The 51205-nt window shown below is 68.7% G+C and carries 51 protein-coding genes (1 of these 51 cut by a window edge); 12 read left to right on the top strand and 39 right to left on the bottom strand.

Annotated elements, in window-relative coordinates; genetic code table 11:
- Nucleotides 1-239: 239 nt before the first annotated feature.
- Both ACFY2X_RS28255 and ACFY2X_RS28250 read right to left on the bottom strand, forming a co-directional pair.
- Nucleotides 240-1055 (bottom strand): type II CAAX prenyl endopeptidase Rce1 family protein, encoded by an 816-nt coding sequence (locus ACFY2X_RS28255; RefSeq protein ID WP_389943546.1) that lies wholly within the window; start codon nucleotides 1053-1055, stop codon nucleotides 240-242.
- A 159-nt stretch (nucleotides 1056-1214) separates the two neighbouring features.
- Nucleotides 1215-2453: an NAD(P)/FAD-dependent oxidoreductase gene (locus ACFY2X_RS28250; protein WP_389943543.1), complete on the bottom strand. Its 1239-nt coding sequence runs from the start codon at nucleotides 2451-2453 to the stop codon at nucleotides 1215-1217.
- A gap of 163 nt (nucleotides 2454-2616) precedes the next feature.
- Between ACFY2X_RS28250 and ACFY2X_RS28245 the strand changes: the two genes are divergently transcribed.
- The 5 genes from ACFY2X_RS28245 (at nucleotide 2617) to ACFY2X_RS28225 (ending at nucleotide 9482) form a co-directional block, all read left to right on the top strand.
- Nucleotides 2617-3093, top strand: coding sequence for a MarR family winged helix-turn-helix transcriptional regulator (locus ACFY2X_RS28245; RefSeq protein ID WP_389943540.1), 477 nt, complete (start codon nucleotides 2617-2619; stop codon nucleotides 3091-3093).
- On the top strand, nucleotides 3062-5749 hold the full coding sequence (locus tag ACFY2X_RS28240) for a PEP/pyruvate-binding domain-containing protein (protein WP_389943537.1): 2688 nt from the start codon (nucleotides 3062-3064) through the stop codon (nucleotides 5747-5749). Before ACFY2X_RS28245 ends, ACFY2X_RS28240 begins: the two co-directional genes overlap by 32 nt.
- 146 nt (nucleotides 5750-5895) lie before the next feature.
- Nucleotides 5896-6360 (top strand): SgcJ/EcaC family oxidoreductase, encoded by a 465-nt coding sequence (locus ACFY2X_RS28235; RefSeq protein ID WP_389943535.1) that lies wholly within the window; start codon nucleotides 5896-5898, stop codon nucleotides 6358-6360.
- 259 nt (nucleotides 6361-6619) lie between these two features.
- Nucleotides 6620-7594, top strand: a complete 975-nt coding sequence (locus ACFY2X_RS28230; protein ID WP_389943533.1) for a carbohydrate kinase — start codon at nucleotides 6620-6622, stop codon at nucleotides 7592-7594.
- A 7-nt stretch (nucleotides 7595-7601) separates the two neighbouring features.
- Nucleotides 7602-9482: a propionyl-CoA synthetase gene (locus ACFY2X_RS28225; RefSeq protein WP_389943530.1), complete on the top strand. Its 1881-nt coding sequence runs from the start codon at nucleotides 7602-7604 to the stop codon at nucleotides 9480-9482.
- Nucleotides 9483-9488: 6 nt separating this feature from the next.
- On the opposite strand, the gene ACFY2X_RS28220 is transcribed toward ACFY2X_RS28225, so the two are convergent.
- The 9 genes from ACFY2X_RS28220 to ACFY2X_RS28180 form a co-directional block, all read right to left on the bottom strand.
- Nucleotides 9489-10655, bottom strand: coding sequence for a DUF418 domain-containing protein (locus ACFY2X_RS28220; protein WP_389943527.1), 1167 nt, complete (start codon nucleotides 10653-10655; stop codon nucleotides 9489-9491).
- A 313-nt stretch (nucleotides 10656-10968) separates the two neighbouring features.
- On the bottom strand, nucleotides 10969-11934 hold the full coding sequence (locus tag ACFY2X_RS28215) for an N-acetylglucosamine kinase (protein WP_389943524.1): 966 nt from the start codon (nucleotides 11932-11934) through the stop codon (nucleotides 10969-10971).
- Between the two features lie 3 nt (nucleotides 11935-11937).
- Nucleotides 11938-12063: a hypothetical protein gene (locus ACFY2X_RS28210; protein ID WP_389943521.1), complete on the bottom strand. Its 126-nt coding sequence runs from the start codon at nucleotides 12061-12063 to the stop codon at nucleotides 11938-11940.
- 94 nt (nucleotides 12064-12157) lie between these two features.
- Complete coding sequence (locus tag ACFY2X_RS28205) at nucleotides 12158-13552, bottom strand: NAD(P)/FAD-dependent oxidoreductase (RefSeq protein ID WP_389943570.1); 1395 nt, start codon at nucleotides 13550-13552, stop codon at nucleotides 12158-12160.
- A 177-nt stretch (nucleotides 13553-13729) separates the two neighbouring features.
- The gene (locus ACFY2X_RS28200) at nucleotides 13730-14569 is read right to left on the bottom strand and encodes an ABC transporter permease (RefSeq protein ID WP_389943518.1); all 840 of its coding nucleotides are present in this window, start codon (nucleotides 14567-14569) and stop codon (nucleotides 13730-13732) included.
- Nucleotides 14566-15417: an ABC transporter permease gene (locus tag ACFY2X_RS28195; RefSeq protein ID WP_389943515.1), complete on the bottom strand. Its 852-nt coding sequence runs from the start codon at nucleotides 15415-15417 to the stop codon at nucleotides 14566-14568. Before ACFY2X_RS28195 ends, ACFY2X_RS28200 begins: the two co-directional genes overlap by 4 nt.
- A 6-nt stretch (nucleotides 15418-15423) precedes the next feature.
- Complete coding sequence (locus ACFY2X_RS28190) at nucleotides 15424-16653, bottom strand: PotD/PotF family extracellular solute-binding protein (protein ID WP_389943513.1); 1230 nt, start codon at nucleotides 16651-16653, stop codon at nucleotides 15424-15426.
- A gap of 20 nt (nucleotides 16654-16673) precedes the next feature.
- Nucleotides 16674-17819, bottom strand: a complete 1146-nt coding sequence (locus ACFY2X_RS28185) for an ABC transporter ATP-binding protein (protein WP_389943510.1) — start codon at nucleotides 17817-17819, stop codon at nucleotides 16674-16676.
- Between the two features lie 29 nt (nucleotides 17820-17848).
- Nucleotides 17849-19306, bottom strand: coding sequence for a gamma-aminobutyraldehyde dehydrogenase (locus ACFY2X_RS28180; RefSeq protein ID WP_389943508.1), 1458 nt, complete (start codon nucleotides 19304-19306; stop codon nucleotides 17849-17851).
- 195 nt (nucleotides 19307-19501) lie between these two features.
- Here ACFY2X_RS28180 and ACFY2X_RS28175 point away from each other — a divergent pair, with 195 nt between their 5' ends.
- Entirely contained in the window at nucleotides 19502-19996 is a 495-nt protein-coding gene (locus ACFY2X_RS28175) for an Lrp/AsnC family transcriptional regulator (RefSeq protein ID WP_389943505.1), read from the top strand.
- Nucleotides 19997-20158: 162 nt separating this feature from the next.
- On the opposite strand, the gene ACFY2X_RS28170 is transcribed toward ACFY2X_RS28175, so the two are convergent.
- On the bottom strand, nucleotides 20159-20923 hold the full coding sequence (locus ACFY2X_RS28170) for a DivIVA domain-containing protein (protein ID WP_389943502.1): 765 nt from the start codon (nucleotides 20921-20923) through the stop codon (nucleotides 20159-20161).
- A 304-nt stretch (nucleotides 20924-21227) separates the two neighbouring features.
- Between ACFY2X_RS28170 and ACFY2X_RS28165 the strand changes: the two genes are divergently transcribed.
- Both ACFY2X_RS28165 and ACFY2X_RS28160 read left to right on the top strand, forming a co-directional pair.
- Nucleotides 21228-21998 (top strand): ATP-binding cassette domain-containing protein, encoded by a 771-nt coding sequence (locus ACFY2X_RS28165; protein ID WP_389943499.1) that lies wholly within the window; start codon nucleotides 21228-21230, stop codon nucleotides 21996-21998.
- 85 nt (nucleotides 21999-22083) lie between these two features.
- On the top strand, nucleotides 22084-22755 hold the full coding sequence (locus tag ACFY2X_RS28160) for a hypothetical protein (protein WP_389943496.1): 672 nt from the start codon (nucleotides 22084-22086) through the stop codon (nucleotides 22753-22755).
- Between the two features lie 239 nt (nucleotides 22756-22994).
- On the opposite strand, the gene rlmN is transcribed toward ACFY2X_RS28160, so the two are convergent.
- On the bottom strand, nucleotides 22995-24119 hold the full coding sequence (gene rlmN, locus ACFY2X_RS28155) for a 23S rRNA (adenine(2503)-C(2))-methyltransferase RlmN (RefSeq protein WP_389943493.1): 1125 nt from the start codon (nucleotides 24117-24119) through the stop codon (nucleotides 22995-22997).
- Between the two features lie 62 nt (nucleotides 24120-24181).
- On the opposite strand from rlmN, the gene ACFY2X_RS28150 reads away from it, so the two are divergent.
- The gene (locus tag ACFY2X_RS28150; protein WP_389943490.1) at nucleotides 24182-25264 is read left to right on the top strand and encodes a suppressor of fused domain protein; all 1083 of its coding nucleotides are present in this window, start codon (nucleotides 24182-24184) and stop codon (nucleotides 25262-25264) included.
- Here the strand turns inward: ACFY2X_RS28150 and ACFY2X_RS28145 are convergent.
- The 7 genes from ACFY2X_RS28145 to ACFY2X_RS28115 all read right to left on the bottom strand — a co-directional run bounded on the left by ACFY2X_RS28145 (nucleotide 25248) and on the right by ACFY2X_RS28115 (nucleotide 32039).
- Nucleotides 25248-26072, bottom strand: coding sequence for a phosphatidate cytidylyltransferase (locus ACFY2X_RS28145; RefSeq protein WP_389943487.1), 825 nt, complete (start codon nucleotides 26070-26072; stop codon nucleotides 25248-25250). The genes ACFY2X_RS28150 and ACFY2X_RS28145 overlap by 17 nt on opposite strands.
- 67 nt (nucleotides 26073-26139) lie before the next feature.
- Entirely contained in the window at nucleotides 26140-26697 is a 558-nt protein-coding gene (gene frr, locus ACFY2X_RS28140) for a ribosome recycling factor (RefSeq protein ID WP_389943484.1), read from the bottom strand.
- Between the two features lie 189 nt (nucleotides 26698-26886).
- Complete coding sequence (gene pyrH / locus ACFY2X_RS28135) at nucleotides 26887-27585, bottom strand: UMP kinase (protein ID WP_389943481.1); 699 nt, start codon at nucleotides 27583-27585, stop codon at nucleotides 26887-26889.
- 122 nt (nucleotides 27586-27707) lie between these two features.
- The gene (gene tsf, locus ACFY2X_RS28130) at nucleotides 27708-28541 is read right to left on the bottom strand and encodes a translation elongation factor Ts (protein WP_389943478.1); all 834 of its coding nucleotides are present in this window, start codon (nucleotides 28539-28541) and stop codon (nucleotides 27708-27710) included.
- A gap of 107 nt (nucleotides 28542-28648) precedes the next feature.
- Nucleotides 28649-29542, bottom strand: coding sequence for a 30S ribosomal protein S2 (gene rpsB / locus ACFY2X_RS28125; protein WP_389943475.1), 894 nt, complete (start codon nucleotides 29540-29542; stop codon nucleotides 28649-28651).
- A 257-nt stretch (nucleotides 29543-29799) separates the two neighbouring features.
- Nucleotides 29800-31161: an IS607 family element RNA-guided endonuclease TnpB gene (gene tnpB / locus ACFY2X_RS28120; RefSeq protein ID WP_389943472.1), complete on the bottom strand. Its 1362-nt coding sequence runs from the start codon at nucleotides 31159-31161 to the stop codon at nucleotides 29800-29802.
- A gap of 272 nt (nucleotides 31162-31433) precedes the next feature.
- Nucleotides 31434-32039 (bottom strand): ArsR/SmtB family transcription factor, encoded by a 606-nt coding sequence (locus tag ACFY2X_RS28115; RefSeq protein ID WP_389943469.1) that lies wholly within the window; start codon nucleotides 32037-32039, stop codon nucleotides 31434-31436.
- 102 nt (nucleotides 32040-32141) lie between these two features.
- Between ACFY2X_RS28115 and ACFY2X_RS28110 the strand changes: the two genes are divergently transcribed.
- Together ACFY2X_RS28110 and ACFY2X_RS28105 are read left to right on the top strand one after the other, a co-directional pair.
- Complete coding sequence (locus ACFY2X_RS28110) at nucleotides 32142-33389, top strand: MFS transporter (protein ID WP_389943467.1); 1248 nt, start codon at nucleotides 32142-32144, stop codon at nucleotides 33387-33389.
- Nucleotides 33390-33892: 503 nt separating this feature from the next.
- Nucleotides 33893-34504, top strand: coding sequence for a M23 family metallopeptidase (locus ACFY2X_RS28105; protein WP_389943464.1), 612 nt, complete (start codon nucleotides 33893-33895; stop codon nucleotides 34502-34504).
- Between the two features lie 275 nt (nucleotides 34505-34779).
- On the opposite strand, the gene ACFY2X_RS28100 is transcribed toward ACFY2X_RS28105, so the two are convergent.
- The 14 genes from ACFY2X_RS28100 to rpsP form a co-directional block, all read right to left on the bottom strand.
- On the bottom strand, nucleotides 34780-35220 hold the full coding sequence (locus tag ACFY2X_RS28100) for a serine hydrolase (protein WP_389943462.1): 441 nt from the start codon (nucleotides 35218-35220) through the stop codon (nucleotides 34780-34782).
- Nucleotides 35207-35347: a hypothetical protein gene (locus ACFY2X_RS28095; protein WP_389943459.1), complete on the bottom strand. Its 141-nt coding sequence runs from the start codon at nucleotides 35345-35347 to the stop codon at nucleotides 35207-35209. The genes ACFY2X_RS28100 and ACFY2X_RS28095 overlap by 14 nt, the downstream gene beginning before the upstream one ends.
- Nucleotides 35348-35670: 323 nt before the next feature.
- Nucleotides 35671-36861 (bottom strand): DNA-processing protein DprA, encoded by a 1191-nt coding sequence (gene dprA / locus ACFY2X_RS28090; protein ID WP_389943456.1) that lies wholly within the window; start codon nucleotides 36859-36861, stop codon nucleotides 35671-35673.
- Nucleotides 36858-38429: a YifB family Mg chelatase-like AAA ATPase gene (locus ACFY2X_RS28085; RefSeq protein ID WP_389943453.1), complete on the bottom strand. Its 1572-nt coding sequence runs from the start codon at nucleotides 38427-38429 to the stop codon at nucleotides 36858-36860. Before ACFY2X_RS28085 ends, dprA begins: the two co-directional genes overlap by 4 nt.
- A gap of 135 nt (nucleotides 38430-38564) precedes the next feature.
- Nucleotides 38565-38918 carry a YraN family protein gene (locus ACFY2X_RS28080; protein WP_389943450.1) on the bottom strand — a complete coding sequence of 118 codons (354 nt, stop codon included), beginning with the start codon at nucleotides 38916-38918 and terminating at the stop codon, nucleotides 38565-38567.
- Between the two features lie 119 nt (nucleotides 38919-39037).
- Entirely contained in the window at nucleotides 39038-39361 is a 324-nt protein-coding gene (locus ACFY2X_RS28075) for a DUF2469 domain-containing protein (RefSeq protein WP_012888569.1), read from the bottom strand.
- A gap of 39 nt (nucleotides 39362-39400) precedes the next feature.
- Nucleotides 39401-40087 carry a ribonuclease HII gene (locus ACFY2X_RS28070; RefSeq protein WP_389943447.1) on the bottom strand — a complete coding sequence of 229 codons (687 nt, stop codon included), beginning with the start codon at nucleotides 40085-40087 and terminating at the stop codon, nucleotides 39401-39403.
- A 64-nt stretch (nucleotides 40088-40151) separates the two neighbouring features.
- The gene (gene lepB / locus ACFY2X_RS28065) at nucleotides 40152-40799 is read right to left on the bottom strand and encodes a signal peptidase I (protein WP_389943444.1); all 648 of its coding nucleotides are present in this window, start codon (nucleotides 40797-40799) and stop codon (nucleotides 40152-40154) included.
- Nucleotides 40800-40808: 9 nt separating this feature from the next.
- The gene (lepB, locus tag ACFY2X_RS28060) at nucleotides 40809-41678 is read right to left on the bottom strand and encodes a signal peptidase I (RefSeq protein ID WP_389943441.1); all 870 of its coding nucleotides are present in this window, start codon (nucleotides 41676-41678) and stop codon (nucleotides 40809-40811) included.
- Between the two features lie 154 nt (nucleotides 41679-41832).
- A complete protein-coding gene (rplS, locus tag ACFY2X_RS28055) occupies nucleotides 41833-42186 on the bottom strand; it encodes a 50S ribosomal protein L19 (RefSeq protein ID WP_389943438.1) in 354 nt (117 codons plus the stop codon).
- 290 nt (nucleotides 42187-42476) lie between these two features.
- Nucleotides 42477-43244 (bottom strand): tRNA (guanosine(37)-N1)-methyltransferase TrmD, encoded by a 768-nt coding sequence (gene trmD / locus ACFY2X_RS28050; protein WP_389943435.1) that lies wholly within the window; start codon nucleotides 43242-43244, stop codon nucleotides 42477-42479.
- A gap of 1 nt (nucleotide 43245) precedes the next feature.
- Nucleotides 43246-43761, bottom strand: a complete 516-nt coding sequence (gene rimM, locus ACFY2X_RS28045) for a ribosome maturation factor RimM (RefSeq protein ID WP_389943432.1) — start codon at nucleotides 43759-43761, stop codon at nucleotides 43246-43248.
- Between the two features lie 89 nt (nucleotides 43762-43850).
- The gene (locus ACFY2X_RS28040) at nucleotides 43851-44093 is read right to left on the bottom strand and encodes an RNA-binding protein (RefSeq protein WP_184713302.1); all 243 of its coding nucleotides are present in this window, start codon (nucleotides 44091-44093) and stop codon (nucleotides 43851-43853) included.
- A gap of 1 nt (nucleotide 44094) precedes the next feature.
- Nucleotides 44095-44556 carry a 30S ribosomal protein S16 gene (gene rpsP, locus ACFY2X_RS28035; protein WP_389943429.1) on the bottom strand — a complete coding sequence of 154 codons (462 nt, stop codon included), beginning with the start codon at nucleotides 44554-44556 and terminating at the stop codon, nucleotides 44095-44097.
- Nucleotides 44557-44822: 266 nt separating this feature from the next.
- Here rpsP and ACFY2X_RS28030 point away from each other — a divergent pair, with 266 nt between their 5' ends.
- Complete coding sequence (locus tag ACFY2X_RS28030; protein WP_389943426.1) at nucleotides 44823-45272, top strand: hypothetical protein; 450 nt, start codon at nucleotides 44823-44825, stop codon at nucleotides 45270-45272.
- A gap of 357 nt (nucleotides 45273-45629) precedes the next feature.
- Here the strand turns inward: ACFY2X_RS28030 and ffh are convergent, their stop codons facing one another.
- The 5 genes from ffh to ACFY2X_RS28005 all read right to left on the bottom strand — a co-directional run.
- Nucleotides 45630-47177, bottom strand: a complete 1548-nt coding sequence (ffh, locus tag ACFY2X_RS28025; RefSeq protein WP_389943423.1) for a signal recognition particle protein — start codon at nucleotides 47175-47177, stop codon at nucleotides 45630-45632.
- 82 nt (nucleotides 47178-47259) lie between these two features.
- Complete coding sequence (locus tag ACFY2X_RS28020) at nucleotides 47260-47820, bottom strand: ATP/GTP-binding protein (protein WP_389943567.1); 561 nt, start codon at nucleotides 47818-47820, stop codon at nucleotides 47260-47262.
- 13 nt (nucleotides 47821-47833) lie between these two features.
- Entirely contained in the window at nucleotides 47834-48232 is a 399-nt protein-coding gene (locus ACFY2X_RS28015; protein ID WP_389943420.1) for a DUF742 domain-containing protein, read from the bottom strand.
- Nucleotides 48233-48316: 84 nt separating this feature from the next.
- Nucleotides 48317-48730 carry a roadblock/LC7 domain-containing protein gene (locus ACFY2X_RS28010; protein ID WP_389943564.1) on the bottom strand — a complete coding sequence of 138 codons (414 nt, stop codon included), beginning with the start codon at nucleotides 48728-48730 and terminating at the stop codon, nucleotides 48317-48319.
- 43 nt (nucleotides 48731-48773) lie between these two features.
- Nucleotides 48774-51205, bottom strand: partial view of a nitrate- and nitrite sensing domain-containing protein gene (locus ACFY2X_RS28005; protein WP_389943417.1) — the 3' portion only. The gene runs 496 nt beyond the window's last position; the window shows 2432 of its 2928 coding nt (coding positions 497-2928); its start codon lies beyond the right edge, outside the window; the stop codon is at nucleotides 48774-48776.

Genomic DNA, 51205 nt, shown 5'->3' with positions numbered 1-51205 from the left:
CGGCATCGGCCCTTCTCGCCTCGATGTCTGGTGGCGCCGAAGAACGCTCGAACGAAGTCCCAGCTCAGGCCCTGGTCAGCGGCTCGTCGCACGTTTCTTAACGGCACCTCTACTCAGGACGAGTCCCCCAGAGACTTGTAGATCAGCTACCTGGCGGCTGGGGACCTGCTCGGCGCGCTTGCGGCCCGCTCCGGAGCGAAGCATCCGGCCAGCGGACGGCACCCCTCGTTTGGGCGGTCTCACACCGAGTAGGCGCCGGAGGCGAGGGCGATGACGCCGACCACGGTCATCAGCAGCGCCGAGCCGGGGTGCATGGCGATCGAGATGCGGATGTCCTGCTTCTTCCAGGCGAGCCAGACGCCCGGGTAGAGGAAGACGAGCTTCGACAGGACCGTCCAAGGGGCCCAGAAGTGGTACACCGAGAAGAAGAAGGTGTTGAAGAACGGGGCCCACTTGCCGAGCTGCGGGAGGCGGGGCAGCAGAAAGCCGCGGAAGTAGTACTCCTCGAGCAGGGGCAGGGTGAAGCCGGTGAACGGTGCGCAGATGAGCAGCGTGGTGAGCACGAGCTCCTGCGGGTAGCCCTGGAGGTAGGCGGTGCCGTCGGGGCCGGCGCCCTGGTAGTCCACCCAGGTGAAGAACCAGTCGTAGACGATGTTGTCCAGCGGGGTCAGTGAGAGCGCGACCACGGTCATCCACACGAGGCACGCGGCCCCGAGCCAGAAGACCTTGCCGCGCGAGACCGGCTTGTCCCGGTAGCGGACGACGCCCTTCATCGTGAAGCGGCCGGTCTGCTTCTTGCCCAGCCACAGCAGGAACAGCTGGAGCGGAAAGAGCACAACCGCGAGGGCGATGGCCCAGGCCAGGAAGATCGGGAAGTCCATCGCCCGGACCAGGGGGGCGGCGATGAACGCGTACACGGCGACGATGACCGCGCCGGGCACCAGGTGCAGTGCGATGGAGAACGGGACGGAGTGACGGTCGGCGAGGAGCTTCGCGACGAAGCCTTTCGGCTGGGCGCCTTGGGTGTCGGCCGGGAGCCGCATTGCTGAGTCCATGCCGGGAAGTGTGGCCCCGCGACCTGACACGGACCTGATGTCGCTCTGACACGGCTTCGAGTCGCCGTGAAAGGCGCAGGTCACAGCACATCCTGAATACAGGGAGGAAACGGGTCGCACTCCGCCGCAGGGACGCGGCGGAGGTCATGTGGTCGCCGGTCAGCTCTTCGCGAGGTCGGTGATCGGCACCGAGGGGTCGGCGAGCCGGTCGGGCTCGACGCGTACGCCGGCGCGGATCAGCTCCTGCACCGGCGCGATGCCCTCGTCCCACCGGTTGACGTGCATCCCTGCCACGACACGGCCACCGGAGAGCCAGAAAGCGTGGAAGGCCCGCGCCTCCAGGTCTCCGCGGACGGTGACGGAGTCGTATCCACCCGGTGCGAACCAGCCGGAGAACTCCATGCCGACGTCGTACTGGTCGGTAAAGAAGTAGGGCGGCCGGTCGTAGACGACCTCCCGGCCGAGCATGGCCCTGCCCGCTGCCAGTCCCCCGTTGAGCGCGTTGGCCCAGTGCTCGACGCGTATCCGGGTGCCGTACAGGGGGTTGAACGCGTTGGCCACGTCGCCCGCGGCGTAGACGCCGGGGTCGTCGGTGCGGAGAGACGCGTCGACGACGATCCCGTTCTCCACGGCCAGGCCCGCCCGCTCGGCGAGTTCGGTGTCAGGGCGCACGCCGACACCGACGATCACCACGTCGGCCGGGATCTCGCCGCCGTCGTCGGTGAGCACCGCCCGGACGCGTCCGGTGATGCCGCGGAAGGCGGTCACGCCTCGGCCGAGCCGCACGTCGACACCCTTCTGCCGGTGCACGTCGGCGAAGAAGGCGCCCAGTTCCGGGCCGAGCGCGGCCAGCAGCGGCATCTGCTGCGGCTCGACGACGGTCACCTCGCAGCCGTACTCCCGCGCGGCGGCCGCGGTCTCCATCCCGATCCATCCGGCTCCCACGACGACCACCCGGCCACCCCCGCGGATGGCCTCGCGCAGTCGTTCGGAGTCTTCGAAACCGCGGAGATAGTGCACGCCGTCCAGGTCCGCGCCGGGCACGTCGAGGCGGCGTGGAGACGCGCCGGTAACGAGCAGCAGCTTGTCGTATCCGAGCCGCGGGCCACCGTCGAGCTCCACCTGGCGCGCGGCCCGGTCGAGGCCTGTCGCGCGGCGCCCGAGGAGCAGCTCGACGGAGTTCTCGTCATACCAGCTCTCGTCGTGAACGTAGACCTTGGCTTTCTCCTCCTTGCCGAGCAGGTAGCCCTTCGAGAGCGGAGGCCGCTCGTACGGGCGTTCGTCCTCGGCACCGACCAGCGTGATCCTGCCCGCGAAGCCCTCCTCTCGCAGGGACTGCGCGGCCTTCGCCCCGGCCAGGCCCGCTCCGACGATGACGAACGTCTGCTCGGTGGTCATGAATCTCTTCCTACCCGTTTCCTCACGGGTTCCGACGAACTTGAGCGCCGGTCCGGAGCGCGCACCGGTGATCTTCATGTAATTTCATCACTTGTTGACTTCCTGAACGCCCCGGCTTAACGTTGCAGGGACGCATTGATTGCAGCAGTGCAAGGAGTCGCCCGTGGACGGCGTGGAGCGCGATCGCCTCGCCCGCGACATCGGCGACTTCCGGCGAGCCCTGCTCCCCGGCTTCCTGCTCCACCTGCTGCGCGGATTCGAGGGCGAAGACCCCTCCGTGATCCAGATCGTCACGCTCTACGTCCTCGACCACACGACCGCCACGACACTCCGCGAGCTCGCCGATCACGTCGGCCGGTCGGTCTCGGCCACCAGCCGCCTGGTCGACCAGCTCGTACGGCGAGGCCTGGTCGACCGCCACGAGGACCCCGACGACCGGCGAGCCCGGCGGATCGCCCTCACCGAAAGCGGCGCGAACTTCCTGCGGGAGTTCGAGCGCGCCAGGGCGGACGCCCAGCTGGAGGTCATGGCCTACCTGAACGCCGAAGAACGCGAGCTCGTGATCCGAGCCATGTCGCTGCTCGGCGAAGCTTCAAGGAGACGCATCCATGCACACCCCACTGATCCTGAAATTCGATGACATCGGGGCGGAGATGCTGCCCCTCGTCGGTGGCAAGGCCGCCAACCTCGGCGTGCTCACCACCGCCGGGCTTCCCGTCCCACCCGGGTTGTGCGTCACCACCGAGGCCTACCGCAGGGTCGCCGAGCAGGCCGGCCTCGACGATGTGCTCGACGCCCTGGCCGTCACCCCCGCCACAGACGTCAGAGCACTGAACGGCCTGGCCTCCCGCGCCCGCGAGCTCGTGCTCCGCGCTCCGGTGCCCGAGGACATCTCCGAGGCCGTACGGCAGGGCGCGCACGGCCCCGTCGCGGTCCGCTCCTCCGCCACCGCCGAGGACCTGCCGCACGCCAGCTTCGCCGGGCAGCAGGACACCTATCTCAACGTGATCGGCGCCGAGGCCGTGCTGGACGCGGTCCGGCGCTGCTGGGCCTCGCTGTGGACCGACCGGGCCGTGGCCTACCGGGCCGCCAACGGCATCGACCACCGAGCCGTGCTGCTGGCCGTCGTGATCCAGGAGATGGTCCAGTCCGAGGTCGCCGGAGTCATGTTCACCGCCAATCCGGTCACCGGGCGGCGGCGCGAGGCGGTCATCGACGCCAGCCCCGGTCTCGGCGAGGCCGTGGTGTCGGGCGCGGTCAATCCCGACCACTTCGTGGTGGACATCGCCACCGGGCGGATCACCGAGCGGCGGCTGGGCGACAAACGGCTGGCCGTCCGGTCGCTGCCCGGCGGCGGCGTCGAGCACGTCGAGACCGCGACGGACGGCTCGTGCCTCACCGACGCCCAGATCAGGGCACTGGCAGAGCTGGGCGGCCGGGTCGAGGACCACTACGGCTCCCCGCAGGACACCGAGTGGGCCATCGACGCCGACGGCACGCTGTGGCTGACCCAGTCGCGCCCGATCACCACCCTCTTCCCGATTCCCCGGCACGGCGGCGATCCCGATGCGCCGGGCGTCGAGGGCACGCGGATCTACTTCTCCTTCAGCGTGGCCCAGGGCGTCTACGGGCCGATCACCCCGATGGGCATGTCGGCCTTCCGGCTGCTGTCGTCGTCGGTCGCCGGGCTGCTGGGAATCCCGGTCGCCGACCGGCGGGACGGGGCGCCCCGGTTCGCCGAGGCGGCCGGCCGGTTGTTCATCGACGTCACGGGGGTGATGCGCAGCCGGGTGGGCCGAGCCGGCTTCCCCCGGTTGCTCGACCTGATGGAGGCCAGATCGGCCACCGTGCTGCGCGGCCTGTTCGACGACCCCCGCTTCAGCGTGACCCAGCACTCCGTGCGGCCCGCCCTGCGCCGGTTCGCCAAGAACGCGGCTCGCTTCCGCGTGCCGTCGCGCGCCGTACAGGCCGTGCTGAACCCGGCGTCCGCGCACCGGCGGGCGCAGCGGCTGGGAGCGGACCTGCGAGTACGGCTGGCGTCCCCGGCGGATGCCACCCCCCTCCAGCGGCTCGACCGGGTCGAGCGGATCCTGGGATCCCAGGCCATTTCGATGCTGCCCCAGATCCTGCCGGGGGCGGTGGCCGGGTTGGCCATGTTCGGCCTGGCCGTCCGCCTCCTCGGTGACCTCGCCCGGCCCGGTGATCTCACGACCGTCCTGCGGGGGTTGCCGCACAACGTGACCACCGAGATGGACCTGGCCCTGTGGCACCTGGCCGGCCGGATCCGCTCCGACAAGGACGCCGCTTCCCTGCTGCTCGGCACCCCGGCGGCCACGCTCGCCGAGCGCTTCCGCGACGGGTCGCTGCCCGGCGTGGTGGACCGGGGGCTGAGGGAGTTCCTGTCCGTCTACGGCAGCCGGGCGGTCGCCGAGATCGATCTCGGGGTGCCGCGCTGGTCGGAGGACCCGGCGCATGTCATCGGCGTCCTGGCCAACTACCTGCGGCTGGAGGACCCGGCGCTGTCTCCCGACGCGCTGTTCGCCAAGGGCGCCGCGGAGGCCGCCCTCATGGTCAAGACCTTGAGCGCCCGCGCGGGCGGCCTCCGTGGCCGGATCGTCCGCTTCGCCCTCGGCCGGACCCGGGCCCTGGCCGGACTTCGCGAGCTGCCCAAGTTCTTCATGGTGAACATCCTGGCCGCCATGCGCGCCGAGCTGATGATCATCGGCGCCGATCTGGCCGCCCGCGGCCTGCTGTCCGCTCCCGACGACGTCTTCTTCCTGACCGTCCGCGAGGTCAGGACCGCCCTTGTGACCACGGCCGGCTCCGGTGACACGGCGCCGCCGTACCCGGCCACGCTGCGGGAGCTCGTCTCCGAGCGGCGTGAGAACGCCGCGCGCGAGCAGCGCCGCAGGCACCTGCCCCGAGTCCTGCTGTCGGACGGCACCGAGCCCGAAGCCGTCGCCACGTCGGCCCCGGTGGACGGCGCGCTGACCGGCACTCCGGCCTCTGCGGGCAGTGTCACGGGGATCGCCAGGGTGGTCTTCGATCCGGTGGGCGCCCATCTGGAGCCCGGCGAGATCCTGGTCTGCCCTTCCACCGACCCCGGCTGGACACCGCTGTTCCTCACCGCCGGCGGCCTGGTGATGGAGATGGGCGGCGCCAACTCCCACGGTGCCGTGGTCGCCCGCGAGTACGGCATCCCGGCCGTCGTGGGTGTCGCCCGCGCCACCGAGCACATCGTCACCGGCCAGCGGATCACCGTGGACGGCACCTCGGGCGCGGTCACCACGGAATGACCGAAAGGCCTGCGCCTCACCCGGTGAGGCGCAGGCCGGCAGGGTCGCATCTCGATCAGTTGACACGGCCATGCGTCTTCCTTAATCTAATATCTGCAAGCAAGCAGATAAATGCTAAACACAGAAACTGCATTAAGGAAGTCATCATGGAGGCAGCGGAGATGAACCGGACCCACGACGAAGTCGCCATCCGCACCCTGCTCGGCCGGTTGGTCGAAGCCTGGGGACACGGCGACGCCGACGCCTACGGCGACTGCTTCACCGAAGACGCCACCTACGTCACCTTCGTCGGCACCCTCTACGAAGGCCGCGCCGACGTCACGGAAGGACACCGTGCCCTGTTCGACAGTTTCCTCAAGGGCACCCACCTGGCCGACCAGATCATCGACATCCGCTTCTACGGCCCCGGCACCGCGGTGGTCACCTCGCGGGGTGACACCTACAAGGGCAAGAAGCCCACCAAGCTGGGCAAGACCCAGACCTACACCATCGTGCGCGAGGCGGACGGCCACTGGCGCATCGCGGCCTTCCACAACACCAAGCACCAGGCCCTCATGGAGGCCATCTCCTTCAAATTCCAGCCGAAGACCAGGCCCCTGGCCGATCAGTGAAACAACCCGAGAACCAAACCGAACCGGGCCGGCACCGCGGCCGGAAGCCCAGTCGCGCCGGCGGCACGAGTGCCACAAGGCGTCAAACGTTCCCGCTGGTTCCCGGGAGACGGCAGCGTCAACGTTGACATTCGCTGCCATGGCCGATGAATTCCGCGGGAAGGACCATTGATGCCATACCGTCGTAACGAGACCGTCGTAGCGGGACGGCACCACCGCCGGGGCGCATCCGACCAGACGTCTCAGAAAGGCAGGGCCCATGCCTGCCACCCATGTCGCCGTGCTCGGCGAGTGCGTCGCCGACGCCTTCGCCACCGCTGACGCCGCGCGGGGCGAGCTGACCCTGCGCGTCCTGCCCGGTGGCGGTCCCGCGAACACCGCCGTGGCCCTCTCCCGCCTCGGCACCTCCACCCGCTTCCTCGGGCGGATCTCCCGCGACACCTTCGGCGCCCTGTTCCGCGCTCACCTCGACGCCTCAGGAGTCGACCTGACCGGCTGCGCGACCGCCGACGAGCCCAGCACGCTCGCGGTGGCCACCTTGGACGAGTCGGGGCAGGCCGTCTACTCCTTCTACGCCGAGGGCTCCGCCGACTGGGGATGGAGCCCGGCGGAGCTGACCCCCGAGCGGATCGGCGAGGTCGCCTGCCTGCACACCGGCTCTCTGGCCCTGGTCCGCGCCCCCGGCTCGGGACACGTCGAGGAATTGCTGGGCAGGACCGCCGCGCACGCCACCATCTCGATCGACCCCAACGTGCGCGCCACGCTCGTCGACCCCGCCGTCTACCGCGAGCGGATGCCCGTGTGGTGCGCCCTCGCCGACATCGTCAAGCTGAGCGACGACGACCTGGAGCAGATCCATCCGGGCGAACCCCTCGAAAAGGTCTGCGATACCTGGCACACCGAGGGCGCCCGCCTGATCGTGGTGACCCGTGGCCCGCAGGGCGCGATCATCTCCCTCGACGGCGAGCGCGCGACGGTGCCCGCTCCCGCCACGGACGTCGTGGACACGGTCGGCGCGGGCGACTCCTTCACCGCGGGGCTCCTCCACCGCCTGCACTCCTCCGGCCGGCTCGGCGGACGGCTCGACGATCTCGATCTCGACCAGGCCAAGGACGCGGCCTCCTTCGCCGCCCGCGTCGCCGCATTCACCTGCTCGGTCGCCGGCGCCAACCCGCCGTGGGCCCGCGACCTGGACGAGCAGGTGTCTCGACCGGGCGCTCAGGGAAGAGCATGATGAACTGATGTCCTACGCAGACGCCTTCACCCGCAGCATCACCGACCCCGAGGGCTTCTGGTCCGAAGCCGCCGAGGCCGTGACCTGGATCCGGGCACCACGCGAGGTGCTGGACGCCGACAACCCGCCGTTCTACCGCTGGTTTCCCGACGGGGAGCTGAACACCTGCTTCAACGCGCTCGACCGGCACGTCGAGGCGGGCCACGGCGACCGGCTCGCGCTGATCTACGACAGCCCGGTCACCGGGTCCCTCCGGCGTTACACCTACGCCGAGCTGCGCGAGGAGGTCGCCCGGTTCGCCGGGGCGCTGCGGTCGCTCGGCGTGGAGAAGGGCGACCGGGTGGTGATCTACATGCCGATGGTCCCGGAGGCGGTGATCGCCATGCTGGCCTGCGCGCGGCTGGGCGCGGTGCACTCGGTGGTCTTCGGCGGGTTCGCGCCCAAGGAGCTGGCGGTCCGGATCGACGACGCGCGTCCCAAGGTCATCGTGTCGGCCTCCTGCGGGATCGAGCCCACGCGGGTCGTGCCGTACAAGCCGATGCTGGACGCCGCGCTCGACCTGGCCGAGCACCGGCCCGCCCACTGCGTGGTCCTCCAGCGTGAGCAGGCGCCGGCGGAGCTCGCGCCCGGCAGAGACGTGGACTGGGCGAGCCTGGACGCCAAACCGGCCGAGTGCGTCCCGGTGAGGGCCACCGACCCGCTCTACATCCTCTACACCAGCGGCACCACCGGCCTGCCCAAGGGTGTCGTGCGCGACAACGGCGGGCACGCGGTCGCGCTGCTGTGGAGCATGACGAACATCTACGACATCCAGCCGGGCGAGGTGTTCTGGGCCGCCTCCGACGTCGGCTGGGTGGTCGGCCACTCCTACATCGTGTACGGCCCGCTGCTACACGGGGCCACGACCGTGCTGTACGAAGGCAAGCCGGTCGGCACCCCGGACGCGGGCGTGTTCTGGCGGGTGATCGCCCAGCACGGCGTGAGCGCGCTGTTCACGGCGCCGACCGCATTCCGGGCGATCAAGAAGGAGGACCCGGCGGCGGCCCTGCTCGGCGAGCACGACATCTCGTCACTGCGGACGCTGTTCCTCGCCGGAGAGCGCCTCGATCCCGACACCTACCACTGGGCGTCGGAAAAGCTCGGCATCCCGGTCGTCGACCACTGGTGGCAGACCGAGACCGGCTGGCCGATCGCCGCCAACCTGCGCGGGCTGGAGCCCATGCCGATCAAGCCCGGCAGTCCCACCGTGCCCGTCCCCGGCTACGACGTGCGCGTGCTCACGCCCTCCGGCACCGAGTGCGGCCCCGGAGAGGAGGGGGCGATCTGCATACGGCTGCCGCTGCCGCCCGGCACGCTCCCCACGCTCTGGCAGGACGACCATCGCTACGCGAAGTCCTACATGTCGGCCTTCCCCGGCCACTACCTGACCGGCGACGGCGGCTACGTGGACGAGGACGGCTACCTGTTCGTGATGGGCCGCACCGACGACGTGATCAACGTGGCCGGGCACCGGCTGTCCACCGGCTCCATGGAGGCGGTGCTGGCCGCGCACCCCGCGGTGGCCGAATGCGCGGTGATCGGGGTGACCGATGAGCTGAAAGGCCAGGTCCCGCGCGGCTTCGTGGTGCTGAAGAGCGGCGTGGACGCCGACCCGGAGTCGCTCCGGGCCGACCTCGTCCAGGCGGTCCGCGACCAGGTCGGCGCCGTGGCGGCGCTGAAGCAGGTCGACGTGGTCCCGGCGCTGCCGAAGACCAGGTCGGGCAAGATCCTGCGCAAGACCATGCGCGGCATCGCCGAGGGCCACGACGAGCCGGTGCCCTCGACCATCGAGGACGCGACGGTGCTGGACACCCTCCGCACGATCATGGGAACGCACCCGCGGCCGTAGGGGCCCTCAACGCCGGGAGGAAACGTCGGTGACACCACCGGTCACCGGACGAGGCTGGGGTGCTTTGTAGGCCCACTGCCAGACCAGTTCGAGCGGTCCCCGCTCGAAGCGGCGCAGCCACAGCGTGGACAGCGTCATGAGCAGGGCGCAGATGCCGGCCCATGCGGCCACCACCCACCATGGCCGCAGGCCGTCGAACCTCCCGGCCAGCCCGAGCCCCCAGCCGTAGCAGAGCGCCGAGGCCACCAGGTTCTGCAGGACGTAGCAGCTCAGCGCGGTGCGGCCGATGCCGGTCAGGCCCCGCCGCAACAGGCCGGGCGCACCGCTCATCCGGTGCACGATGGTCGTGACCAGGGCGAGCAGGCCCAGCGCCACCAGCGGCGGCAGCAGGTAGCGGTCGACCAGGGACCAGGTCTCCCCGGCGAAGGAGGTCAGCAGGTTCAGCGGCGCGCCCACGCCGAGTCCGACGATCATGAGCTTCCGCCGGAGAGTCGCGCCCCGGTCGGAGCCCTCGAACACCCCGGCCCGCATCAGCCGTGCGCCGAGCAGGAACAGCACGATCCCCAGGGGGACGATGAACACGGCCTCAAGCCGGTAGATGCCCATCATGTCGATCCGGGCGGCGACCTGGTCGAGGTAGCCGCCCTCGGTGAACAGTGTGGAGGGCACCACGGCCTGCCCGTCCACGCTGGCCTGGTCATACATCATGCCGAGGGTGACCAGGGCGACCAGTGTCGTGAACACCGATCCCACGGTGATCATCCAGACCCTGATCACCCGGTCGCTCCGGCCGATCAGGTAGGCCACGATGATCGAGGTCACGGCGTAGCCCATGAGCACGTCGAACTCGAAGATCAGCACATAGTGGATCAGGCCCTCGACGAACAGCAGTCCCGCCCGCCACAGGTACCAGCCGGGCCAGGGCGTGCCCCGGCGCTCGGCCGAGCGGTACTGCAACTCCAGCCCGACCCCGAACAGCAGGGTGAGCAGGGCGAGGAACTTGCCGTTGGTCAGGAAGCGGAGAAACGTCTCCACGGTGCCGGTCTGGCCCAGTGCGTCCAGCACTCCCGTGGGACCGGCCGGACTGGTGAAGATCCAGATATTCGTGCCCAGCGTGCCCATGATGGCAACACCCCTGAGCACGTCCAGCGCGTCGATGCGTCGTGTCGTCACGCTCTCAACGATCTCCCGCCCCATGCGGCCGGACATCGTCACGCGGATCCATCCCGGTCGTACATCGATGGATGTAGGCGCTTCGCCTTTGGTCGGCGGGCGGCTCCGCCTTTGGTCTGGTTGATCCGGCCGGTCCTGCCGGTCCGACTGGTTCGGCCGGTCCAGTCGGCTTAGTCGGTCCGGCTGGTTCGGCTGGTTCGGTCGGTTCGGCTGGTTCGGTCGGTTCGGCTGGTTCGGTCGGTTCGGCTGGTTCGGTCGGTTCGGTCGGTTCGGCTGGTTCGGCCGGGTCAGCCGAGTCGGCGGGCAGTCCGCCTCACGAACCCGTCAGGATCCGCCGGTGAAGTCGTCTCGCCGCCTCGCGGTCCAGGCCGAAGACCTCCTTCGCCGCGAGCCAGGCCGCCGCCCCCGCCCCGTCCCCGGCCAGGACCACCGGCGCGTCCAGCCCTTGCCGTACGGCGGAGCACACCGGCCCCCCGCTGGTCAGCACGCTCCCGGCGAGCACGACAGGGGTGGTCTCCCCCGCCCGGCGCACCTCGGCCACCGTCGCGCACAGCAGCCCTGCCGCCGTGGAGACGATCTCCAGTGCGGCGGGGTCGCCCGCCGAAGCGGCCCGGTTGACCAGTGGAGCCAGCCTCGCCAGCTCCAGCGGAGGCCGCCCCTGGGCCCGGACCACGAGCCGGATGGCCTCCTGCCTGCTTTCCTGGAGCGTCGCGGCGGGCTCCCACCCGGCGCCCAGGATGTGTTCGGCGACCAGGCGCGTGAGCAGCCCGGCGGGCTCACCCCGGCTGAGGCTGTGAGCGGCCAGGCGAGCCGCCTCTCGTCCCAGCCAGAAGCCCGACCCCTGATCCCCGAGCAGCCAGCCGAGCCCGTCGGAGACCGTCGCCGGTCTGCCGTCCTCGATCCGGGCGGCGATGGCACCGGTTCCGGCGATGAGCACGGTGCCGTCGGGCTCCGCCGTACCGGCGGCGAAGGCGATGCCGAGGTCGCCCGTCACCGTGGGGGCGCAGCGCAGGCCCGTGGAGGCCCACATCCGGTCGAAGACGGCCCTGTCGAGTGCCCCGGCCCCGGCCATGCCGACGACCGCCCCGGCCACCTGGTCCGGGTTCACCCCGTGGAGGGCGGCCTCCAGCGCCTGCCGGATGTTGGCGGCGGCCGTTTCGGTGCCGTGGGCCGCCGGATTGCCTCCCGGAGCCGTGCCGTACCCGATCCGCCGCCCTGAGGCGTCGAGCAGGACGGCACGCGAGGAGGTGCCGCCGACGTCCAGTCCCAGAACGAACATCGCTCAGAGACGTTCGCCGGTGAACGGCCCGATGAGAAGCGGTACCGGGTGGAGGAAGGCCTCGGCCGGCATCCGCGGACCGCCGACGGGCGCGACCCCGCCGGCGTCGAACGCAACCCTTTCGATCATGCCTCCAGTCTGCACGGCCGGTCGGCCGGTGCGGGCCAGGACAAGCGGGACACTCCCGGCCCCCACCGGATAAGGGAGGGGCCGGGAGCACCGCCTAGGAGTCGAAGCCCAGACCCATCCGGTCCAGGGTGCGCAACCAGAGGTTGCGGCGGCCCTGGTGGCGGTCCGCCTGCGCGATCGACCAGCGGGTCATCTGGATCCCGACCGAGCGAACCGGCTCGGGCGGGAAGGGAAGCGGCTTCTCCTTGACCATCCGGAGCTCGGTCCGCTCGGTCCGCTCACCGCTGAGCATGTCGAGCATGACGTTCGCCCCGAAGCGGGTCGCGCCGACGCCCAGCCCGGTATAGCCGACGGCGTAGGCGAGACGCCCGCCGTGGGCCTGACCGTAGAAGGCGCTGAACCGGCTGCAGGTGTCGATGACACCACCCCACTTGTGCGTGAAGCGCAGCCCGGAGAGCTGGGGGAAGGTCGTGTAGAAGTGCTCGGCCAGTTTGACGAAGGTCTCGTCGCGCTGTTCGTACTCCGGCTTGATCTTTCCACCGTTGTAGTAGACCGCGTCGTAGCCGCCCCAGAGGATGCGATTGTCGGCGGTCAACCGGTAGTAGTGGAACTGGTTGGCCGAGTCGCCGATGCCCTGCCGGTTGTGCCAGCCGACGGCGGCCATCTGTTCGGCGGAGAGTGGTTCGGTCATCAGGGCGTAGTCGTACACCGGCACCAGGAAGTGCTTCAGCCTCCGCAGCAACGGCTGGAACACTCCGGTGCCGAGGGCGACCTTGCCCGCCTTGACCGTGCCGTTCGGGGTGAGCAGTTCCATGCTCGTCTGGGTGTCCTTGATGGAGCGGACCGGCGTGCGCTCGTAGATGCGCACGCCCAGGGAGAGGCAGGCCTGCCGGAGCCCCCAGGCCAGCCGGGCGGGGTCGATCATGGCGCAGCCGTCACGTTCCCAGAAGCCACCGACGTAGGTGGGCGAGTTCACCTCCGCCCGGATCTGATCCTGGTCGAGGATGTCGAAGTGCAGCCCCATCTCCCGGGCGATCTGGACGCTCTCCTGCATGTCCTCAAGCTGCCACGGCTCGGTGGCCACGTTCAGTTCGCCGGTGCGCTCGTAACCGCAGTCGATGTCGTATCTGGCGACGGTCTCGCCGATCTCGTCGAGGTTGGCCAGTCCCATGCGTTCGAGCGTGGCGATCTCCTCCGGCCAGCGCTCCAGCCCGTTGGCGAGCCCGTGGGTCAGCGTCGCCATCGTGAAGCCGCCGTTGCGACCGGATGCCGCCCAGCCGATCCTGCGTCCTTCCAGCAGGACCACGTCGAGCGACGGGTTTCGTTCCTTGGCCATCAGGGCGGTCCACAGCCCCGAGAAGCCTCCTCCGACCACCACGAGATCGGCGGTCGTGTTTCCGAAGAGCCGCGGCTGCGGCTCGGGTTTCGCCGGACTGTCGAGCCAGTACGGCTTGCGCTCCGCATCAGCAAGAGCCTTCAGCGGATCCACAAATCTCACTTCCCTACGGTGAGTAAATTATTTTTTTGGTATGTATCGCGTGATCATGAGGACCACACGCGGGTTCCCCCCGCCTGAATCCGATCTCGCCTCCCTGTTCTCTGCCGAAGATCTGAGTACACCGAAGTCCCGTGCCGCCTTGGAGCGGACACGGGACTTGACGGCAGTCTAAGTGCGGCGCCGCGCGGTCACCGTGTTCACCACGGCGATCGCGACACCTACCGCGAATATAAGGGTTCCGAGGATGTTCACCTGCGGCGGCACCCCGATTCGGGTGGCGCCCCAGATCCACAGCGGGAACGTCTGGACGGAACCGCTGGTGAACTGGGTGATCACGAAGTCGTCGATGGACAGCGCGAACGCCAGCAGCGCACCCGCGACGACGCCGGGCAGGATCATCGGGAAGGTCACCCGCCAGAACGTCACCCACGTGGACGCGCCCAGGTCCCGCGCCGCCTCCTCGATCGACGGGTCCAGCCCGATCACCCGGGCCCGCACCGTGATGGCCACGAACGACAGCGAGAACAGCACGTGCGCGATGATCACGGTCACGAAGCCGGTCTGCACACCGCTGCTGATGAACAGCGACAGCAGGGACGCGCCCATGACGAGCTCGGGCGAGGCGATCGCGGCGAACATCGCCAGGTTGGTCGCCCCCTGCCCGCGGAACCGGTAACGGCCCAGGGCCAGGCCCATGAGCGTGCCGAGGATCGTCGTGATCAGGGTGGAGATCGCGGCGATCCTCAGCGAGTTCAGGACCGCTTCGGTCAGCTCGGGATACTGGTCCAGCAGGCCCCACCACTTGAGAGTGAAGCCCTGCCAGGTCACGTTCGACTTGCTCTTGGTGTCGTTGAAGCCGAACACGATCATGACGGCGATCGGCAGGAACAACCAGCCGATGATCAGCCAGGCGTAGACCGTGAGCAGCCGGTCGCCGAGCCGGGACCGCGTCCTGGTCCGCTTGGCGGGCCCCGTCTCCAGAACTGTCGCCTCAGGTGTGGTGCTCATCGGGCCGCCGCCTCCAGCACGTTCTCGGTGCCGAGTGCCTTGGCGTAGGCGAAGATGCCGATCAGCATCGCCGCCATCAGCGTGAACGACAGCGCGGCCGCGGTCGGGTAGTCGTTGTTGACGAGATACTGGGTCTGGATGATGTTGCCGATCATCGTGTTCTCCGGGCCGCCGAGGATGCCGGCGTTGACGTAGTCCGCGGTCATCGGGACGAACGTCATCAGCACCCCGGCGAACACGCCCGGAAGCGAGAGCGGCAGCACGACCTTGGTGAACGCCTCACGCTTGGACGCGTACAGGTCCTGGGCGGCCTCGACCACCCGGGGGTCCACCCGCTCCAGCGCCACGTAGATCGGCAGGATCATGAACGGCAGGTAGTTGTAGACCAGCCCGCCGATCACCGCCACCGTCGTCTGCAGCACGTGGAAGTCGCCCGGCAGCAGGCCCATCGACTTCAGCGGGGACAGCAGCATGCCGTCGTCGGCCAGCAGGAACTTCCACGACACCGTGCGCAGCACGAACGAGACGAAGAACGGCAGCAGCACCAGCAGCAGGTAGGTGGACTTGTGCGTGCGGCCCTTGAAGGCGATCCAGTAGGCCACCGGATAGGCCAGCGCGATGGAGATGGCGGTCGCGGCCAGGCCGTACACGGCCGACCGGATGAACTGCGCCTGGTACTGGACCAGGGCCTCGCCGTAGACCGAGAAGTTGAACGTCTGGACGAAGCCGTTCACCACGTCGCCCTCCTGAGTGGAGACCGAGGCCATGAAGACCATCGGCACCACCAGGAAGATCGCCAGCCAGAGGCCGCCGGGCAGGATGAGCAGATAAGGGGCAAGCCGCTTCATCGCTGCTTAGCCCTGAGTGATCGGCTGGAAGATGGACTCGAAGACCTTCGCCTCGGCCGTGGTCAGCGCCTTGTAGGACCGCAGCTTGGCCATGTCGGCCTCGGAGGGGTAGATCATCGGGCTGCTGGCGATCTGCTCCAGCGACTTCTTCTCATCCCCCGTGGCCTTGGCCGCGTCGGCGAGCACCAGGTCCTTGGTGGCGGGCACCGGGGTGATGTAGTTGATGGCCTCGACCAGCATCGTGGCGATCTTGGGCTGGTAGACGTAGTCCATGTAGGTCAGCGCGTCCACCGGGTTCTGCGCGGTCTTGGGGATGCACATGTTGTCGGTCCAGATCGTGCCGCCCTCTTCGGGCACCACGAACCTCAGGTCCTTGCCCTCGGCGACCTGCTGGAAGATGTCACCCGACCAGGCCATGGTGATCCACACGTCGCCCCGGGCGAGCGCGTCGACGTAGTCGTTCTCGTAGTACTTGCGCACCAGCCCCGCGTCGCGCTGCTCCTTGAGCTTCTCCCCCGCCTTCCGCCAGTCCTCCTCGGTCGACTTGTCGGGGTCGATGCCGAGGGCGAACATGCCGAAGTTCGCCACTTCCTGGGTGTCGAGCATCATGCCGACCTTGCCCTTGTACTTGGGGTTCCAGAGCTCCTGGATGCTCTTGACCTCGTCGACGTACTTGGGGTTGTAGGCGATGCCGGTCAGGCCGACCGTCCACGGGATCGTGTGGATGTTGTTCGGGTCCCAGGTCGGGTTCTTCACCTTCGGAGCCGCGTTGGCCGCGAAGTTCGGCAGCTTGGAGTGGTCCAGCGGGACCAGGTAACCCAGCGCGATGGCCTTGCTCAGCTGAAGACCGTTGGTCAGGACCATCAGGTCGTAGCCGATGTCGTTGTTGGCGGCGAGCAGCGGCTGGATCTTGCCGAAGAACGTGGTGTTGTCCTGGATCGCCTCCTGGTAGGACACCTTGATGCCGGTGTCGGCGGTGAACATCTCCAGAGACGGATACCGCGAGCCGTCCTTGTCGATGTACAGCGGCCAGTTGGCGAACCGCAGGGTGCCGTTCTTCTTCTTGGAGGCCCAGTAGTCGGCGACCACGTCGCTCTTGGCCGTGTCGACCTTCTTGCCCTGGACGCCACAGCCGGCGAGGGCGAGCCCGGCGGCGGACAGCCCCGCCAGGCGGAGAGCGTCACGGCGGGTGACCGAGCGCGGCTGCGTCATGCCCCGCAGAAGGGCAGGGTTCATGTGGTCGTTCATGGCGGTACTCAACTTCCGATCGCGTACGAGTGTTGCGGCTGCCATGACAGCCATACGGCGTCACCGCGCTCTGCCGTGCTCGTACTGTCGAGCGCGTTCTGCTGGAACACGGTGACCTCGGCGCCATCGGGCAGACTCACCGCGTAGCTGTTGTAAAGGCCCAGGTAGACCACTTCGGAGACGGTGCCGCGCACGGCGCTGACATCTCCCGTGGGCTCCTCGGTGGAAATCGTGATCTTCTCGGGGCGCACGGTGACCGCGATCGGGTCCGCGACCTGGTAACCGTCTCCCGCCACCAGAACCCGGCCCTCCTCGCCCAGCTTCAGTACGGCGGAGCCGGTGGCGATCTGGTCCACGGTGCCGCTGAGCAGGTTGGAAGTGCCGATGAAGCCCGCCACGAACGCGGTGGTCGGGCGCTCGTAGATCTCACGGGGCGAGGCCAGCTGCTCGACCCGGCCGTCGTTCATGACGGCGATGCGGTCGCTCATGGTGAGCGCCTCGCTCTGGTCGTGCGTGACGTAGACGAACGTGATGCCGACCTCGCGCTGGATGCGCTTGAGCTCGATCTGCATGGCCTGGCGGAGCTTGAGATCCAGGGCGCCGAGCGGCTCGTCGAGCAGGAGCGCGCGCGGATTGTTGACCAAGGCCCGAGCCAGGGCCACTCGCTGCTGCTGGCCGCCGGACATCTCACGGGGACGGCGTTTCTCACGTCCGGTGAGGTCCACGATCTCCAGCATCTCACCGACACGCCGCTTGATCTCGGCCTCGGCCACCTTCTTGCGCCTGAGGCCGAAGGCGACGTTCTCCCAGACGTTCATGTGCGGGAACAGCGCGTAGGACTGGAACACCATGTTCACGTCGCGCTTGTTCGGGGGAACGTTGGTCACGTCCTGACCGTGCAGCCGCACCGTACCCCGCGACGGGTCCTCGAACCCGGCGATCATGCGCATGGTGGTTGTCTTGCCGCAGCCGGAGGGGCCGAGGAGCGAGAAGAACTCGCCCTCGGCGATGGTCAGGGTGACCCCCTTGACCGCCTGGACGACCTCGCCGTGGGCGAGGTACTCCTTGACGACTCCGTCGAGTTCGATGGCGGGCACCTGGGGGGAGTCGGAGGCGGCGACGGCCGCCCCCATGCCCGCCTGGATTTCGGTCATAACCAGGCTTATCCCTCTGTTTCGCGGCGTTACTCGCCGATGTAGTGCATGACGTGCTTGACCCGGAGGTAATCGTGCAAGCCGAAGACCGACAGGTCCTTGCCGTAACCGGAGTGCTTGAAGCCTCCGTGCGGCATCTCCGAAACGAAGGGTATGTGGGTGTTGACCCAAACGACACCGAAGTCCAGGCGCTTGGACATCCGCATCGCCCTGCCGTGGTCGGAGGTCCACACCGAGCTCGACAGGCCGTACTGGACGCCGTTGGCCTTGGCCAGCGCGTCGGCCTCGTCGGAGAAGGTCTGGACGGTGATGACAGGCCCGAAGACCTCGTTCTGAACCATCTCGTCGTCCTGCTGGAGGCCGTCCACGATGGTCGGGGCGAAGAAGTAGCCCTTGTCGCCGACCTGGTGGCCGCCGGTCAGGACCTTGGCGTGGCCGGGAACCCGCTCGATGAAGCTCGCGACCCGGGCCAGCTGGCTGGCGTTGTTGAGCGGGCCGTACAGGGCGTCCTCGTTGGAGAGGTCACCGGTCACGGTGTTCGCGGCCGCCTCGGTGAGCGCGGCGACGAACTCGTCGTGGACGTCCTCGTGGACCAGCACGCGGCAGGCCGCGGTGCAGTCCTGGCCCGCGTTGTAGAGACCCGCCGTGGCGATGGCCTCGGCGGCGCCCTTGAGGTCCTTGACGTCGTCGAAGACGACGACCGGAGCCTTGCCGCCCAGCTCCAGGTGGACCCGCTTGAGGTCCTCGGCGGCGGTCTTGGCCACGGCCATGCCCGCGCCGACCGAGCCGGTGATGGCCACCATCTGCGCGGTGGGGTGCCCGACGACCAGGGAGCCGGTCTCACGGTCACCGGCGACGACGTTGAAGACGCCCTTCGGCAGGACCTCACCGATGATCTCGGCCATCTTGACCGTGGAGACCGGGGTGGTGTCGGAGGGCTTGAGCACGATGGTGTTGCCCGCGGCGAGCGCGGGGGCGATCTTCCAGACCGCCATCATCATCGGGTAGTTCCAGGGCGTGACCTGGCCTACCACGCCGACCGGCTCGTGCCGGATGACGGAGGTGTGGTCGGCGAGGAACTCACCCGACGTCGGCCCCTCCAGGGTGCGCGCGGCACCGGCGAAGAAACGGAAGTGGTCGGCGGCCACCGGGGTCTCGTCCTCGGCCATACGGGCACGGGGCTTGCCGGTGTTGAGGCACTCGGCCTCGTTCAGCTCGTCGGCCCGGGCGTCGATCGCGTCGGCGACCTTCAGCAGCAGGTTGGCACGCTCACCCGGCGTGGTCTGGCTCCAAGACTCGAACGCGGCGGCCGCGGCGGCGTAGGCCGCGTCAACGTCCTCCTGGCCGGAGATCGGCGCCCGCAGGTAGGCCTCTCCGGTGCAGGGGTCGATGACATCGGAGAATCGGCCGCTCTTGGCGTCCACGAGCTCACCATTGACATAGTTGCGCAGGCGAGGAAGTTCGTGGTTCTCAACTGGGGTGGTCAACGTTGACCTCCTTACATAAGGGGGGCCGAGTTGTGGCGACTCTTACAGAGTAGAGGCCCTCCGACAAGGGATTTCGTTGTTAAGATACCAAATTGCTACGAAATCGCTTGACAGAGACCCAAGAACTGACACCATGTCGCATCGGAGCCGCAACACGGCGGCAACAGCCCCGCAACACGACGCCAGGGAGCGTGGATGACGACGCCGCCCAAGGTACGCCGCGAAAACGACACCAAGTTCGGGCCCGTCGTCCTTGATGACATCTCCAAGCAGATCATCGAACAGTTGCAGACGGACGGGCGCAAGCCCTACGCCGCCATAGGAAAGGCCGTGGGGCTGTCAGAGGCCGCCGTCCGGCAGCGGGTGCAGCGCCTGATCGACGGCGGGGTCATGCAGATCGTCGCGGTCACCGACCCCCTGACCCTGGGCTTCCCCCGTCAGGCCATGATCGGCATCAAGTGCGAGGGCGACCTGGAAAGGGTGGCCGACGAGCTGTCGGCCATCACGGAGATCGACTATGTCGTCCTGACCGCGGGGTCCCTCGACATCATGGTCGAGGTCGTCTGCGAGAGCGACCAGCACCTCCTGGAGATCCTCGGCAAGATCCGGGCCATCCCCACCGTCCGCGCCACCGAGACCTTCGTGTACCTCAAGCTCCACAAGCAGACCTACTCCTGGGGCACCCGCTGACCCGCTCGGGTCGGCCGCAGGGGCGCTGAAGTCACCGGCAGGGGCGCTGAGGTCACCCGCCGACCCCCCGGGGCGCCCCTGACCGGCTGGAGTCACCGCTGACCCACTGCGGCGACCGCTGACCCACCGGGCGGCCGGTCCAGGCCGCCGCGCGCCCCGGCCTCACCGGCTGAAGTGCGCCTCCAGGACATCGGCCAGGCCGCTGAGGAACTCGTCCACCTCGTTGACGGCGTATCCCGGTTTGAGTATCACCGTGGCGAACCTGGCCTCCCGCACATCGCTGGGGGTGACGGGCTGGTCGGTGGTACCCCGCAAGGTCGCGACGACCCGATCGAGGAAGGTGTCCACCTCGTCCTCGTTGTAGCCCATGCCCAGCCGCCCGGCCCGGAAGGCCACCCGCTCGATCCTGGCCGCGTGCTCCTCGGACTCGGCCGCGTGCTCCTCGGACTCGTCGAAGAACGAACGCGGAGGATCATCGGACTCTCCGGAGGGCTCATGCCGCCTCTCGGTCCCATCGGAAGATGCCTGCGAAGGCCTCTCAGGCTCGCCGGGAAAACTCTCGGGCTCGCCGGGAAGACTCTCGGGCTCGCCGAAGGAGACGTGCGGAGGATCATCGAGCTCGTGGGCAGGCGCGCCCGGCGCGTCTTCGGTGGCCGTCGGCTGCGGGCGAGGGATCACCGGCCTGCGCCACCCCGTGGACCGGGTCTCGACCGCCACGATGAAGGCCTCCAGCGCGAAGTCCACGGCGGTCTCGTTGTAGCCGCCGAGCTTCGTGCGGAACCGAGCCTCACGGATCTCGTCAGCGGTGATCGGCTCCCCCTCCAGGGAACCTCTGCCGAGGGTGCCCTCGATCCGGCGGATCAAGGCGTCCACCTGGTCAGGGTCGTATCCGACACGCACCCCCAGCACCCGCGGAAAACGATTCAACCCCGAGTCCTTTCCCGTCTCGTCCGGCTCCCGTCCGTTCGACGCGCTCCATTCTGAAGGGACACGGGCGGTAAAGCGAGTGGTCGCGGCGGAGACGGATCATCTTCTCCGTCACCGATCTTTCTCACGGCTCGTTCGAGGCGACCGCACCCCTTTTTTTGATCACCTCGAATTCCCTTTTTGGATCACCTCGAACGGCGGCGCCCTGTAGGGACTCCTGCCGGCGAAGCGACCAACGGACACGGCGACAACGCACCCGAAGGGCACGCCCGCAAAAAGAATGATCACGGTAGGGTTGCGCCCTATGCGGCTTTCCAGGGTGTCTTTCCGATACGCACCTCGCGGCCCTTGGGTCCTGAAAGACGTCGAGCTCACGCTTCACCCCGGGTCCGTCATCGAGGTCACCGGCCGCAACGGCGCGGGCAAGTCCACCCTGCTACGCCTGCTCGCCGGAATCTTCCGCCCGTCCCGGGGGTCGATCATCGACCGGCCGCGCGTCGTCGGCTACGCCCCCGACGTGTTCCCCGTCGACCAGCCGTTCACCGTCACCGCCTACCTGACCCACATGGCCAGGATCCGTGGCGTCTCCCCCACCGCCTTCCGGGAACTGGCCGGGCGGCTGAGCGCGACACACCTGCTGGACCAGCCGCTCGGCGACCTGTCCAAGGGCAGCGCGCAGAAAGTGGGCCTGATCCAGTCCCTGCTGGCACCGCCGGATCTGCTGATCCTGGACGAGCCCTTCGCCGGGCTGGACGAGCAGGCCCTCACCGAACTCCCCGTGATCATCGGTGAGGTCGCCGCGGACGGCGGCACGGTCGTGGTCAGCGACCACCAGAACCAGCTCCGGAATTTCCCCGGCGCCGATCACTGGCTGGTCGCCGACAGCACGGTCACCGCCCGGACCGGAAGCCAGGCGGGAAACGACGCCGGGAGCCCGATCGGAGGCCAGGCCGGAAACGGCACCGGCAAGCAGTCGCCGCAGACGGTCATCGAGGTGATCGTGAACGCGGACGAGGCGGACCAGGTCGAGCAGAAACTCCGCGCCGACGGCTACACCACCAGGCGGACCGCTTGACCGGACGTCCCTTTCGCGACCCGGCCTCGCCGCCCTCCCACGGTCGTGAGGCACCGGCGCCCGCCACATGCCAGGGAGAGATGGAATGATCCCCCTCGTCCGCTTCAAACTGACCGCCTACGCGCGATCGCACCGGCTGCTCCAGCCGGTGATCGCGCTGTTCGCGACGCTGATCATCTTCTATTCGTCGGTGACCCCGCCGGGCAAGGAGCTGTCCTCCTACGCCGACTCGGCCGGGCTGCTCATTCTCGTCTTCGCCTGGGCCGCGCGGGGACTCCTCGACACCGAGCCACCGGCGCAACGACTGATCTCCATGACGGCGGCAGGCCGGCCCAATCGGGAGGTCGGTGCGGGGCTGCTCGCCGCGCTCACCGTCAACCTCGGACTGGCGGCCATCGCGATCGTGCTGCCGATGATCCTCAGCTTCGCCACTACTCCGACCTCCGGAGACGTGGCCCGCGGCGCCGGGCTGCACCTGCTGGGACTGAGCGTCGGGACGGCGCTGGGCGCGCTGACCAGCCGGCCCATCCTGTCCTCCCCCGCCACTTCGATGCTGGCCCTGTTCGGCGGCTATCTGACCCTGCTGCTGACCAGTCTCACTCCGGTGGGCCGGTTCACGGTGCCGATCATGCCGTGGATGCGCGCGGCGAACGAAGGCACGCTCGACAGGGTTCTTCTCCCGCTCGCCGCCGCGGCGCTCTTCTGGGTCGCGGCGGGCGTGGCCGTCTATGTACGGCTGCGCCGTACCCGTCCCTGACCCCAGGCCAGGGCGGTTCCGTGCCGCCACGGGGACTCGCGCTTCGTTCCCGGGAAACCTGCGTCGTCTGCGCCGTAGGGTCCTCGCACGAGGGGCGTCCCGATGCCCATCACGGCGCTCCGCCCGGCACACCCGCGAAACGCCGGGCAGGGGGCTTGGCCCGCGGCGGCGGGCGGGCTTCGGCGGGCGTGCCGTACGGCGAAGCCACGGTGCGGACGTGCGCCGACCCGCGCGGCGGGCTACTCGGCGGCGGCGAGCTGGCCGCAGGCGCCGTCGATCTCGCGGCCTCGGGTGTCGCGGACCGTCACCGGAACCCCGTGGAACTGCAGGCGGCGGACGAAGGCCCGCTCGTCCTCGGGGCGGGAGGCGGTCCACTTCGAACCCGGCGTCGGGTTGAGCGGGATCAGGTTGACGTGCACGAGCTTGTTCTTGATGAGCTTGCCGAGCAGGTCGGCCCGCCACTCCTGGTCGTTGATGTCCTTGATGAGCGCGTATTCGATGGAGACACGGCGCTTGGTCTTCGCCGCGTAACCCCAGGCCGCGTCGAGGACCTCGGCGACCTTCCACCGGGTGTTGATCGGCACCAGGGTGTCTCGGAGCTCGTCGTCGGGCGCGTGGAGGGAAAGCGCCAGCGTCACCGGCAGGTCCTCCTCGGCGAGCTTGCCGATCGCGGGGACCAGGCCGACGGTGGAGACCGTGATGCCACGGGCGGAGATGCCCAGACCGTTGGGCGCGGGCTCCACCATCCGGCGCACGGCGCCGATCACGGCCCTGTAGTTGGCCAGCGGCTCGCCCATGCCCATGAAGACCACGTTGTTGACCCGGCCGGGACCGCCGGGGACCTCGTTCGCGGCCAGGGCCCGCGCTCCGGCGACGACCTGCTCGATGATCTCGGCGGTGGTCATGTTGCGGGTCAGTCCGGCCTGGCCGGTGGCGCAGAACGGGCAGTTCATGCCACAGCCCGCCTGGGAGGACACGCACATGGTGGTGCGATCGGTGTAACGCATGAGAACCGACTCGACCAACGCGCCGTCGAACAGCCGCCACAGCGTCTTGCGGGTGGTGCCACCGTCGCAGGTGATCTCCCGGACCGAGGTCAGGAGCTTGGGCAGCAATGCCGTCCCGAGCTTCTCGCGGGCCGCGGCCGGCAGGTCGCTCATCTGGCTCGGATCGCTGTTGAGCCGTTCGAAGTAGTGCCGGGAGAGCTGGTCGGCGCGGAACGGCTTCTCGCCCAGCTCGGCGACCGCCGCCCGGCGCTCGGCCATGGTCAGGTCGGCCAGGTGACGGGCAGGCTTCGCCCTGCGGGGCGCCACGAAGGTGAGCTGGCCGGGTGCGGGAGCCCCGGGCTGGCTGACAGTCGACAAGTCCAACGCCTTCTCTCGACGGTTACTCGAAGCGGTGCTCAACTCTGATCTAGAGTCCGGGTATGGCGACAATCCGCCCCTCTGGCGAGCGGGGAGACGACGTCGAGGTCGTGCTCAGCGACGTCAACCCCTACGGAAGCCGCACCCTGTTGGTCGAACGCGACGAGACTTCCTCGGTAGCTTACCTGTGCGGGCCCGGAGGAACGGTGCACGGAGCGGTATGGCTGGCCAACCACGGCCCGGCCCCGGCGGTGATCGACCTGAGCCGCCTGAACTCCGAGCTGCCTCCGGTGGCACCCCGAGCCAACACCCGGCACCCCGAGGGCAGGCCGCCGCTGGGCGCCCTGCGACCCCTGTGGTTCGAGGAGGGCGACGGCGTCGCCCTGTACGAGAACGACGAACTGCTCGCGGTCATTCCTGGCTGGGCCGATATGAGCAGGGGCATGCCGGGCTACTCCCGCGACGCGGTGGGCGAGTCACCGTTCGCCTGGTCGCTGGAAGACGCCATGGAGGGCCTGGCCCCACGGCTGGCCAAGGCCAGGGCCTACTGGGAGTGGCGTGACGGAGACGGCGCATGGGCGTCGTTCCAGCAGTTCGTGATGGGTCATCTGGACCGGGCGGTCGGGACCGCGGGCAGGTTCTGGGACGCCGGCGGCGACCGGCTGCCCACCGTGGGCATCACCGAGCGGCCGCCCGAGCGGGACCGGAACCACACCATCCTGTCCACCGTGGGCATGAGCTGCCAGCGGATGCCCACCGTGGAGCAGTACATCGACCGGCCGGAAGCCTACGCCCGGGTGGAGCTCGCCATCGCCACGCCGGGCGACGCACGCGACGCGGCACGGCTGTTCCTGTGGCTGGGGCAATATCCGTGGCACTCCGTCACCTGGCTGGGCCACGGCCATACCGCGAAGTGGTATCACCGGCCGGAGACGTTCCCGCTCGGCTCCGCCTACAGCGGCGTCATCATGCTGACCGGGCTGCCGAGCCTGCCCGACCTGTCGGGTTTCACCTTCGGCGGCGACCCTGTGCAGTGGCTCTGGCTGGTCCCGATCACCGCCGAGGAGCTACGCCTGGTCGCGGACAAGGGCTACCGAGCGCTGGTTCCCCGTCTGTCGGCCGCCCGGCTCACACAAGCAGGGTGAGCAGCACCCAGACCGGGATCAGCGCGGCGACGAGGGAGTCCAGCCGGTCCATCAGACCGCCGTGGCCGGGCAGCACGCTGCCCATGTCCTTGACGCCGAGGTCCCGCTTGATCACCGACTCGACCAGGTCGCCGAGTGTGGCGAAAACCACCACGACCGCGCCGATCAGCACGCCCTTCCAGACGGCGTCCTCCAGCAGCCAGGCCACCAGCCAACCGCCCACGGCCATGCATGCCAGCGCCGACCCGGCGAAGCCCTCCCACGTCTTCTTGGGGCTGATCACCGGGGACATCTTGTGCTTGCCGAAGGAGATTCCTGCGAAATATCCGCCGACGTCACTCGCGACCGTGGTGGCGATGAAGACGACCACCCGGTCCGCGCCATGGAGTGGATCGGACAGCAGCAGTGCCACGAACCCGGCGAGCATCGAGGGATAGACCGTGACCAGTATGGTCGCGGCGATGTCGCGCACATATCCCTCGGTGCCCTGGAACATCCGCCAGATCATCAGCACCAGCGTGGTCATCGCGAAGACGCCGACCAGCCAGGCGGGCCCACCCCAGTAGGCGCCGCCGATCATCGCGGCCATCCCCGCCAGGACTGGGACCATCGGGACCTTGATGTCTCTGGTCTCGAAGGACCGGACCAGTTCCACCACGCCGATGCCCACCGCCGCGATCACCACGGCCAGAAAGAGCACCTTGACGAAATACAGGGACGCGATGACGACCGCTCCCAAGCCGGCACCCACCGCGATCGCGGCGGGGAGATTCCGGCCGGTACGGCTACCGCCCGCCGCAGATTCCAAGGAGTCCCACTCTCATACACAAAATCCTTGCCCCGCGCGGAAAGCCCGGCGGGACAAGGATCATGACTCAGACTTCGAGCAGCTCGGCTTCCTTCTGCTTGAGCAGCTCGTCAATCTTGGCAACGTGCTTCTGGGTGACCTCGTCGAGTTCCTTCTCGGCGCGACGCACCTCGTCTTCGCCCGCCTCGCCGTCCTTGACCATCTTGTCGAGGGTCTCCTTGGCGTGGCGGCGAATGTTCCGGATGGCCACCCTGGACTGCTCCGCCTTGTTCCGGGCGACCTTTACATACTCCTTGCGGCGCTCCTCCGACAGTTCGGGGAAAGCCACACGGATGACCTGACCGTCATTGCCCGGGTTGACACCGAGGTCCGAGTTGCGGATCGCCTTCTCGATCGCGGCCATCGAGCTCTTGTCAAAGGGCTGGATGATGACCATGCGAGCCTCGGGGACGTGGAACGAGGCCAGCTGCTGAATGGGAGTGGGCGTCCCGTAGTACTCAGCGCTGATCTTGTTGAACATCGACGGGGTGACGCGGCCCGTGCGGATGCCCGCGAAGTCATCCTTCGCCACCGACACGGCCTTGTCCATCTTTTCCTCGGCTTCGAGGAGAGTATCGTCGATCACAGCGGCTCCCTGTCTTCTCGGTCACTCACCATTGCTCACTCACTTCGCGGACCGCTCCTACGTCGCGTACCACTCCGCTCGCTGCGTCAGGCTCGCTCCCCGTTTAGTGGGTCACTCACCATTCCTCGCTCGCTTCGCGGGCCGCTCCTACGTCGCGTACCACTCCGCTCGCTGCGTCAGGCTCGCTCCCTATTTCCCTGCCGGACTCACCAGCGTGCCGATCTTCTCACCGCGCACCGCCCGCAGGATGTTGCCCTCGCCCATGAGGTCGAAGACCACGATGGGCAGGCCGTTGTCCATGCACAGGCTGATGGCGGTGGCGTCCATGACACCGAGACCGCGGGTCAGCACCTCACCATAATCGAGGTGGTCGAACCGGACGGCGTCGGGGTTCTTCCGGGGGTCGGCGTCGTAGACACCGTCCACCTGGGTGCCCTTGAGCAGTGCCTCGGCACCGATCTCCAGCGCGCGCTGCGCGGCGCAGGTGTCGGTGGAGAAGAACGGTGAACCCAGCCCTGCCCCGAAGATGACCACGCGCCCCTTCTCAAGGTGGCGGATGGCGCGGCGGGGCAGGAAGGGCTCGGCGACCTGCTGCATGGTGATGGCCGTCTGGACGCGGGTGTCGATGCCCCGCTTCTCCAGGAAGTCCTGAAGAGCCAGGCAGTTGATGACCGTGCCGAGCATGCCCATGTAGTCGGCCCGGGCACGGTCCATGCCGCGCTCGGACAGGGCCGCGCCACGGAACATGTTGCCGCCGCCGACCACCACCGAGACCTGCACGCCCTCACGGACGGCCTCGGCGATCGAGTCGGCCAGATGACCGACGACCCCGGGGTCGATGCCCAGCGGCTCACCACCGGCGAACGCCTCACCGGACAGCTTCAACATGACCCGCTTCCAGCGAAGCGGGCCCGAATACGACGAAACCGCCGACGTAGCGGGTCCTGAGTTCTCCTGCACGGCGGCGGCCTCCTCGTTTAGTGCTCTGGCTGAGAGAAGCTGGGTTAAGACTAAGCCTGTCCGACCTTGAAACGGACGAAGGCCTGCACCTTGACACCATTCTCGTCGGCGAACTTCGCGATGGACTTCTTGTTGTCCTTCACGAAGGCCTGCTGAAGCAGGGTGAAGTCCTTGTACCAGCCGTTGATGCGGCCGTCGACGATCTTGCCGATGGCGGCCTCGGGCTTGCCCTCCTCGCGGGTCATCTCCTCGAAGAGCGCGCGCTCCTTCTCGATGACGTCAGCGGGGACCGCGTCGGCGTCGAGGTACTTCGGAGCCATCGCGGCGGTGTGCTGCGCGATGTCCCTGGCGACCTCGGCGTTCGCGGCGTCGAGCTGCACGAGCACGCCGACCGCCGGCGGGAGCTGCGGGTCGGTCTTGTGCATGTAGGAGCCGATGAAGCCACCCTCAAGCACCGCGAAACGGCGGATCTCGATCTTCTCACCGAGCGCGGCGTTGGCCTCGTCCAGGTGGGTCTTGACGGACTTGCCGTCGAACTCGGAGTCGAGCAGGGCCGGGACGTCGGCCGGCTTGGTGGCCAGGATGTGCTCGACGACCTGGGCGGCGAGCTCCTGGAAGCGCTCACCCTTGGCAACGAAGTCGGTCTCGCAGTTGAGCTCAAGCAGCGCGGCGGCGGAGTCGCCGTCCTGCTTCAGGGCGACCAGGCCGTTGGAGGCAGTGCGGGCCTCACGCTTGCCGACGTCCTTGGCGCCCTTGAGGCGCAGGATCTCGACCGCGCGGTCGAAGTCGCCCTCGGACTCCTCAAGCGCCTTCTTGCAGTCCATCATGCCGGCGGCGGTCAGCTCACGAAGCCGCTTGACGTCGGCCATGTTCACGGAAGCCATTGTCTTTTCCTCGTGGGAATCGTCGTGGATCGGGTGGGTGCACTCATTCGAGCGCACCCACCCGGGAGAGCCTTGCAGGTCGTACGGCCGGGCCGTACGAGATAGGCCTAGGCCTGCTTGTCAGCGTCCTCGGCGGCCGGAGTCTCGGCCTCCGCGGCCGGGGCCTCAGCCTCGGCGGCCGGGGCCTCAGCCTCGGTCTGGGCGGCCGGAGCGGCCTCGGCGCCGGCGAGCAGCTCCTGCTCCCACTCGGCCAGCGGCTCGGCGCCACCGGCGACGGCCGGCTTGTCATCGCCGCGGGCGGCACCGGCGCGGGCCATGAGGCCGGCGGCGACGGCGTCGGCGACGACGCGGGTCAGCAGGCCGACGGCGCGGATGGCGTCGTCGTTACCCGGGATCGGGTAGTCGACCTCGTCCGGGTCGCAGTTGGTGTCGAGGATCGCGACGACCGGGATGTTGAGCTTGCGGGCCTCGCTGATCCCGATGTGCTCCTTCTTGGTGTCGACGACCCACACCGCGCTGGGAACGCGGGACATGTCGCGGATGCCGCCGAGGGTGCGCTCCAGCTTCTCCTTCTCACGGCGACGCATGAGGAGCTCCTTCTTGGTGAGCCCCGACCCGGCCACGTTGTCGAAGTCGAGCTCCTCGAGCTCCTTCAGACGCTGAAGCCTCTTGTGCACGGTGGAGAAGTTGGTGAGCATGCCACCCAGCCAGCGCTGGTTGACGTACGGCATGCCGACGCGCGAGGCCTGCTCGGCGATGGCCTCCTGGGCCTGCTTCTTCGTGCCGATGAACATGATCGTGCCACCGTGCGCGACGGTCTCCTTGACGAAGTCGTAGGCACGGTCGATGTAGGACAGCGACTTCTGCAGGTCGATGATGTAGATGCCGTTGCGCTCGGTGAAGATGAAGCGCTTCATCTTCGGGTTCCAGCGACGGGTCTGGTGGCCGAAGTGAACGCCGCTTTCGAGCAGCTGTCGCATGGTGACGACGGGGGTGGACATGCGATTGTCCTCCAGGTCGGGGCGCCCATCGCTGGGCGCTGTTCTCGGTTGGCACGGCAGTCTGCGACCGCCGTCCTGATGCCCCGAACCGGCTCCAGCCGGGTTCTCACCCGGACCGAGGGGACGATTCTTGACGGGGCATGCGAAGTCGGCCTGTGAGTACAGGCCATCGAAAAGTGTACCCGTAGCGGGGCCTCACCCTGACCTCAGCGCGTCAAGCTGCCGTTGCTTGTGAGTGTGCTTTGGTAAGCGCACTCTCAAACAGCTTCCGGCTTGCGCCGGAGCGTTCTCCCTGGCGGGAGTTCCCGTTTCGCCGGTGCGTGCCCGGCACGGATGCCGGGGCCTACCGCTCCTCCACGGGCGTTTACCGTCTCCCCGCAACTCTGGGCGACGTCGTGCTCATACCGGGCCGCGAGCGCGGCCAGGTTGCGCGCGGCGTTGGCATCCCGATCCAGGACCAGGCCACAGGCCGCACAGGAGTAGGTGCGCTCGGACAGGGCGAGCTTGGCTTTCACCGCGCCACAGCCGGAACACGTCTTGGAGGAGGGGTACCAGCGGTCGGCCACCACCAGCCGCCCGCCGCGCCAGGCGCTCTTGCAGGTCAGCTGCCGCCGCACCTCGGCCATGCCGACATCGGCGATGGCGCGAGCCAGCCGCCGGTTCTTCGTCATCCCGGCCACGTGGAGGTCTTCGACCACGACCATGCCATAGGTCGCCGCCAGCCGGGTGGTGAGCTGGTGCAGGCCGTCGCGCCGCTGGGCGGCCACCCGGGCGTGAACCCGGGCCAGGTGAATCTTGGTTTTGTGCCAGCGCTTGGAGGCCTGGCGGCTGCTCCCGTCCGGGGTGCGCGGCCCGGCGCGGCGGGCGAGCCGCTTGTTGAGTTTGCGGAGTGTGCGCAGCGCCGCGCGGTGGTGTTTGGGGTTGTCGATGACCTCGCCGGTGGATAGCACCGCCAGCGCCCTCACCCCGAGATCCACCCCGACCACCGCGTCCGGGCGGGCCGGGGTGCGGTCGGTGCGGTCGATCTGGCAGGTGAACGCGACGAACCAGCGGCCGCCCTTGGATCGGATGGTGGCCGACAGGATCCGGCCGGTGCCGCGTTCCAGGTGGCGGGCCAGTTTGCGGGTGGACTCGGCCGTGCGGATGGTGCCCAGCCGGGGCAGGGTGACGTGGCGGCGGTCGGTCTCCAGGCGGATGGTGCCGGTGGTGAACCGGCACGACAGCGCGGCGCGGTGCTTGGACTTGAACCGGGGAAACCCGACCGGGTTTCCTTTCCGGTTGCCGTTGCGGGAGGCGGCCCAGTTCTTCAACGCCCGCGCCAGAGCGTCCAGGCCGGAGCTGTAGGCCTCCTTGGAGTTGTCGGCCCACCACGGCGCGACCGTGTCTTTGGCGGTGTTCCATGCCCGGCGCAGGGCGTACAGCGACCATGGCACCTCGGTCAGCAGCGCGTCCGGCACCTCGGAGGACTGCTCGGCCGCCCGTTGGTCGAGCGCGTCCTTGACCAGGGCAAGCCCCCAGTTGAAGGCGAAGCGGGCCGCGCCGCAGTGCGAGGCCAGCGCGGCGGTCTGCGCGGGGGTGGGGGCGAGGGCGTAGCGGTAGGCCTGATGGATCCGCACCACCCTCCACCCCTTTACTTGAAGTTGTCGTTCAATCACTGTGAGTTTATCTCGGGTGCGGGTGAGCGGCTACCCGACCCGCGAAAGACTCACGCCCGGCGCACCCGCGACGCCCGCACCCCACGCTCCGGCGCTTCCGCGACCGGTAACAGCCGACCGGACGCTTCCGTGGCGCGCCGACACCGGGTGTCCGGCGGCCCGCCCGCCTCTCCGGGCGGAAGAAACCAGAGAAGACCAGAGAAGAACTGATAAACGCCGATATAACAATCAACAGTTCACACCCCTTGCGGGGGGATTCCGTGCGGTGGCCGCTTGGCCCGGGGGAAGAGATTCACCTGCGCTTCGGCGAGCCGCGCCCCGGATGGAGCGTGGGCCCGGTCCCTCGTGACGGCGCTGTAGGGAGCCAGCAGTTCGTCGATCTGCTTGTTCAGCCGCTTCAGCTCTTCGGCGTCGACCAGCAGGACGGTCCGGCCGATCGACGAGGCGTCCCGCCACTCGGGGGGCTCGCGGTCGTAGTTGTCCAGGGCCCGGGTCACCTCGTCGGCCGCCTGGTCGCGCACGGCCTTGATCAGCAGGCTCTTGGCCGCCCTGACCTCCGGCTGATCATCCGGTTCGACCTTGATGGCGAAACCCTCGCGAGCGGCCTTCCACAGCCGCTCCCTGCCGTCTCCACGGGGAGGCGCGTCCTCCACGAAGCCGTACTTGGCGAGCATGCGCAGGTGGTAACTGGCCGCGCTCGGTGTGACCCCGACGACCTCGGACACCTCGGTCGCGGTGGCGGGCCCCTCGGCCTGGAGCCGGTTCATGATCGCCAGCCGTGCGGAGTGGGCGAGTGCTCGCATCGCCAGGGGGGTGACGAGCAGCCTGGGTGCCTCGGTCATATGCAAACCGTACCCACATCAGATCCGAAGTATTGCCTTCACAACTATGAAGGATTACTTTCATAGTTGTGAAGCATTCACTTCAGAAAGCGGTGTGATCCCGTGCTTCAGCCCCTCCCCCTGCACAAACAACGCGACTACCGGCTGCTGCTGTCCGCCCGTGCCGTCTCCGAGACCGGCACCGAGGTCTCCCGGCTGGCCGTGCCGCTGACCGCCGCCACCCTGCTCGGCGCCTCCCCCGCCCAGATGGGCATGCTCACCGCCGCGGCCTCGCTGCCCTATCTGCTGATCGGGCTCCAGGCCGGCGCGGTCGCCGACCGGATGCGGCGGCACCGCCCGATCATGGTCGGCTGCGAGCTGATCTCGGCCGTCGCGATCGCCACGATCCCGGCGGCCTGGCTCGCCGGGCTACTGAGCGTGCCGTGGCTGATCGCGATGACGTTCGTGGTCGGCACCTGCTCGGTGATCTTCCGGGCCTTCAACTTCCCCCACCTCGCCGCGGTGATCCACGAGAGCCAGCGAGCCCAGGCCCTGGCCGGATTCCAGTCGGCCGGTTCGCTGGCCACCGTCAGCGGGCCCGGCCTCGCGGGGCTACTGGTCCAGCTCGTCACCGCGCCGTTCGCGATGCTGCTCGACGCGGCCTCCTTCCTCGCCTCGGCCTTCCTGATCCGCGGCATCAGGGCGCCGGAGACCCATGTGCCCGCTCCCCCTCGCGGCATCTGGGCAGAGGTCCGCGAGGGCCTGCGCGCCGTGGTGGCGAACCCGACCCTGCGCGCGCTCTGCGGCGCCGGAATCACGATCAACTTCTTCGGCAGCGCCTTCATGGCGCTCTTCGTGATCTACGCGCTCACCGTCCTCGGTCTGCCCGCCGGGATGGTCGGCGTGATCACCGCGTGCCTCGGCGTGGGCGGCCTGCTCGGCGCCCTCATCACCGCCCGGCTGGTCAAACGGGTCGGTGAGAATCGCATGCTGGCCTTCTCGGTGCTGCTGTTCCCGCTCGACTTCGTGATCACGGCACTCGCCTCCGGGTCTCTTTGGACCAAGTTCGCGCTCATGTCCGCCGGCGCGATCCTCGGCGGCGTGGCCGCCGTCACCTTCGGCACCTGCATGGGCGCGATCACCCTCCGGGAGGCCCCCACCCAGCTGCGCGGCCGGATCAACGCCACGATGAGTTTCGCCATCCACGGCGTCCTCACCCTCGGCGGCGTCGCGGGCGGCGTCATGGGCGAACTGCTGGGCCTGCGCCCGGTGCTGTGGGCGTACGCGGCGGGGGTGGCGCTCCTCACGATCCCGATGGTCTGGCTCTCCCCGCTGCGCCACCGCTCTCCCGCGTCCACGCCGACGGCATGATGACCCGGCGACCGGACGAACGAGGCCGGCGAGCACGGCGAGGAAACCGGCCAGGACGATGATCCAGATCGCGACCAAGCGACTCCCCAGACGGGCTCGCCCGCGACATAGACCCGCCATTGAAACAACCCCGCCGCCCCGCAACACAGCTCCCCTGTTGGAACAACCCCGCCGCCTCGCAACACAGCTCCCCTGCTGACACGACCCCGCCACCCCGCAACACAGCTCCCCTGCTGACACGACCCCGCCGCCCCGCTTCCCAGACGGGCTCACCCGGGACATAGATCCCGCCGTTGACGCAGCTCAGCCAACGGCTTCCCAGACAGGCCCGCCCGCGACATCGCCTGCTCGCCCCGGAGGCCCAGTTGCCCGCGCTACCGAGGATCCGTCCGCTCTATCTCCTCGGTGCCTTCCTCAGCCAGGTGTCCACAGCGCTGTATCGCCTGTCCACAGAATCTCGCTCGCTCCGATCGGGCTCGACGCGAGGCTTCACCCTCGAATACATGCGTTTCCTTGGCGTATTCGGGTCGCGAGCCCCACTGTCGGCGTTGTCCACGTTGTTCACGCTGTCCGCGCTCCTGGTCGCCGCACCGGGAGCCACGAACGCACAGAGCGTGATCGACCGGACCTCAGGGAAGGCGCCGGTGCCCTCCGCCCGCTGGGAGTGGCCACTCGCCGGGCGCCCTCGCGTGATTCGCGGCTTCGCGCCTCCGGCCCGGCCGTGGCTGACCGGGCATCGAGGGGTCGACCTCGCCGCGACGCCCGGCGCGGAGATCCGCGCGGCGGGGGCGGGGACGATCGGCTACGCGGGGCCGTTAGCGGAGCGCGGCGTGGTGACCGTGCTCCACTCCAATGGCCTGCGGACGACCTATCTACCCGCCCAGCCATCAGTACGGCGCGGCCAGCCGGTGAGCCGAGGCGAGGTGATCGGCGTCGTCCAGGACGTTCCGGGGCACTGCCCAGCCGCCTGCCTGCACTGGGGCCTGCTCCGCGATCATCGATATCTCGACCCGTTGCTCTTACTGGGCCACGGCCAGGTCAGGCTGCTCCCTCTCTGGCCCGTCACCTCTCTGGCCCGCCCAACGGAACCCCTCCGGCCGCCCGGCGAAAGCTGACACACCATCGACCAGATTCCCACCCGGTCCCATGCCGCCGTTTCCCGCTTCCCACCGGGCCGTGTCCACGGATGTGGTGCACGAGGCCCTGATCCGCTCACATCCGGCTCGGCTTTCGTGATCAAGCCCGGTGGATCGGGTTTGCCAACGGGGCTTTGCGACCGGGGCGGCGATCCCGGCGACGGCCTTTGCCTGGCGACGGGGTTTACTCGGAGATCGGGGAATCCGGGTGAACAGTCGGCCGGCGAAGTCGACGCCCACCGCGCCGCTCAGCGTCAGCCCTGCCCCGTCCGTGCCGATGACGTCGTTCTCGTAGCGTCCGACGAGCTCCAGGGCCCGGCCCCGTCATAGGGCAGCGGTTCGGGGTCCCGGTCGGCCACTCCCAGGTAGGTCTGCAGCGCCCAGCAGACGATCGTCTGGTTGCAGGGGATGCCGTCCGGGCCGGCATTGGACATCACGGCGACGGCGAAGCCTCGTTCCGGCACGGTGAGCAGCTCGGCGAACTGGCCGTTGGCCGATCCGCCGTGGCCGACAGCGTGAACGTCGTCCGCCTCGCGCAGGAACTCGGGAACGTACCGACTCACCGGCGCGTCCAGCTCGGCCCGCCCCTCCGCGACCAGGCGCATCAGCACGGTCGCCGTATAGGTCTTCCTGACCGAACCCAGCAGGAACAGCGTGTCCCTGTCGACGGGCAGCGGGTTGTCAATGCTCGTCACGCCGTGACACGCAGATCTCCTGGCCGTCCACCCACACCCCGACGGCGACGCCCGGAATGCCGAACTTCGTGATCGTCTCCACAGCCATCGAGCTGCTCGACGACGCGGGCCTGGAGGGCCTGAACATGTGGGCACTGGGCAAGCGGCTGGACTCTGCGGCCACCACCGTCTACCGGCATGTGGACAGCAAGGACACCATCACCGCCATCACCGCCATCACCGCCATCACCGCCATCACCGCCAACCAGATATGGCACGAGATCGCACTGCCCGACCCGGACACCACGGCCTTCCGCCCCCTCAACTCCGGGACTTTGTCCGATCTCACGAGACGCGGCAGCTCAAGTCGAAGACCGTTCCGCGTTCCTTTCCTCCCTGAAAGGCGGGGTGTAGGCGCTGTGGTGCCCGGTGAGAGGAGCTGTGGGTGCTTGGTGCGAGAACCGGTGTCTTTCACCGGCCGGGAGATCTGTCCGGGCGCAGACGCCAGCCCCGGGGGACGCGTTCGACGTATCCGGCTGCGGCCAGAGCGCCGAGACAGGAGAGCACCGTCTCCAGGTCGACGCCCGCGGCCACCGCCACCGTCGCCGGGCCCACCCCGACCCGCACGGGCATGGCCTCAAGAACACGGCGGGTCTCCGGATTCAGCTCGTCACGAGGGAGGATCGGACCGCGTGACTCGGGAGCAAGATCATCGCCTATCGTGCCGACGAGTTCGATCACCTCTTGGGGGGTGGTGACGCAGACGGCCGTCCCCTGACGGATCAACCGATGGCATCCGGCCGAGGTCTCCGAGGTCACCGGCCCCGGAACGGCCGCGAGGTTGCGGTTCAGCGAGACCGCGTGTCCTGCGGTGTTGAGTGCCCCGCTGCGCACCGCCGCCTCGATGACCACGGTTCCCCGGGACAACGCCGCGATGAGCCGGTTGCGAACCAGGAAACGCGGCCGGGTCGGGCGGGTGCCCATCGGGCACTCGCTCACCAGCACGCCTTGCGAGCGAACGGCCGCGAACAACTGCTGGTGAGCGCTCGGGTAGGTGACGTCGGTGCCGCAGGCGAGCACGGCGACGGTCGGTGTCTGACAGGCGAGGGCACCACGGTGAACCGCCCCGTCGATGCCGTAGGCGCCGCCCGACACGACGGCCCAGCCTCGCTCGCTCAGCCCGGCTCCGAACTCCGCCGCGACATGCGTGCCGTACGGCGTGGCGGCCCGTGAACCGACGACGGCGACCGACCGAAGGCAGGAGAACCGCAGGTCCGCCTCGCCGTGGACCCACAGGGCATGGGGCCGGGAGTCTCCCAGGTCGTTCAGCTGGGTCGGCCACTCACAGTCACCGGGCACCACCAGCCGGGCCCCGCTCTCCTCCCCCTCGGCCAGGTCTCGATCGGGATCGGCCGACTCCAGCCGGGTCGCCCAGGAGGCGAGCATCCGCTTGAGCCTGGTCGTGATCTGCTCGTCCTGCGACTCGGCCGAGCCTCGGCGGTGGGAGCTCGCAAACCAGCGGGTGAACTCCGGGTCCAGGCGCCCCTCACGGACCTGCCCGACGGCGGCCTCCGGGCCGCACGAGGCGACGAGCCTGCCCATCACGGCGTCGCCGGGCTCGGCCAGCCGCATCAACGTGACCCGCGCGAGCCGGTCATTCACCGTTCCTCCCCCAGCCACAGTCCGAGTGCGGCGTTGGTCTCCATGACTTCGGGCCTGTCCTTGCCACCGAGATCGGCCAGGGTCCAGGCCACCCTGAGCACCCGGTCCAGCCCTCGGGCGCTCAGCTCGCCGCTGTCCAGGCATTTGAGCAGCGGGGACATCGCCTTTGGCGGCGGGCGGTATTCGGTGTGGAGCGCGCGGGTGGGCATCTCCGCGTTGCACCGCCATGGTGCGCCCGCAAACCGCTTGGCGGCGCGCTCACGAGCGTCGAACACCCGCTCGGCCACCACCCGGCTCGGCTCGATGAACCGGCGGTCGGCGAGGAGCTCCCGCCGGGTCGACCGGTACAGAGTGACCTTGACATCGATGCGATCCAGCAACGGGCCGGAGAGCCTGGCCAGGTAGCGACGGCGGGTCATGGGAGTGCACCGGCACGGATCGTCGGGGCTGGACGGCTGCGCGCACGGGCACTGGTTGGCCGCCAGCACCAGCATGAACCTGGCCGGGAACGTGACCGAGCCCAGCGCCCTGGAGACCGTCACCCGGCCCGACTCAAGCGGCTGCCTGAGCGAGTCGAGAACGTTCATCGAGTATTCGGGAGCCTCGTCCAGGAACAGGACCCCTCGGTGGGCGAGCGAGACCGCGCCCGGGCGGATCATCCCGCTTCCTCCGCCGACAACGGCCGCGACGGTCGAGGTGTGGTGGGGCGCCACGAAAGGCGGGTCGGTCAGCAGCGGGCGATCGACGGGCAGCGTTCCGGCGACGGAGTGGATCGCGGTCACCTCCAGCGCGTGATCCTGTCCCAGAGGGGGAAGCAGGGTGGGCAGACGCTCGGCGAGCATCGTCTTGCCGGTGCCGGGCGGCCCCAGCATCCACAGGTTGTGCCCCCCTGCGGCGCAGACCTCCAGCGCGCGGCGGGCGAAGGGCTGTCCGACCACGTCGCTCAGGTCGGGACCCGGCTCTCCGGGCATGCCTGAAGACAGCAGTGGCGCGCTGCCGGGCTCGGGATCTCCGGAGCACGCGACGCCCTCGGCCCCGGGCACGTTGGCCGGGTTGTCGCTGCGCAGCCAGCCCACCAGCTCGCCCAGGGTGGAGACGGGGATCACGGTCACGTCCGGCACGAGGGCGGCCTCGGCGGCGTTGCGCGCGGGCACGACGACGGTCCGGGCCCCGGCCGCGACGGCCGCCAGCACGGCGGGAAGCACGCCCGGCACCGGTCTCACCGAGCCGTCGAGACCGAGCTCGCCCAGGAAGACCGGCGTCGCGACCCTGGCTCTGGGAACAAGCCCGGCCGCCGCGAGCAGCGCCACGGCGATCGCCAGGTCGAACGAGCTGCCCCGTTTGGGCAGGCTGGCAGGGAAAAGGCTGACGGTGATCCGCGCGTCGGGCCAGGCGTAGCGGCTGTTGACCACGGCCGACCGGACCCGGTCTCGCGCCTCGCTCAGCGCGGTGTCCAGCATGCCGATGAGGTGCAGGCCGGTGATCCCGATGCCGACATCGGCCTCGACATCGACGAGATGGCCGGTCACTCCGATCAGGGCGACGCATCGCGTGCGGGCGACTGCCACTCACGCCACCCCCTGAACGTGGCGAATGATCCAGGACGGTCCGGGAGCCATCCAGTGCACCCGCCGCTCGTGGCGGACGACGAAACCTCCGGCGGACCGCCCCCAGGCGATCACACAGAACAGCCGGGGAGGCATCTAGCACACCCCCCGCTCGTGGCGGATGACGAAGTCGCCGGCGAACCGCTCCAGGGCGATGACGTCGATGCGGACGGAGTCGAACCACTCGCCCTGGGCCTTCAGCCACTTGCTCGCGAGCACACGCAGGCGGGCGAGCTTCGCGTCGGTCACCGCCTCGAAGGCCGTGCCGTGGCTACGGCTGGAGCGGGTCTTCACCTCCACCACGACGAGCGTGCGCCCCTCACGGGCGATCACATCGATCTCCCCGCCGGGGCACCGCCAGTTGCGATCCAGGATCTGCATGTCGTGCGCCAGCAGATAGTCGGCGGCGATCTGCTCACCGTGCTTGCCGAGCTCATCTTTCGCGGCCATGGAACCACCTCCGGTTCCAGACCTTCGCTCAGCTCACCACACCCTCAGGAGACCGAGTCCGATTCTGGGGATACTCAGCCCGGCACGAACCACGGCTGTGGAGAACCTCGTGGGATCTCTCAGTTCGAGAAGCCCTCCTTGGGCATCTCCAGGTCGGGCTTGGCCAGCTCTTCGACGTTGACGTCCTTGAAGGTGACCACGCGGACGTTCTTGACGAACCTCGCCGGCCGGTACATGTCCCAGACCCAGGCGTCCTGCATCTTGACGTCGAAGAACACGTCACCGTTCTCGGCCGTGCGGACATCCAGATCGACGGAGTTCGTCAGATAGAACCGCCGCTCGGTCTCCACGACGTAAGTGAACAGTCCGACGACGTCGCGGTACTCACGGTAAAGCTGCAGCTCCATCTCGGTTTCGTATTTCTCGAGATCTTCTGCGCTCATACCGATCCTCCTGTTACACGCCTTTCGCGGGCCGCCCGATCAGGCGACACCGGCCCCCACTTCATTTTCACTCATCACCCCACCCGCCCCTGACCGCGCCACCGTCGCGAACGAGAATCGGTGGTCCGGGCACGGACCGTGAGCTTCGAGCGCCCTGCGATGGCCTACGGTGCCATACCCCTTGTGCACGGCGAAACCGTACTGGGGATGGCGCTCGTCCAGCGCGGCCATCATTCTGTCTCGCGTCACCTTCGCCACGATCGAGGCCGCCGCGACGCAGGCCGCGACCTGGTCGCCCTTCCACACGCCCAGCGACGGCGCGGGAAGACCGGGGACGGAGAACCCGTCGGTGAGCACGTAGCCGAATTCACACGACAACCGCGCCACGGCCCTGCGCATTCCCTCGAGGTTGGACCTGTGCAGGCCACGGGTGTCGATCTCGCCGGGCGGGATCACCACCACGCCGACCCCCCGCGCCGTGGTCATGATCTGTTCGTACAGTGACTCACGCCGCGAGGCCGTCAGCAGCTTGGAGTCGCTCAGCCCCTCGATCCGGCGGCCGAGCACAACCGCCGCGATCACCAGCGGCCCGGCGCAGGCGCCCCGGCCCGCCTCGTCGACTCCGGCCACGGGCCCCAGCCCGCGGCGCGCGAGCGCCCGCTCATAGCCGTACAGTCCCGAATCCCGCCGGACCACGCTCGGCACGGGGCGAAACGTGACTGTCATGGCACCACGGCAGACATAGCGACCATGACCAGAGAGTACGCCCCATCCGGCCTATTCGGTACTGCTATCTCACCTTGGCGAAGGTCTCCGGGGTCGAGAGGAAGCCCACCCTGGAGAAGGGCCAGTAGATCGCGACGGCCCGGCCGACCACCTGATCCTCGGAGATCGTGCCCTCACCCTCCTGCTCCTCACGGGCGCGGGAGTCGGCCGAGGCGGAGCGGTGATCGCCCATCACCCACAGCCGCCCCTTGGGGACGACCTTCTCGAACTCCTCCCCCGAGGGGAAGTCGTCGGGGTGCAGGTAGGCCTTCTCGTCGAGCGGGACCCCGTTGACGGTGATCCGCTTCTGGGCGTCGCAGCACTTCACGGTGTCGCCGCCGCGCGCGATGACCCGCTTGATGGTGTCTTGGTGCTGCCAGCCCTCGAAGACCACTATGTCGCCGCGCTCGATCTCGCCGTGCAGCTGGTTGACGATCACGCGGTCACCCACCAGCAGGGTGTTCTCCATCGACTCCGAGGGGATCTCGAAGTTCTGGAAGACGAAGGCCTGCAGCAGCAGGGCCACCACCACACCGGACGCGATCAGAAGCAGGGACTCACGCAGGCCGCCCTTACGGGAGGGTTTTTCCCGCTTTCCGCCCTTGCTGCTGGACTCAGCCTCGTTGTCCTTGATATCGGACTCGGCGGTCTCGTTCTCAGGTTCCGCGGTCATGAGGTACGGCTACCGCCTTGAACGCCGGCGACGGCGCCACAGTGCCAGAGGCACGACCCCCGCGAAACCGGCGAGAAGCGGAGTGGCACCTCCCAGCGCGGCGGCGGCCTTGAGAGCCGGCTGGTTGAAGGTGTCGGGGATGGGGAGGATCGTCGCCCTGGAGAACGGCCACACGATCACGAAAGCCCGGCCGACCACCTTGTCCACCGGGATCGTCCCGCCGCCGGGGTCACCCTGGTGGGCCCGGGAGTCGTAGGAGACCGAGCGGTGGTCGCCCATCACCCACAGACGGCCCTCCGGAACCTTGACCCGGAAGGTCTGCTGGGACGGCTCGTCACCGGGATAGAGGTAACCCTTCTCCTCAAGGGGAACCCCGTTGACCGTGACCCGGCCCTTGGCGTCACAACACTCCACGGTGTCACCGGCGACGCCGATCACGCGCTTGATGTAGTCCTTCTCACCGGGGACCACGCCGAACGCGGTGCCGATCCAGCGGAAGAAGGCGGCCAGCGGGTTGGACGGCTCCTCAAGCTGCACTTCGCTGTCCCAGGAGTCCACACCGGAGAACACCACCACGTCACCGCGCTCGATGTCGCGCACGCGGTAGACGAGCTTGTTCACCAGAACCCTGTCGTTCGTCAGGAGGGTGTTCTCCATCGACTCCGACGGGATGTAGAACGCCTGGATCACGAAGGACTTGATCACAAGCGCGAGGACCAACGCGACGACCACCAGGACAGGAAGTTCCTTCCAGAAGGAACCTTTCTTCTTGTCCTTATCGCCCTTGGCGTTCTTCTGAGTGTCTTCGGCGACCACGTCCACCTCGTCCTCGACGGGTCGACGCGAGGCCGCGCCGGACTCCCGGTCTTCGTTAGTCATCGTTGACGAGCCTAGATGATGGCTGGCGCCAGCGGGTCGCCCGCCGGGTTACCTCACAGCCATGCATGTTCCATAGGAGGTCAAACCTCCGCGCATGCGACTGGCCCGCACTCTCGAAGAGATGTGCGGGCCAGGGCGACATGGGGCGAGCTCCTTAGCGGGCTTCGCGCTTCTCGCGGATGCGAGCGGCCTTGCCTCGCAGGTCACGCATGTAGTAGAGCTTGGCGCGGCGGACGTCACCACGGGTCACGACAACGATCTTCTCGATGACCGGGCTGTGCACCGGGAAGGTGCGCTCGACGCCAACGCTGTAGCTGATCTTGCGAACGGTGAAGGTCTCGCGGGCGCCACTGCCCTGGCGGCGCAGGACGAAGCCCTTGAAGACCTGGATACGGGACCGGCTGCCCTCGATCACTCGGACGTGAACCTCAAGCGTGTCACCGGGGCGGAAGGCCGGGACGTCGGTGCGAAGCGATGCCTTCTCAAGCTCGCTGATCAGCGTGTGCATGACAGTGGTACCTCATTTAGGCGAGCACATGGAGGTTCATCCGGCCGCGGCGAGACGGCATCGTGATGGACACACGTGCTGGATTGGATGTGTCTCGGGAGTCAGACCAGTCTGCCCGACAGTGCGCACCGACCTGTGGACAGTCGGCGGCAACGGTTCAGTCTGCCACATTTTCCCGACCGATCGGAAATCAATCCGTCAGGGAGCACCGGCCGACCGGCCCCGAAGCCGCGGGTGCCGTGGGAGGATCCGCCGCTCCGGCGCACCGGCCGCACCCCACGGCATCACCGTCAATCGGAGAGGCCGAGCTCGGACAGGAGCTGCCGATCATGCTTGTCCAGGCTCTCCGGATCGAGCGCGGCCAGCAGCTCGGCGCGGTTCTTCGCGGTACGGCGGAGCGCCTCGTCCCGCCGCCATCGGGCGATCTTGCCGTGGTGCCCGGAGAGCAGGATCTCCGGAACCTCACGCCCCCGCCACTCCGGAGGCTTGGTGTAAACCGGACCTTCAAGGAGGTTCTCCATCGCTCCCGGCGCGAAAGAGTCGTCCACGGCCGAGCGGGCGTTGCCGAGCACGCCGGGCAGCAGCCGCCCGACGGCCTCCACCATCACCAGCACCGCCGCCTCGCCACCGGCCAGGACGTAGTCGCCGATGCTGACCTCGTCCACCTGCATGCGCGAGCCGTATTCGGCCATGACCCGGGAGTCGATGCCCTCGTAACGGGCCGGGGTGAACAGCAGCCACGGCTCGCGGGCGTACTCCATCGCCAGCTTCTGGGTGAAGGGCACCCCGCTCGGGGTCGGCACGATGATCCTGGGCCGCTCGGCCGGATCGGCGGCGAGAACGGTGTCGATGGCCTCACCCCACGGCTCGGGCTTCATGACCATGCCGGGGCCGCCGCCGTAGGGGGTGTCGTCCACGGTGCGGTGCACATCGTGGGCCCAGTCGCGGAGCTGGTGGATGTGGATGTCGAGGATGCCGCGCTCGCGCGCCTTGCCGATGAGCGAGACGTCGAGCGGAGCGAAGTACTCGGGGAAGATCGAGATAACGTCGACGCGCATCTCAGACGCTCTCGTCCGGGTCGAGCAGGCCGGGCGGGCCGTCCACGACGAGGATGCCCTTGTCGAGGTCGATCACGGGAACCAGCGCCTTCACGAACGGCACGTAGACCTCACCGGCGCCTCGCCGTACGACGAGCAGGTCCTGACCGTGGTGGAGCACGTCGGAGACCTCTCCGACCTGTTCCCCCTCGGGGGTGACAACGGCGAGACCGATCAACTGATGGTCGTAGAACTCGTCGGGATCGTCGGGCAGCGGGATGTCCGCCGAGTCGATGACGAGCGTGGTGCCCCGGAGTTCCTCGGCACGGTTACGGTCGCTCACACCTTCGAACCTGACCAGCAGGATCCCGGAGTGCCAGCGCCGGGATTGGACGACGAGCGGACCGGCGGACGCGGGGTCGGTGGCGAGGGTCGCCCCCGGCGCGAACCGCTTCTCCGGGTCGTCGGTGCGGACCTCCACGGACACGTCGCCGCGGAGTCCGTGCGGGCGGCCGATCCGGCCTACGACAAGCTGCACGCCCGCCTCCCAGGTAGTCATATGTCACGGAAAGCAAACGGGCCACCCACTGGGTGGGTGACCCGTTCACTCGATAGATCTTGTGTCGGCTAGCGGGCCTCGTTCAGGTCGAGCAGGTCGACCCGAATGTACTTACCGTCGCCCAGGGCGTTCACGACCGTGCGAAGCGCCTTGGCCGTACGGCCGCCGCGGCCGATGACCTTTCCGAGGTCCTCGGGGTGGACCCGGACTTCAAGCACACGCCCGCTGCGAATTCGGCGGGCGTGAACCTGGACCTCGTCGGGGTGTTCGACGATGCCCTTCACCAGGTGCTCGAGGGCCTCCTCGAGCATCTCAGGCCTCGCCTTCCGGCTTCTCCTCCGCAACCGGCTCGGCCGGGGTCTCAGCGGCGGGCTCGTCGGCCTTCGCAGCCTTCTTGGCCGACTTCTTCGGCGTGGTGGCGGCGGTGTCCAGGGACAGCGCCTCCTTGGCCGCAGCCTCGTAGGCGGCGTGGCGGTCGGCCTTGGGCTCGGCCACCTTGAGCGGAGCCGGAGCCGGCTCGCCCTTGAACTTCTGCCAGTCGCCGGTGAGCTTGAGGAGCTTCAGCACGGGCTCGGTCGGCTGCGCGCCGACGCCCAGCCAGTAAGCCGCCCGCTCGGAGTTGACCTCGATGCGCGAGGGGGTCTCCTTCGGGTGGTACAGGCCGATCTCCTCGATCGCCCGGCCGTCACGCTTGGTGCGGCTGTCAGCGATGACGATGCGGTACTGCGGGTTGCGGATCATGCCGAGCCGCTTGAGCTTGATCTTGACTGCCACTGGTGTGGTCTCTCCTGCATTAGAGCGTGGGTGAGCGGCGTCTCATCGAGTGGGGCACGAGGAGAGAACCGTTCGAGGGACAGGCGCGACACGCGGGGGTGAGAGGGCACCCACGGTCACGGTGTTCCAACATGTCATTGTGCCAGATGTACGGAGGTGCCAGGTCAACCAGCCCTCATCCGGTGCGCCCCGCCGAGGGCAAAACTTGGTAATCCACGTGTGTCCGAGGCACGGGACGGCCCGCCCCGATGCGCTAAATGGCCGCCGTGGCAACCACCCTGAGATCTCTTCTGCTGACCGCGACCGGGTCCATCGCCGTGCTGGGCGCCGTACTCACGATGAGGACGACCTCCGCGATCGGCGGACTCGCCCCGGCCGGAGGCGCCGGCCTGGAGACCCGCGGTGCCCCGGCAGCCGATCAGAGCGCGTTCGGGCGCCTGCTCGACTCCTTGGGCGACGCCGCCGGAAACCGGCCACGCCCGGACGTGTCTCCCGGTGATGCGGGCGCCGATTGTCCCGGCGCCGTCCCGGCCCCGACAGCGGTGGTCATGCGATTCCCCGTCCCGGCCCCGACACCGGTGGTCATGCGGTTCCCCGTCGCGGCGGCGGATCCGTCCGCTCCCGTGAAAGGCGCGGGCGGTCCGGGGAGCACGCCACCGTCCACCGGCCCGTCGCCGGACGGGCCGGTGGACGGCTGCGCGCGGCCTCCGGCGTGACTGCCCGGATCACGGCCCCGTGCGCGGGGAAAGCGCCGAGGCGGCCATCAAGGACGCCAGGGCCCGCAGGACCGGTAAGACCCACGGGACCGGCGCCAGGACCGGCAGGGACGACGCAAGGTCTGCGAGGACGGCGGGAACGGCGGAGGGAAGGCAGGGCGGACGGGGCCGGCGCCCTGGAAGGGCTGCGACGAGAAGGGGCCGGCGGATTCCTCCGCCGGCCCCTTCCCCCAAGCCTTGTTCAGCCCAAGCCCTATTTAGGTCGTACGCCCAGCAGTTCCAGCGTGGCCACCGCGATGAAACCCACGATGATGATCAGCCAGATCCACCGGACGCGCCCGTAGAACTTGTCATCGCTCACTTCTGCCCCGGAAGCTTGAACTTCGAGGGGTCGAAGCCAGGCGGCAACTCCATGCCGGGCGGGAGCTGACCGGCCCCCAGCTTGCCGAGGAGGCCACCGGCCTTCGGGGCGTCGTTCGTGTCGGCGGAGGTCTTGCCGAGCGCGGCCTTGCGCGGGTCACCGCTGACCCGCCGGCCCTTGGCCGCCTTCTTCTGTGCCGCCTTGTTGGCCTTGCGGCCACCCGGCATGCCCGGAATGCCCAGGCCGCCCGCCATCCGCTTCATCATCTTCTGCGCGTCGAAGAAGCGGACCACCAGGTTGCTGACCTCCGTCACGGTCACGCCGGAGCCCTTGGCGATGCGGGCTCGGCGGGAGCCGTCGATGATCTTCGGGTTCTGGCGCTCCCCCGGGGTCATCGAGCGGATGATGGCGGCGACGCGGTCCAGGTCGCGGTCGTTGACCTGGTTGAGCTGCTCACGCATCTGCCCCATGCCGGGCATCATGCCGAGCAGGTTCTTGATGGGCCCCATCTTCTGGACCATCATCATCTGCTCGAGGAAGTCCTCCAGCGTGAAGCCGTCACCCGAGGTGAGCTTGCCCGCCATCTTGGCGGCTTCGGCCTCGTCGAAGTTCTTCTGGACCTGCTCGATCAGGGTGAGGATGTCACCCATGTCGAGGATGCGGGAGGCCATCCGGTCCGGGTGGAAGGCGTCGAAGTCCTCAAGCTTCTCACCGGTGGACGCGAACATGATCGGCTTGCCGGTGATGTGGCGGACCGACAGGGCCGCGCCGCCTCGGGCGTCGCCGTCGAGCTTGGTGAGCACGACGCCGTCAAAGCCGACGCCCTCCATGAAGGCCTGGGCCGTGGAGACGGCGTCCTGACCGATCATGGCGTCGACGACGAACAGGACCTCGTCGGGCGAGACCGCGTCGCGGATGTCGGCGGCCTGCTTCATCATTTCCTGGTCGATGCCCAGGCGACCCGCGGTGTCGATGATGACGATGTCGTGCTGCTGCCGCTTGGCGTGCTCGATCGACTGGCGGGCCACGGCGATCGGGTCGCCGACGCCGTTGCCGGGCTCGGGCGCGTAGACCGCGACGTTCGCGCGCTCGGCCATGACTTCGAGCTGCTGGACGGCGTTGGGGCGCTGAAGGTCGGCGGCGACCAGCAGCGGCGTGTGGTTCTGCTCACGCAGCCAGTGGGCGAGCTTGCCCGCCAGCGTGGTCTTACCTGCACCCTGCAGGCCGGCGAGCATGATGACGGTCGGCGGGTTCTTCGCATAGCGAAGCCGCCGGGTCTCGCCGCCGAGGATGCCGATCAGCTCGTCATTGACGATCTTGACGACCTGCTGCGCGGGGTTCAGCGCCTGGGAGACCTCGGCGCCGCGGGCGCGCTCCTTGACATGGGCGACGAACGATTTGACCACGGGCAGCGCGACGTCAGCCTCAAGCAGCGCGATGCGAATCTCGCGGCACGTGGCATCGATGTCGGCCTCGGACAGCCGACCCTTGGAACGGAGGGAGGAGAAGACCGATGTGAGCCGGTCGGAAAGTGTCTCGAACACGTGATTGGCCAGCCTCTGCGCTACAGGTCTGCGACTCGACCCCCCAGCCTATCCGCTGGGAGGCGCGACTGACGCCCGGCGGCTAGCGGCCCCACCCGGGAACCGCCATCCGCATGGTGAGCGCGTGCTCGACCAACGTGATGAGCGTGGCCTTCACCGCGTCACGTGAACGCGCGTCCGTCTTGGAGATCGGGATGTGCGGCGCCAGCGTCAGCGCCTCCCGCACCTCCTCCTCACCGTGCAGGTAGTTGCCGTCCCAGCCGTTGACCGCGACCACGAAGGGGAGCTTGGCCTCCTCGAAGTAGTCGATCGCCGGGAAGCTGTCGGCCAGCCGCCGGGTGTCGACCAGCACGATCGCGCCGATCGCGCCGCGCACGAGGTCGTCCCACATGAACCAGAACCGGTGCTGACCCGGCGTACCGAACAGGTACAGGATCAGGTCCCGGTCCAGCGAGACCCGGCCGAAGTCCATCGCGACCGTGGTGGTGGTCTTGTTCGGGGTGAGACCGAGGTCGTCGATGCCGGCGCTGGCGTCGGTCATCACCGCCTCCGTGGTCAGCGGCAGAATCTCCGAGACCGCCCCCACGAACGTGGTCTTGCCCACACCGAATCCACCGGCAACGACGATCTTCGTCGATGTCAGGCCGCCGCCGCGGCTAGAGCCTGCGAAGTCCACTGAGCACCCTTTCCAGCAGGTTGAGATCCGGCTTACCCGCGTCCAGCGACGGCTGGTGGATCTGCACCAGGCCCTCGGCCGCCATGTCCGCGACCAGAATCCGGGTAACGCCGAGCGAGATGCGGAGCATCGCGGAGATCTCAGCGACCGAACGCACTTGCCGGCACAGGGCGCTGATCGCCTGATACTCCGGGGTGCGGGTGGATAGATCATGATGTGCGGACGTCGCCGAGGAGACCAGTGCCTCCATGGCGAGCTGGATCCGGGGGGCCGTTCGTCCCCCGGTCACGGCGTACGGCCGGACCAGGGAACTCTGCTCCGCCGGAGCCGGTTGCACAACATGTGAAGGCCCCCCCTGTTGCCAGTTGGGGTCGTCCATCGAGTGATAAGGCAACCCGCCTAGCGGGCCCCCCTCACCGGTCCAGCCGCGGCCTGTCACGACATCCTCCTAGGGTCATCGCCGTTACCGGGGGTGGGAAGCCTGGAGTTCGGCGCGGACGGCAGGCGTCAGCACCTGGCCCGCTCGTTCGACGAGCAAGGTCATCTGGTAGGCCACCAAGCCCATGTCACAGTCGGCGGCGGCCAGTACGGCGAGGCAGGAGCCGTCACTGATCGACATGATGAGGAGCAGCCCTCGCTGCATCTCCACCACCGTCTGGGTGACCGCCCCGCCTTCGAAAACCCTGGAGGCGCCCTGGGTCAAACTGATCAGGCCGGCCGCGACCGCCGCCAGCTGATCCGCCCGGTCCCGAGGGAATCCGTCAGAGAACGCCAACGGCAGACCGTCCGCCGACACCACGACCGTGTGCGCAACTCCTGGAACGTTGTTCACAAAGTCGGTGATCAGCCAATTGACCCCCCGGGCGGCCTGGCTCATTTCGCGCACGTGTCATCCTCCTTGGCGACCTTGATGAGCTCGCTCACCGGTCCTCCTTGTTTCCTTCAACGTCCCTGCTGAAGTCGGGATACGGCTTGCCGTCGCCGGCTTCGCCCCTGGCCGCCGCACGGCCCTGCCGTACTCCCTGCTGGAAGCTCGCCAGTCTGTTGCGTACCGCCTCCGGAGAGACGGTCGGCCTGAGCGCGGGAGTCTGGGCGGCCGCCCCCGGGTCGGGTGCGGCCGTGCCGGGCACCAGGTTCGCCTTGGGCACCCGCTTGGGGAGCCCGGAACCGGTGATACCGCCGAGTGAGGGGTCACTCGCCGCCTGAGCCGCCTGCCAGCCCTGGTCCGCGGGTGAGGACCAGGCGTCGGCCACCGGAGCGTGCTGGGACGAGGGTTCCTTGAACTCCTCTGTCATGTCCGGAGCGGAGGCGACGGGCTCGACCTTCTTGAACCAGTCGGACTCGACCGCGGCGAAGATCGGCAGGAACTCCTCCTGCGCCTCTTCCATGGGCGAGGAGTCATGAACCACCGGCAGCGGGCCGGTGTTGTCCACCGCGTCCATCCCGCGCGGCTCGAAGGCTCCCGGCTCGAAAGCCCCCGACTCGAACGCTCCCGGCTGGATCGTGGACGGCCATCCCGCGGAGTCTCCGCCGCTCAGCGGGGTCGACCACATCCCCGTGTCGCTGTTGACGCTCGACGAGGTCGACCAGATGCCGGAGTCGCCACGGGCCGGCGCCTCCGGCCAGGCCCCCATGTCCATCTGGGAGGTGCTCGGCCAGCCCGGGTCGGCACCCGGCGGCGGCACGTGATCGGGCCAGGGGGTGTCGACCGGCGCCTGGCCGAAGTGGCCACCACCCGTGAAGGGCGACTGCGAGACTTCGAAGGAGTTGAACTGCTGCCCCGCGTCGAAGGAGGCGAAGGACTGCTGGGCCGCCTCGAAGGAGGCGAACGCGGGCCGCGTGGGATCCAGTGACGTGGGGCTGGCCAGCACGGGCGGCCGGTCCATGGAACCCATGACCGCGGCCCAGTCGGCACCGGCCGGGGCCGCGGGCTGGACGCCCGGCGCCGGGACGACACCGGTGACGGAGAGCAGAGCCTCCGGGAGCAGCACCATGGCGGTCAGGCCGCCGCTGTCCTGCTGCCTCATCTGCACCCGGATACCGTGGCGCAGGGCCAGCCGGCCGACCACGAACAGGCCCATGCGGCGCGACACCGAGACGTCCACCACCGGCGGGTTGGCCAGTCGCCAGTTCGCCTGGGCGAGTTCCTCGGGGGTCATGCCGATGCCGAGGTCGGTGACCGAGACCATCACGCCACCGCCGTCGATGCGGTTGCTCGACACCGTGACCTTGGTCTCCCGGGGGGAGAAGGAGATCGCGTTCTCCACGAGCTCCGCGATCAGGTGCACGACGTCGTTGACGGAGGTGCCGGCGACGGAAACGCCGCCGGAGATCTGCAGGTTGACCCGCTCGTAGTTCTCGACCTCCGAGAGCGAGGCGCGGACTACGTCGATCAGCGGGATCGGCTGGCTCCACCGGCGCGCGGGCTCCTGGCCGGCGAGGACCAGGAGGTTCTCGCTGTTACGGCGCATGCGGGTGGCCAGGTGGTCAAGCCGGAACAGGTTGCCCAGACGTCCTTCGTCCTGCTCGCCCTGCTCCAGGCTCTCGATCAGGGACAGCTGGCGTTCGACCAGTGTCTGACTGCGCCGGGAGAGGTTGACGAACATCGCGTTGACGTTGCTCCGCAGCGTGGCCTCCTGGCCCGCCAGCCGTACGGCTTCGCGGTGGACCTCGTCGAAGGCGCGGGCCACCTGGCCGATCTCGTCGTCGGAGACCACACCGACCGGGGCGACCTCCATCGTCTCGGCCTGACCGCTCTCGCGCATGCTCTGCACGGTCTCCGGAAGGCGCTGGCCCGCGATGGCCAGAGCCTCGGTGCGGAGCTTGCGCAGCGGCCTGACCAGCGATCGAGCCATGATGGTGGTGATCAGCAGGACGATGACGAGGAGGGCGGCGATCGCTCCGGCGGCGATCAGACCGTTCTGCCGTTCCTGGTCCCGCAGCTCGGCGCTGCGTGCGACGGTGGAGTCCGAGATCGCCTGCTCGACCGTCCGCATCCGCCTGATGGTGTCGGTGACCGACTCGAACCACCGGCCCGCCTCGGTTCCGCGTCCCGTCGAGATGTTCTTGAGCGGAAGGCCTTCCTTGCCGAGGACGAGCGCACGGGCCCGGGTGAACTCGGCGCTGTCGACCTTCCTGCCGGTGACGGTGTCGTCGTAGAACTGACGCTGCTGCAGGGACGCCGCGGAGCGGAACACGCCCAGCTCGCTGTCACGCTGCGCGCGGGCGGCGACCATCGCGTCCATCCCGCTCGTGTCGAACCGGCCGAGCTGCAGGGCGACGGCGAGGACGGCCCGTTCCTTCGACACCTCGTTCTTCGCCTGGGCCAGCGCGCCGAGCAGAGCGGCGCCCC

The sequence above is a fragment of the Streptosporangium sp. NPDC000396 genome (genome assembly GCF_042898655.1).
Taxonomy (GTDB): domain Bacteria; phylum Actinomycetota; class Actinomycetes; order Streptosporangiales; family Streptosporangiaceae; genus Streptosporangium.
The sequence above is the reverse complement of the archived record's forward strand: the minus strand, read 5'-3'. Positions and strand labels throughout refer to the sequence as shown.

Excerpts from the sequence above, each read along its gene's own strand:
- rpsB (WP_389943475.1), bottom strand. The coding sequence starts at position 29,542 with ATGTCCACCCCCGTCGTCACCATGCGACAGCTGCTCGAAAGCGGCGTT.
- ACFY2X_RS28225 (WP_389943530.1), top strand. The coding sequence starts at position 7,602 with ATGTCCTACGCAGACGCCTTCACCCGCAGCATCACCGACCCCGAGGGC.
- ACFY2X_RS28165 (WP_389943499.1), top strand. The coding sequence starts at position 21,228 with ATGCGGCTTTCCAGGGTGTCTTTCCGATACGCACCTCGCGGCCCTTGG.
- ACFY2X_RS28010 (WP_389943564.1), bottom strand. The coding sequence starts at position 48,730 with ATGAGCCAGGCCGCCCGGGGGGTCAATTGGCTGATCACCGACTTTGTG.
- ACFY2X_RS28175 (WP_389943505.1), top strand. The coding sequence starts at position 19,502 with ATGACGACGCCGCCCAAGGTACGCCGCGAAAACGACACCAAGTTCGGG.
- ACFY2X_RS28255 (WP_389943546.1), bottom strand. The coding sequence starts at position 1,055 with ATGGACTCAGCAATGCGGCTCCCGGCCGACACCCAAGGCGCCCAGCCG.
- rplS (WP_389943438.1), bottom strand. The coding sequence starts at position 42,186 with ATGCACACGCTGATCAGCGAGCTTGAGAAGGCATCGCTTCGCACCGAC.
- ACFY2X_RS28230 (WP_389943533.1), top strand. The coding sequence starts at position 6,620 with ATGCCTGCCACCCATGTCGCCGTGCTCGGCGAGTGCGTCGCCGACGCC.
- ACFY2X_RS28195 (WP_389943515.1), bottom strand. The coding sequence starts at position 15,417 with ATGAAGCGGCTTGCCCCTTATCTGCTCATCCTGCCCGGCGGCCTCTGG.
- ACFY2X_RS28080 (WP_389943450.1), bottom strand. The coding sequence starts at position 38,918 with ATGGCCGCGAAAGATGAGCTCGGCAAGCACGGTGAGCAGATCGCCGCC.
- ACFY2X_RS28185 (WP_389943510.1), bottom strand. The coding sequence starts at position 17,819 with ATGACCGAAATCCAGGCGGGCATGGGGGCGGCCGTCGCCGCCTCCGAC.
- ACFY2X_RS28215 (WP_389943524.1), bottom strand. The coding sequence starts at position 11,934 with ATGTTCGTTCTGGGACTGGACGTCGGCGGCACCTCCTCGCGTGCCGTC.
- lepB (WP_389943441.1), bottom strand. The coding sequence starts at position 41,678 with ATGACTAACGAAGACCGGGAGTCCGGCGCGGCCTCGCGTCGACCCGTC.
- ACFY2X_RS28115 (WP_389943469.1), bottom strand. The coding sequence starts at position 32,039 with ATGACCGAGGCACCCAGGCTGCTCGTCACCCCCCTGGCGATGCGAGCA.
- ACFY2X_RS28040 (WP_184713302.1), bottom strand. The coding sequence starts at position 44,093 with ATGCTCGAGGAGGCCCTCGAGCACCTGGTGAAGGGCATCGTCGAACAC.
- ACFY2X_RS28070 (WP_389943447.1), bottom strand. The coding sequence starts at position 40,087 with ATGACAGTCACGTTTCGCCCCGTGCCGAGCGTGGTCCGGCGGGATTCG.
- lepB (WP_389943444.1), bottom strand. The coding sequence starts at position 40,799 with ATGACCGCGGAACCTGAGAACGAGACCGCCGAGTCCGATATCAAGGAC.
- ACFY2X_RS28075 (WP_012888569.1), bottom strand. The coding sequence starts at position 39,361 with ATGAGCGCAGAAGATCTCGAGAAATACGAAACCGAGATGGAGCTGCAG.
- ACFY2X_RS28210 (WP_389943521.1), bottom strand. The coding sequence starts at position 12,063 with ATGATCGAAAGGGTTGCGTTCGACGCCGGCGGGGTCGCGCCCGTCGGC.
- ACFY2X_RS28200 (WP_389943518.1), bottom strand. The coding sequence starts at position 14,569 with ATGAGCACCACACCTGAGGCGACAGTTCTGGAGACGGGGCCCGCCAAG.
- ACFY2X_RS28250 (WP_389943543.1), bottom strand. The coding sequence starts at position 2,453 with ATGACCACCGAGCAGACGTTCGTCATCGTCGGAGCGGGCCTGGCCGGG.
- ACFY2X_RS28015 (WP_389943420.1), bottom strand. The coding sequence starts at position 48,232 with ATGGACGACCCCAACTGGCAACAGGGGGGGCCTTCACATGTTGTGCAA.
- ACFY2X_RS28150 (WP_389943490.1), top strand. The coding sequence starts at position 24,182 with ATGGCGACAATCCGCCCCTCTGGCGAGCGGGGAGACGACGTCGAGGTC.
- tsf (WP_389943478.1), bottom strand. The coding sequence starts at position 28,541 with ATGGCTTCCGTGAACATGGCCGACGTCAAGCGGCTTCGTGAGCTGACC.
- ACFY2X_RS28235 (WP_389943535.1), top strand. The coding sequence starts at position 5,896 with ATGGAGGCAGCGGAGATGAACCGGACCCACGACGAAGTCGCCATCCGC.
- trmD (WP_389943435.1), bottom strand. The coding sequence starts at position 43,244 with ATGCGCGTCGACGTTATCTCGATCTTCCCCGAGTACTTCGCTCCGCTC.
- ACFY2X_RS28160 (WP_389943496.1), top strand. The coding sequence starts at position 22,084 with ATGATCCCCCTCGTCCGCTTCAAACTGACCGCCTACGCGCGATCGCAC.
- ACFY2X_RS28190 (WP_389943513.1), bottom strand. The coding sequence starts at position 16,653 with ATGAACCCTGCCCTTCTGCGGGGCATGACGCAGCCGCGCTCGGTCACC.
- ACFY2X_RS28095 (WP_389943459.1), bottom strand. The coding sequence starts at position 35,347 with ATGTTCAGGCCCTCCAGGCCCGCGTCGTCGAGCAGCTCGATGGCTGTG.
- ACFY2X_RS28105 (WP_389943464.1), top strand. The coding sequence starts at position 33,893 with ATGCGTTTCCTTGGCGTATTCGGGTCGCGAGCCCCACTGTCGGCGTTG.
- pyrH (WP_389943481.1), bottom strand. The coding sequence starts at position 27,585 with ATGTTGAAGCTGTCCGGTGAGGCGTTCGCCGGTGGTGAGCCGCTGGGC.
- ACFY2X_RS28240 (WP_389943537.1), top strand. The coding sequence starts at position 3,062 with ATGCACACCCCACTGATCCTGAAATTCGATGACATCGGGGCGGAGATG.